Annotated in this window: 57 protein-coding genes (1 of these 57 only partly in view); 47 read left to right on the top strand and 10 right to left on the bottom strand. The window is 71.8% G+C overall.

Going from position 1 to position 56,478, the window contains the following annotated elements; translation table 11 throughout:
• Positions 1 to 606: the 3' end of an aldo/keto reductase gene (locus JWR33_RS10400; RefSeq protein WP_297411725.1), read on the top strand. It extends 621 nt beyond the left edge of the window; the window shows 606 of its 1,227 coding nt (coding positions 622-1,227); its start codon lies off the left edge, out of view; its stop codon occupies positions 604 to 606.
• A 105-nt stretch (positions 607 to 711) separates the two neighbouring features.
• Here the strand turns inward: JWR33_RS10400 and JWR33_RS10395 are convergent, their stop codons facing one another.
• Entirely contained in the window at positions 712 to 1,302 is a 591-nt protein-coding gene (locus JWR33_RS10395; protein ID WP_297411723.1) for a TetR/AcrR family transcriptional regulator, read from the bottom strand.
• 259 nt (positions 1,303 to 1,561) lie between these two features.
• Between JWR33_RS10395 and JWR33_RS10390 the strand changes: the two genes are divergently transcribed.
• A complete protein-coding gene (locus tag JWR33_RS10390) occupies positions 1,562 to 2,920 on the top strand; it encodes a pitrilysin family protein (RefSeq protein WP_297411721.1) in 1,359 nt (452 codons plus the stop codon).
• Between the two features lie 36 nt (positions 2,921 to 2,956).
• Positions 2,957 to 3,559 carry a histidine phosphatase family protein gene (locus JWR33_RS10385; RefSeq protein WP_297411719.1) on the top strand — a complete coding sequence of 201 codons (603 nt, stop codon included), beginning with the start codon at positions 2,957 to 2,959 and terminating at the stop codon, positions 3,557 to 3,559.
• A gap of 702 nt (positions 3,560 to 4,261) precedes the next feature.
• Here JWR33_RS10385 and JWR33_RS10375 read toward each other — a convergent pair.
• Positions 4,262 to 4,729, bottom strand: a complete 468-nt coding sequence (locus JWR33_RS10375) for a GNAT family N-acetyltransferase (RefSeq protein ID WP_297411717.1) — start codon at positions 4,727 to 4,729, stop codon at positions 4,262 to 4,264.
• Positions 4,730 to 4,767: 38 nt separating this feature from the next.
• On the opposite strand from JWR33_RS10375, the gene dapB reads away from it, so the two are divergent.
• Both dapB and JWR33_RS10365 read left to right on the top strand, forming a co-directional pair.
• Positions 4,768 to 5,601, top strand: coding sequence for a 4-hydroxy-tetrahydrodipicolinate reductase (gene dapB / locus JWR33_RS10370; protein WP_297411715.1), 834 nt, complete (start codon positions 4,768 to 4,770; stop codon positions 5,599 to 5,601).
• A gap of 52 nt (positions 5,602 to 5,653) precedes the next feature.
• Positions 5,654 to 6,079: a hypothetical protein gene (locus tag JWR33_RS10365; protein ID WP_297411897.1), complete on the top strand. Its 426-nt coding sequence runs from the start codon at positions 5,654 to 5,656 to the stop codon at positions 6,077 to 6,079.
• Here the strand turns inward: JWR33_RS10365 and JWR33_RS10360 are convergent.
• The gene (locus JWR33_RS10360) at positions 6,045 to 7,145 is read right to left on the bottom strand and encodes a TIGR01777 family oxidoreductase (RefSeq protein ID WP_366074072.1); all 1,101 of its coding nucleotides are present in this window, start codon (positions 7,143 to 7,145) and stop codon (positions 6,045 to 6,047) included. The two genes, JWR33_RS10365 and JWR33_RS10360, sit on opposite strands and share 35 nt — an antisense overlap.
• A gap of 85 nt (positions 7,146 to 7,230) precedes the next feature.
• On the opposite strand from JWR33_RS10360, the gene thyX reads away from it, so the two are divergent.
• The 4 genes from thyX to JWR33_RS10340 all read left to right on the top strand — a co-directional run bounded on the left by thyX (position 7,231) and on the right by JWR33_RS10340 (position 11,689).
• A complete protein-coding gene (gene thyX, locus JWR33_RS10355; protein WP_297411713.1) occupies positions 7,231 to 7,986 on the top strand; it encodes an FAD-dependent thymidylate synthase in 756 nt (251 codons plus the stop codon).
• 215 nt (positions 7,987 to 8,201) lie between these two features.
• Positions 8,202 to 8,963 (top strand): SDR family oxidoreductase, encoded by a 762-nt coding sequence (locus JWR33_RS10350; RefSeq protein WP_297411711.1) that lies wholly within the window; start codon positions 8,202 to 8,204, stop codon positions 8,961 to 8,963.
• Between the two features lie 10 nt (positions 8,964 to 8,973).
• Entirely contained in the window at positions 8,974 to 9,951 is a 978-nt protein-coding gene (dapA, locus tag JWR33_RS10345) for a 4-hydroxy-tetrahydrodipicolinate synthase (RefSeq protein ID WP_297411708.1), read from the top strand.
• A 61-nt stretch (positions 9,952 to 10,012) separates the two neighbouring features.
• Positions 10,013 to 11,689, top strand: coding sequence for a ribonuclease J (locus JWR33_RS10340; RefSeq protein ID WP_297411706.1), 1,677 nt, complete (start codon positions 10,013 to 10,015; stop codon positions 11,687 to 11,689).
• On the opposite strand, the gene JWR33_RS10335 is transcribed toward JWR33_RS10340, so the two are convergent.
• Both JWR33_RS10335 and JWR33_RS10330 read right to left on the bottom strand, forming a co-directional pair.
• Positions 11,676 to 12,812, bottom strand: a complete 1,137-nt coding sequence (locus tag JWR33_RS10335; protein WP_297411703.1) for a nucleotide disphospho-sugar-binding domain-containing protein — start codon at positions 12,810 to 12,812, stop codon at positions 11,676 to 11,678. The two genes, JWR33_RS10340 and JWR33_RS10335, sit on opposite strands and share 14 nt — an antisense overlap.
• Positions 12,813 to 12,825: 13 nt before the next feature.
• Positions 12,826 to 13,419 (bottom strand): TetR/AcrR family transcriptional regulator, encoded by a 594-nt coding sequence (locus JWR33_RS10330; RefSeq protein ID WP_297411701.1) that lies wholly within the window; start codon positions 13,417 to 13,419, stop codon positions 12,826 to 12,828.
• 181 nt (positions 13,420 to 13,600) lie between these two features.
• Between JWR33_RS10330 and JWR33_RS10325 the strand changes: the two genes are divergently transcribed.
• From JWR33_RS10325 to JWR33_RS10255, 15 genes are all read left to right on the top strand, one after another.
• Positions 13,601 to 14,638 (top strand): hypothetical protein, encoded by a 1,038-nt coding sequence (locus tag JWR33_RS10325; protein ID WP_297411699.1) that lies wholly within the window; start codon positions 13,601 to 13,603, stop codon positions 14,636 to 14,638.
• A complete protein-coding gene (locus JWR33_RS10320) occupies positions 14,635 to 15,333 on the top strand; it encodes an ABC transporter ATP-binding protein (RefSeq protein ID WP_297411697.1) in 699 nt (232 codons plus the stop codon). The genes JWR33_RS10325 and JWR33_RS10320 overlap by 4 nt, the downstream gene beginning before the upstream one ends.
• Positions 15,333 to 16,562, top strand: coding sequence for an ABC transporter permease (locus tag JWR33_RS10315; protein WP_297411695.1), 1,230 nt, complete (start codon positions 15,333 to 15,335; stop codon positions 16,560 to 16,562). The genes JWR33_RS10320 and JWR33_RS10315 overlap by 1 nt, the downstream gene beginning before the upstream one ends.
• 60 nt (positions 16,563 to 16,622) lie before the next feature.
• Positions 16,623 to 17,114 (top strand): GNAT family N-acetyltransferase, encoded by a 492-nt coding sequence (locus JWR33_RS10310; protein ID WP_297411693.1) that lies wholly within the window; start codon positions 16,623 to 16,625, stop codon positions 17,112 to 17,114.
• Between the two features lie 70 nt (positions 17,115 to 17,184).
• Positions 17,185 to 19,893 carry a DNA translocase FtsK gene (locus JWR33_RS10305; protein ID WP_297411691.1) on the top strand — a complete coding sequence of 903 codons (2,709 nt, stop codon included), beginning with the start codon at positions 17,185 to 17,187 and terminating at the stop codon, positions 19,891 to 19,893.
• 242 nt (positions 19,894 to 20,135) lie between these two features.
• Entirely contained in the window at positions 20,136 to 20,765 is a 630-nt protein-coding gene (gene pgsA / locus JWR33_RS10300; RefSeq protein ID WP_297411893.1) for a CDP-diacylglycerol--glycerol-3-phosphate 3-phosphatidyltransferase, read from the top strand.
• A complete protein-coding gene (locus tag JWR33_RS10295; protein WP_297411689.1) occupies positions 20,762 to 21,277 on the top strand; it encodes a CinA family protein in 516 nt (171 codons plus the stop codon). Before pgsA ends, JWR33_RS10295 begins: the two co-directional genes overlap by 4 nt.
• 129 nt (positions 21,278 to 21,406) lie before the next feature.
• The gene (locus JWR33_RS10290; protein WP_297411687.1) at positions 21,407 to 21,742 is read left to right on the top strand and encodes a helix-turn-helix transcriptional regulator; all 336 of its coding nucleotides are present in this window, start codon (positions 21,407 to 21,409) and stop codon (positions 21,740 to 21,742) included.
• A 98-nt stretch (positions 21,743 to 21,840) separates the two neighbouring features.
• Positions 21,841 to 22,059, top strand: a complete 219-nt coding sequence (locus JWR33_RS10285; RefSeq protein ID WP_297411685.1) for a DUF3046 domain-containing protein — start codon at positions 21,841 to 21,843, stop codon at positions 22,057 to 22,059.
• A 241-nt stretch (positions 22,060 to 22,300) separates the two neighbouring features.
• The gene (recA, locus tag JWR33_RS10280; protein WP_297411683.1) at positions 22,301 to 23,404 is read left to right on the top strand and encodes a recombinase RecA; all 1,104 of its coding nucleotides are present in this window, start codon (positions 22,301 to 22,303) and stop codon (positions 23,402 to 23,404) included.
• Between the two features lie 4 nt (positions 23,405 to 23,408).
• Complete coding sequence (locus JWR33_RS10275) at positions 23,409 to 24,038, top strand: regulatory protein RecX (protein ID WP_297411681.1); 630 nt, start codon at positions 23,409 to 23,411, stop codon at positions 24,036 to 24,038.
• A 108-nt stretch (positions 24,039 to 24,146) separates the two neighbouring features.
• The gene (gene miaB / locus JWR33_RS10270) at positions 24,147 to 25,670 is read left to right on the top strand and encodes a tRNA (N6-isopentenyl adenosine(37)-C2)-methylthiotransferase MiaB (RefSeq protein WP_297411891.1); all 1,524 of its coding nucleotides are present in this window, start codon (positions 24,147 to 24,149) and stop codon (positions 25,668 to 25,670) included.
• Positions 25,667 to 26,635: a tRNA (adenosine(37)-N6)-dimethylallyltransferase MiaA gene (miaA, locus tag JWR33_RS10265; RefSeq protein WP_297411679.1), complete on the top strand. Its 969-nt coding sequence runs from the start codon at positions 25,667 to 25,669 to the stop codon at positions 26,633 to 26,635. The genes miaB and miaA overlap by 4 nt, the downstream gene beginning before the upstream one ends.
• A 123-nt stretch (positions 26,636 to 26,758) precedes the next feature.
• A complete protein-coding gene (gene dapF / locus JWR33_RS10260) occupies positions 26,759 to 27,634 on the top strand; it encodes a diaminopimelate epimerase (RefSeq protein ID WP_297411677.1) in 876 nt (291 codons plus the stop codon).
• Between the two features lie 12 nt (positions 27,635 to 27,646).
• Positions 27,647 to 28,171 (top strand): hypothetical protein, encoded by a 525-nt coding sequence (locus JWR33_RS10255; protein ID WP_297411675.1) that lies wholly within the window; start codon positions 27,647 to 27,649, stop codon positions 28,169 to 28,171.
• A 67-nt stretch (positions 28,172 to 28,238) separates the two neighbouring features.
• Here the strand turns inward: JWR33_RS10255 and JWR33_RS10250 are convergent, their stop codons facing one another.
• A complete protein-coding gene (locus tag JWR33_RS10250; RefSeq protein ID WP_297411673.1) occupies positions 28,239 to 28,865 on the bottom strand; it encodes a methyltransferase in 627 nt (208 codons plus the stop codon).
• Positions 28,866 to 28,958: 93 nt separating this feature from the next.
• Here JWR33_RS10250 and hflX point away from each other — a divergent pair, with 93 nt between their 5' ends.
• Positions 28,959 to 30,512: a GTPase HflX gene (gene hflX / locus JWR33_RS10245; RefSeq protein WP_297411671.1), complete on the top strand. Its 1,554-nt coding sequence runs from the start codon at positions 28,959 to 28,961 to the stop codon at positions 30,510 to 30,512.
• Between the two features lie 83 nt (positions 30,513 to 30,595).
• Here hflX and lexA read toward each other — a convergent pair whose 3' ends face one another.
• The gene (lexA, locus tag JWR33_RS10240; protein ID WP_297411669.1) at positions 30,596 to 31,264 is read right to left on the bottom strand and encodes a transcriptional repressor LexA; all 669 of its coding nucleotides are present in this window, start codon (positions 31,262 to 31,264) and stop codon (positions 30,596 to 30,598) included.
• Positions 31,265 to 31,520: 256 nt separating this feature from the next.
• Here lexA and JWR33_RS10235 point away from each other — a divergent pair, with 256 nt between their 5' ends.
• From JWR33_RS10235 to JWR33_RS10205, 7 genes are all read left to right on the top strand, one after another.
• Complete coding sequence (locus JWR33_RS10235) at positions 31,521 to 31,859, top strand: LysM peptidoglycan-binding domain-containing protein (RefSeq protein WP_297411667.1); 339 nt, start codon at positions 31,521 to 31,523, stop codon at positions 31,857 to 31,859.
• A 44-nt stretch (positions 31,860 to 31,903) separates the two neighbouring features.
• On the top strand, positions 31,904 to 32,992 hold the full coding sequence (locus tag JWR33_RS10230; protein ID WP_297411666.1) for a histidinol-phosphate transaminase: 1,089 nt from the start codon (positions 31,904 to 31,906) through the stop codon (positions 32,990 to 32,992).
• Between the two features lie 52 nt (positions 32,993 to 33,044).
• A complete protein-coding gene (gene hisB, locus JWR33_RS10225) occupies positions 33,045 to 33,653 on the top strand; it encodes an imidazoleglycerol-phosphate dehydratase HisB (protein ID WP_297411664.1) in 609 nt (202 codons plus the stop codon).
• Positions 33,650 to 34,288, top strand: a complete 639-nt coding sequence (gene hisH, locus JWR33_RS10220; protein WP_297411662.1) for an imidazole glycerol phosphate synthase subunit HisH — start codon at positions 33,650 to 33,652, stop codon at positions 34,286 to 34,288. Before hisB ends, hisH begins: the two co-directional genes overlap by 4 nt.
• Positions 34,289 to 34,337: 49 nt before the next feature.
• Complete coding sequence (gene priA, locus JWR33_RS10215) at positions 34,338 to 35,084, top strand: bifunctional 1-(5-phosphoribosyl)-5-((5-phosphoribosylamino)methylideneamino)imidazole-4-carboxamide isomerase/phosphoribosylanthranilate isomerase PriA (RefSeq protein WP_297411660.1); 747 nt, start codon at positions 34,338 to 34,340, stop codon at positions 35,082 to 35,084.
• A 320-nt stretch (positions 35,085 to 35,404) separates the two neighbouring features.
• Positions 35,405 to 36,211 carry an SseB family protein gene (locus tag JWR33_RS10210; RefSeq protein WP_366074102.1) on the top strand — a complete coding sequence of 269 codons (807 nt, stop codon included), beginning with the start codon at positions 35,405 to 35,407 and terminating at the stop codon, positions 36,209 to 36,211.
• Positions 36,212 to 36,242: 31 nt separating this feature from the next.
• On the top strand, positions 36,243 to 37,655 hold the full coding sequence (locus JWR33_RS10205; RefSeq protein WP_297411658.1) for an aminotransferase class V-fold PLP-dependent enzyme: 1,413 nt from the start codon (positions 36,243 to 36,245) through the stop codon (positions 37,653 to 37,655).
• A gap of 19 nt (positions 37,656 to 37,674) precedes the next feature.
• Here JWR33_RS10205 and JWR33_RS10200 read toward each other — a convergent pair whose 3' ends face one another.
• Positions 37,675 to 38,040, bottom strand: a complete 366-nt coding sequence (locus tag JWR33_RS10200) for a DUF1844 domain-containing protein (protein WP_297411656.1) — start codon at positions 38,038 to 38,040, stop codon at positions 37,675 to 37,677.
• Positions 38,041 to 38,272: 232 nt separating this feature from the next.
• On the opposite strand from JWR33_RS10200, the gene infC reads away from it, so the two are divergent.
• The 14 genes from infC to JWR33_RS10130 all read left to right on the top strand — a co-directional run bounded on the left by infC (position 38,273) and on the right by JWR33_RS10130 (position 53,307).
• Positions 38,273 to 38,917 (top strand): translation initiation factor IF-3, encoded by a 645-nt coding sequence (infC, locus tag JWR33_RS10195; protein WP_297411654.1) that lies wholly within the window; start codon positions 38,273 to 38,275, stop codon positions 38,915 to 38,917.
• Complete coding sequence (gene rpmI, locus JWR33_RS10190) at positions 38,910 to 39,104, top strand: 50S ribosomal protein L35 (protein WP_297411652.1); 195 nt, start codon at positions 38,910 to 38,912, stop codon at positions 39,102 to 39,104. Before infC ends, rpmI begins: the two co-directional genes overlap by 8 nt.
• A 30-nt stretch (positions 39,105 to 39,134) precedes the next feature.
• On the top strand, positions 39,135 to 39,518 hold the full coding sequence (rplT, locus tag JWR33_RS10185) for a 50S ribosomal protein L20 (RefSeq protein ID WP_297411651.1): 384 nt from the start codon (positions 39,135 to 39,137) through the stop codon (positions 39,516 to 39,518).
• 164 nt (positions 39,519 to 39,682) lie between these two features.
• Positions 39,683 to 40,531, top strand: coding sequence for an RNA methyltransferase (locus JWR33_RS10180; protein WP_297411648.1), 849 nt, complete (start codon positions 39,683 to 39,685; stop codon positions 40,529 to 40,531).
• Between the two features lie 15 nt (positions 40,532 to 40,546).
• Positions 40,547 to 41,614, top strand: coding sequence for a phenylalanine--tRNA ligase subunit alpha (gene pheS, locus JWR33_RS10175; protein WP_297411646.1), 1,068 nt, complete (start codon positions 40,547 to 40,549; stop codon positions 41,612 to 41,614).
• Positions 41,614 to 44,148 (top strand): phenylalanine--tRNA ligase subunit beta, encoded by a 2,535-nt coding sequence (pheT, locus tag JWR33_RS10170; protein WP_297411644.1) that lies wholly within the window; start codon positions 41,614 to 41,616, stop codon positions 44,146 to 44,148. Before pheS ends, pheT begins: the two co-directional genes overlap by 1 nt.
• A gap of 134 nt (positions 44,149 to 44,282) precedes the next feature.
• On the top strand, positions 44,283 to 45,338 hold the full coding sequence (gene argC / locus JWR33_RS10165; RefSeq protein WP_297411642.1) for an N-acetyl-gamma-glutamyl-phosphate reductase: 1,056 nt from the start codon (positions 44,283 to 44,285) through the stop codon (positions 45,336 to 45,338).
• Positions 45,335 to 46,486 (top strand): bifunctional glutamate N-acetyltransferase/amino-acid acetyltransferase ArgJ, encoded by a 1,152-nt coding sequence (gene argJ / locus JWR33_RS10160; protein WP_297411641.1) that lies wholly within the window; start codon positions 45,335 to 45,337, stop codon positions 46,484 to 46,486. Before argC ends, argJ begins: the two co-directional genes overlap by 4 nt.
• A gap of 1 nt (position 46,487) precedes the next feature.
• Entirely contained in the window at positions 46,488 to 47,405 is a 918-nt protein-coding gene (gene argB, locus JWR33_RS10155; RefSeq protein WP_297411640.1) for an acetylglutamate kinase, read from the top strand.
• Positions 47,402 to 48,598 (top strand): acetylornithine transaminase, encoded by a 1,197-nt coding sequence (locus tag JWR33_RS10150; protein ID WP_297411638.1) that lies wholly within the window; start codon positions 47,402 to 47,404, stop codon positions 48,596 to 48,598. Before argB ends, JWR33_RS10150 begins: the two co-directional genes overlap by 4 nt.
• 16 nt (positions 48,599 to 48,614) lie before the next feature.
• Positions 48,615 to 49,538, top strand: coding sequence for an ornithine carbamoyltransferase (argF, locus tag JWR33_RS10145; RefSeq protein WP_297411636.1), 924 nt, complete (start codon positions 48,615 to 48,617; stop codon positions 49,536 to 49,538).
• A gap of 76 nt (positions 49,539 to 49,614) precedes the next feature.
• Positions 49,615 to 51,051, top strand: a complete 1,437-nt coding sequence (gene argH, locus JWR33_RS10140; protein ID WP_297411634.1) for an argininosuccinate lyase — start codon at positions 49,615 to 49,617, stop codon at positions 51,049 to 51,051.
• Between the two features lie 115 nt (positions 51,052 to 51,166).
• Positions 51,167 to 51,790: a DNA-3-methyladenine glycosylase gene (locus tag JWR33_RS10135; RefSeq protein WP_297411632.1), complete on the top strand. Its 624-nt coding sequence runs from the start codon at positions 51,167 to 51,169 to the stop codon at positions 51,788 to 51,790.
• 158 nt (positions 51,791 to 51,948) lie between these two features.
• Entirely contained in the window at positions 51,949 to 53,307 is a 1,359-nt protein-coding gene (locus JWR33_RS10130) for an aminotransferase class V-fold PLP-dependent enzyme (protein WP_297411887.1), read from the top strand.
• A 155-nt stretch (positions 53,308 to 53,462) separates the two neighbouring features.
• On the opposite strand, the gene JWR33_RS10125 is transcribed toward JWR33_RS10130, so the two are convergent.
• Together JWR33_RS10125 and JWR33_RS10120 are read right to left on the bottom strand one after the other, a co-directional pair.
• A complete protein-coding gene (locus tag JWR33_RS10125) occupies positions 53,463 to 54,011 on the bottom strand; it encodes a hypothetical protein (protein WP_297411629.1) in 549 nt (182 codons plus the stop codon).
• 14 nt (positions 54,012 to 54,025) lie between these two features.
• Complete coding sequence (locus JWR33_RS10120) at positions 54,026 to 54,643, bottom strand: DNA-binding protein (protein WP_297411628.1); 618 nt, start codon at positions 54,641 to 54,643, stop codon at positions 54,026 to 54,028.
• 101 nt (positions 54,644 to 54,744) lie between these two features.
• Between JWR33_RS10120 and tyrS the strand changes: the two genes are divergently transcribed.
• The gene (gene tyrS / locus JWR33_RS10115) at positions 54,745 to 56,043 is read left to right on the top strand and encodes a tyrosine--tRNA ligase (protein ID WP_297411627.1); all 1,299 of its coding nucleotides are present in this window, start codon (positions 54,745 to 54,747) and stop codon (positions 56,041 to 56,043) included.
• Positions 56,044 to 56,478: the final 435 nt, after the last annotated feature.

Raw genomic sequence — 56,478 nt, 5'->3', positions numbered from 1 at the left:
GTCGACCTGCTCTACTTCCACTTCGACGACCCCGACGTCCCGCTCGAGGAGAGCCTGACCGCCGCGGACTCCCTCGTGCGCAGCGGCAAGGTGCGCTACCTCGCCGCCTCCAACTACGCTCCCGACCGGCTGATGGAGGCGCGGATCACGGCCGGACAGCTGATGCTGCCGCGCTTCGTGGCCGTGCAGGCCCACTACAACCTCGTGCACCGAGCCGAGTACGAGAAGGATCTGCTCCCCATCGTGCGGGCGCAGGGTCTCGCCGTGGTGCCCTACTTCGCCCTCGCGAACGGATTCCTCACCGGCAAGTACCGGGGCCGCAGCAAGGAGGCCAGGGGCTCCGACGCGCACTCGCGGGCGGTCCGGGTGGAGCAGTACCTCAACAAGCGCGGCTTCCGGGTGCTCGACGCCCTCGAGGACGTGGCCGAGCAGCAGGGCGTCTCCATGTCGACCGCCGCCGTGTCCTGGCTGCTCACCAAGCCGCTCGTCACGGCGCCCGTCGTGAGCGCCAGCCGGCCGGAGCAGGTCGCGGAGATCGTCGGGGCGGCCAGCGTGCACCTCAGCCGCTCGCAGGTCACGGCGCTCGACAGGGCGTCCCAGTACTGACTCCCCGCAGCAGGCAGAACCGCGCAGAACAGGCGGTTCCCGCCCGTTTCCGCCTGCCGAGCGCAAGCGTGCCTGCTGAGAACCAGTGCGGAAGTGCGCCGGCGGTCAGCGGGCCTCGGCGAAGATGCGGCGCGCGGCTCGCAGCAGGGCGGAGTTCGCGGCGACGGTGTCACCGGCGTAGCCGCCCGCCATCGCGCCGTCCCGCAGCAGGTAGAGCTCGTCGGCTGCCGCACCGGGAGTGGGGTGGCCCGACTCCGCCAGCAGGTCCTCGAGGAACGAGGTGAACCAGTCGCGGTGCGCGCCGATGGCGCGACGCACCGGATGGGCGGGATCGGAGAATTCGGCCGCCGCGTTGATGAAGGGACAGCCGCGGAAGTCCGGCCGGTTCGTGTCGGCGACGATGGTCTCGACGAGGGCCTGCAGCGTCGCCGCCGCGCTCGGGCTCGACTCGGCCAGCTCGGTCATCGACTCGCGGACCTGACGATCCCGGCCGGCGACGTACTCGAGGATCAGGGCGTCCTTCGAGCCGTACTGCTTGTAGAAGGTCGCCTTGGTGACGGCCGCCTCGGCGATGATGCGGTCGATGCCGACCGTGTTCACCCCCTCCGCGTAGAAGAGCCGGTCGGCCACCTCGAGGAGGCGGATCTTCGCGGCAGAGGGACGCCGGGCGGCTGGGATGGGGGCGTCAGCCGCCACGGCGTCCTCCTTCGGTCGCACGAGTGCGACCGTCTCAGTCGGCGGGCGAAGCCGCGTCCGACATGGATCGCTCGGTTTGGGGAGAACCGAGCGAACCGTTGAGCCAGGGAGGGTAGCCCTGGTGTTTCGATCCGGGGGGATCGTTGTCACGACAGTATCAGAAGGTGAGGACAGACAAGTCTGTTTGTCCCCCTCATAACCGACCCCAGTCCGAGTGCCGCTCAGAGGGGGCGCACCCTCGTGACGTAGGGTGAACGCGATGTCAGGCGTCGATCTTCCCCTCGACGAGCCGGACCTCCTCTTCGCAGAGGCGGGCACGCTCGTTCGTCGCACGGTACATGCGTCCGGCATCCGCATCCTCTCGGAGGAGGTCGCCGGCGCCAAGAGCGCGACCGTCGGCTTCTGGGTCCCCGTCGGCTCCCGGGACGAGACGACCGTCGCCCGGGGCTCCACGCACTTCCTCGAGCACCTGCTCTTCAAGGGCACTCCGCGCCGCAGCGCCCTCGACATCGCCGTCGCGTTCGACTCGGTGGGCGGCGAGCACAACGCCGCGACCGCCAAGGAGTACACCTGCTACTACGCCAAGGTGCGCGACGTGCACCTCGGCATGGCGGTCGAGGTGATCGCCGACATGGTCGCCGCATCGCTGCTCGACCCCGACGAGTTCGAGCTCGAGCGCGGGGTCATCCTCGAGGAGCTCGCGATGGCAGAGGACGACCCGGGGGACGTGGCGAGCGAGCGCTTCTTCGAGGCGGTCCTCGGTGACCACCCGCTGGGCCGTCCCATCGGCGGCACCCCCGACACCATCGCCGGCGCGAGCCGGGATGCCGTCGCAGAGCACTACCGTTCCGAGTACCTGCCCTCCCAGCTCGTCGTGAGCGCGGCGGGCGGGGTCGATCACGACGAGCTCGTGCGCGGGGTGCTGCACGGCCTGCGCGCCTCGGGCTGGGCGCTCGAGGACGTCGCCCCGCCGGCCTCCCGCCGAGCCGAGGTGCGGCCGCTGGAGCGCGGCACGGCGCTCACCCTCGTCGAGCGACCCACCGAGCAGACGCACCTCCTCCTCGGCGTCCCCGGCCTGGTCGCCGCTGACGAGCGCCGCCCCGCGCTCTCGGTCCTCAACTCGATCCTCGGCGGCGGCATGTCCTCGCGGCTCTTCCAGGAGGTCCGCGAGAAGCGCGGGCTCGCCTACTCGGTCTACTCCTACGCCGCGTCGTTCTCGGATGCCGGGGTCGTGGCCCTCTCCGCCGCGTCCGCCGCTGCCAACGTCGGGACTGTGGCCGAGCTGATGCTCGCCGAGTTCGCCCGCCTGGCCGACGAGGACGTGACCGCGCTCGAGCTGCAGAGGGCGGTCGGCCAGCTGGCCGGCTCCTCGGCGCTCGCTCTGGAGGACTCCGACGTGCGAATGTCCCGGCTCGGCCGGGCCGAGATCGGCACGGGGGAGTACCTCAGCCTGGACGAGCAGGTTCGCCGCTTCGAGGCGGTCACGATCGGCGACGTGCGCGCCCTGGCGGGGGACCTCCTGGGCCGCCCGCTCTCGATCACCGCCGTTGGCGCGGCCGATGAGGCGCGCCTCCAGGCCCTCCTGCCGGACCTCGCCGGCCAGCCGGCCGGCCGCTGACGTTCTTCCCCTTCCGCACCCCACGTTAGGACAGCGTTGTCTCACTACCTCTACCTGGTCCGCCACGGCGAGCAGCAGGACGCGCAGCACGGACTTCCGGACGGGCCGCTGTCCGCCCGTGGGCGGCGTCAGGCCGAGCTGATCGCGCAGCGTCTCAGCGGTGTCCCGTTCACCGGGGCGTGGCACTCCCCGCTGCGCCGGGCGGAGGAGACCGCGCAGGTGTTCGGTCAGGTCGCACCCGCCGTGCAGTCGCGCCCCTCCGCGCTGCTGTTCGACTGCATCCCGTCGGGCCCGACGCCGGATTCGCCGCGCTCCTTCGACTCCTGGTTCCACTCGGTGACGGAGGCGGAGATCGAGGCGGGCCGCGCCCAGATGGAGGACGCGGTCTCGGAGTTCCTGGCTCCCGCGCGCGGTGAGCGGAACGACCTGCTCATCACGCACAACTTCGTGATCGGCTGGTTCGTGCGGCATGTCTTCGACGCCCCCACCTGGCGCTGGCTGGGCCTCAACCAGGCCAACTGCGGGCTGACCATCATCCGCGTGCGCTCCGCCAAGCCTCCCGTGCTCGTGGTGCACAACGACCTGGCGCACCTGCCCGTCGAGCTCCGCACCGGCATGCCGGAGCCTCAGCCCTTCTAGGCGGCCCTCCCCGCTCCGGTGCGTCCGCGTCAGCGCCAGAACACGGCGAGCCGACCGGCGAGCGTCATGCCATGGTCGTGGCCGGCGCGGCCGGCGGGCGGACGCAGCGACAGACATCGCGTGACGCCGAAGAAGTGCTCGGCGCTGCTGTCCGGGAAGATCGTCGCGACGCTGCTCTGCGGGCGCGCAGCTGGTCCACCGGGTGGCCAGCTGCATGCCCCAGGCCACCGGCGTGCGTGACCTCGCGCCGAACGGCGACAGCACCAGCACCCGCGCGAACCCGGCTGCCAGGTCGGCATTCTCGACGTTGGACCGGTAGCCCCCGCCGATGTATCGGCCGTCGCCGATGCGGTAGGCGAGGCCGCTGGACGGCAGCGGCGGAGATGGCGGCATGCATCTCGGCCGGGGCCGCGCTCGTCACCTGGGCCGCGGTCGTCGATCCGGCAGACGTCCCGATGATGAGATCGGCGTCGGTCAGATCGAGCCCGGCCTCGGCCAGGCCGGCGAGGACTCCGATCAGCCAGGCATTGCCGGTTCGACCCGCCCCCCGGACCGGTGCTCGGTCGGTGGCCGTCGTGGACGGAGAGCGCGGGATTGCGGAAGGTGTGGTGTCCAGGGGAGTCGCCTCTCGCGAACTGCCCAGTCCGGTGCTCCCGGTGACGACTACGTGCGTCGCGCGATCGTGGACTGTCGGGGAGCCCCCTACGCGAGCGCCTTGCGATACCAGTTGGTCGCGTTCGGGTTGTCGTTGTAGGGCGGGATGTCGGTGAAGCCGGACGAGCGGTAGAGCCCGCCCGCCGCGGTGAGGGTTGCGTTCGTGTCCAGCACGAGGGTGGCCGCTCCGAGCCGCACGGCCTCGCGCTCCAGCTCCGCGAGCAGGGCCCGGCCCCAGCCCCGTCCCCGCGTCTCGGGCCGCAGCCACAGGTGCTTCACCTCGAACACGGGACCCTCCTCCGCGTCCTCGAGCCGGCGCACCCCGCCGCAGCCGACCGCCTCCCCGGCGTCGTCCTGGACGAGGAGGAAGATCCCTGCGGGCGGCACGAAGCGGCTCGCGTCGGGCGGCACCACCAGGTACCTGCCGCCGGAGAAGCCGAGCTCCCGTGACGAGAAGTACTCGTCCAGCATCCGTTGCGCGGCGGAAGAGTCGGCTGCCGCAGGGACGAAGCGCATGCGGAGAGCCTAGATCGGCCCCTTGCTAGGGTTGGCGCGTGGACAACCAGCCCTCCTCGAGCGCCACGCGCGTCGCGATCGCAGGCGCGACGGGCCGGCTGGGCCGGCTGGTCTCCCGCCTCGTCGAGGAGTCCCCGGACTTCGCACTCACCGCCGGGATCGGCTCACAGGGCGACCTCGACGAGCTGGGCGGGGCGGACATCATCGTCGACGTCACCCTGCCTCACGTGTCCCCGCGGATCGTCGACTACGCCGTCGCGCACGGCGTCAATGTGGTGGTCGGCACGTCCGGCTGGTCGGGCGATCGGATCGAGACGCTCCGCCGCACCGTCGCCCGCGCGCCCGCCGTCGGCGTGCTGATCATCCCCAATTTCTCCATCGGCTCGGTGCTCGCGACCTCGTTCGCGGCGATGGCCGCTCGCTTCTACGACTCGATCGAGATCGTCGAGGCGCATGCGGCGACCAAGATCGACTCGCCGTCGGGCACCGCGGTGCGCACGGCCGAGCTGATGGGCGCCGCACGATCGGAGCTGGGCCCGGTGGGCGCCCCGCACGCGGACCAGCGCGCCCGCGGGCAGCAGGTCGCCAGCATCCCGGTGCACTCCCTGCGCCTCCAGGGGATCGTCGCGAAGCAGGACGTGCACTTCGGCGGCGTGGGGGAAGTGCTCACGCTGAGCCACGAGACGCTCTCGCCCGCGGCGTATGAGGCGGGCATCCTGCTCGCTCTGCGCGCCGCGCGGACCGCACGCGGGGTGACGGTGGGGCTCGAACGGCTGCTCGACCTCCGGTTCCGCATTCCAGGCGATCCGCCCGCGGGACGCACCTCGGACGGCGGCACGTCCGGCCAGGCCGCATCCGCCACGTCCGCGTGACCGCGGAGCGGACGGAGACCCGACCGTGACCGGCAGGTTCGCCGTGGCGGGCATGGCGCTGCTGCTCCTGCTCTATCTGGTGCTCGTCGCCCAGCGCGCGGTGCTCTTCGTGCTCTCGGGAGAACCGGTCGCGATCGCGCTCGGTATCGCGCTGGGGGTCCTGCCGGTCCTCGGAGCCTGGGCCCTGCTGCGCGAGCTGCTGTTCGGGCTGCGGTCGCAGCAGCTGGCCGACCGGCTGGCCGCGGAGGGTGCTCTGCCGGTCGACGACCTCCCCAAGCGGGCGAGCGGCAGGCCGGAGCGCGACGCCGCCGACGCCGAGTTCCCCCGCTACCGCACGGCGGTGGAGCAGACGCCCGAGGACTGGCGCGCATGGTTCCGGCTGGGCCTCGCCTACGACGCGAGCGGCGACCGCAGGCGTGCCCGCCAGGCGATCCGCCAGGCCATCACGCTCGAGCGGCGGCCGGTACTTCCGGGCTGAGGGCGGCGAGGGCCTCGGCACTGGTGGGGTGCCGGAAGCGGAACCCGTCGGCGAGCAGCCGCTCCGGCCGCACGAGCTGGTCGGCGAGCAGCAGGTCGCGGCCGGCGTCCTGCAGGGCCAGCTCGAGCACCTTGCGCGGCACCGCGAAGGCGAAGGGGCGGTGCAGGCTGCGGGCGAGTTCGCCACCGATCTCTCCGGCGGTCGCGGGCTCCGGAGCGACGAGGTTGACCGGCCCCGCCAGGTCCGAGGTGAGCAGGTGCACGATCGCGGCCGCCTCGTCGTGCAGGCCGATCCAGGCCCACTGCTGGCGGCCGGTGCCGAGCGGCCCGCTGATGCCGAGTCGCGTGAGGAGGCGCAGCGGCTTGAGGGCGCCGTCGTGGCCGAGCACGACGCCCGAGCGGAGGAGCACCGTGCGGGTCGCCTCGGGGGCGAGCCGGGCCGCTGCCTCCCACTGCTCGACCACGTCGGACAGGAACCCGGTTCCGCGGGGGGACTCCTCGGTGAGGACCTCGCCCGGCCGGCTGCCGTAGTAGCCGACCGCGGAGCCGCTGAGGAAGACCTGCGGCGGGCGCGCGGCCATCGACATCGCCTCCACCAGCGCCTGGGTGGCCTTGACCCGCGAGCGGAGGATCTGGGTGCGCCAGCCGGCGGTCCAGGGCAGCCGGCTGAGTGAGGCCCCCGACAGGTTGATCACCGCGTCGACATCGTCGAGCAGGCGGAAGTCGAGGATCTTGGCGTCCGGCGCCCAGGTGAACTCGGCCGGCGTCTGCGGAGGGCGTCGCACCAGGGTGAGGACGGTGTGCCCGGCCGCGGCCAGCTGGTGGGTGAGCTCGCGGCCGATCATCCCGCTCGCGCCGGCCACGAGGACCCGCAGCTTGCTGTCCTTCGTGATCGGGGGACGAGGCGCCGGCTTCGGGGCGGGCGGAGCGGCTGCGGCGCTCGGCCTTCCGGCGGCTCCGGAGGCGGCTGCCGGGGCAGCACCGGCCGGGTCGGCGGGCCTCGCGGGCGGCACCGGAACGCGCTTCGGCTTCGCCGGTGGCACGGGTACGCGCTTCGGAGCGGCCATGGCACCACCCTACGGCTCCCCCTTCGGACAGCAGGCTCTCCGACGCTCCGCCCCCTCGGTTCCGTCCGCGGCTAGGGTCGGAGCCGTGACAGACACTCAAGCCCCGGAGGCGTCCGCGCCCATCGAGTTCCGCAGCGACGTGGTCGTCGAGCTGGTTCGGTCCAGTGCCCACGACTCCGACGTGCTCTTCGCCGCCCGCGTGTCCACCCAGGGCGAGCAGACCCTCGAGGAGGCGCAGCACGACCCCGCGGTCACCGAGAAGCGCGACCGCGGCCTCATCAACTACCTGATGCGCGACCGGCACGGCTCGCCCTTCGAGCACAACTCGATGACCTTCTACGTGCAGGCGCCGATCTTCGTCTTCCGCGAGTTCATGCGCCACCGCATCGCCTCATACAACGAGGAGTCGGGCCGCTACCGCGAGATGCGCCCCGTGTTCTACGTGCCGGGCGCGGACCGCAACCTCGTCCAGGTCGGCAAGCCGGGCGCATACGACTTCGTCCCGGGCGAGCCCGAGATGACCGCCCTCGTGGATGAGGAGGCGCGCGCCGTGTGCACCCAGGCCTATCAGGCATACCAGCGGATGCTCGCCGCGGGCATCGCGCGGGAGGTCGCGCGGATCGTGCTCCCGCTCAACCTCTACTCCTCCATGTACGTGACGATGAACGCGCGTGCGCTGATGAACTTCCTCTCCCTGCGCACCAAGCGCCAGGACAGCCACTTCCCGTCCTTCCCGCAGCGCGAGATCGAGATGGTGGCGGAGAAGATGGAGTCCCTCTGGGAGGAGCTGATGCCGCTCACCGCCGGGGCGTTCGGCGCGAACGGCCGCGTCGCCCCCTGACGGCCGCCTGCCCCCTCCCCGTCCACTCCCCGTCCCCCTCCCCGTCTCCCGCCCCCCTTCCCGTCTCCCCCCTCCCGCCCCCCTCGCTCAGCAGGCGTTTCTGCCTTGAGCAGGCAAAAACGGCCCTCTACGGGATCTGAAGGCGAATCTGCCTGCTGAGCGATAGGGGGCAGTCACGGAAGGTCAGGAGCGCGGGGAGGGCGTAGGGTCGCCGGATGGGTCGAGGATGGGCGCTCGTCACCGGCGCGACCGCCGGGATCGGCGCCGAGTTCGCGCGCCAGCTCGCGCTGCGCGGCTACGACCTGGTTCTCGTCGCCAGGAACGAGGAGCGGCTGCGGTCCTTCGGCGAGGAACTCTCCGGGAGGACCGGGGCCCGCACCGAGGTCCTCGCCGCCGACCTCTCCGTGCGCGCGGACCTGGAACGGGTCGAGGCGCGGCTGCGGGATCCCGAGGAGCCCGTCACCTACCTCGTCAACAACGCGGGCTACGGGCTGCGCGCGCCGTTCGACGAGAGCTCGCTCGCGGACGAGCAGGCCCTTCTCGACGTGCTGGTCACGGCCCCGATGCGCCTCAGCCATGCCGCTCTCGCCGCCATGCTGCCGCGGGGATCCGGCACCATCCTCAACGTGGCCAGCGTCGCCGCCTACTCCCCGCGCGGCACCTACGGCGCCGCCAAGGCCTGGGTGCTCTCCTTCAGCCGCTCGGCCAACATCGCCTACCGCCGCCGTGGAGTCACCGTGACCGCCGTCGCCCCCGGCTTCGTGCACACCGAGTTCCACGACCGGATGCGCGTCCGCAAGGACACCATCCCGAAAGTGCTCTGGCTCGACCCGCCCTCGGTCGTGCGCGCCGCGCTCCGCGGCGCCGACCGCAGGCGGGCCGTGACCATCCCGAGCCTCCGCTACAAGGCGATCGTGGCGCTGTCGCGCCTGCTTCCGGCGAGGATCGTCGCGAAGGGCGCGCTCCGAGCCAGATAGCCTTGACCCCGTGCACGCGCAAGACAACCCGTTCGGCCAGGTCCTGGTGGCCCTGGTCACTCCGTTCACCGCCGACGGCGAAGTGGACTGGCCGGGCGTCGAGAAGCACATGGACGACGTGATCAACGCGGGCGCCGACGGCATCGTCGTCACCGGCACCACGGGGGAGACCAGCACGCTCACCGACCCCGAGAAGGTGCGCCTCGTCGAGACGGGCAAGGATGTCGCCGCAGGCCGGGCCAGGATCGTCACCGGCGGCGGATCCAACGAGACGGCGCACGCCATCGAGCTGTACCGCAAGAGCGAGCGGGCGGGCGCGGACGGCGTCATGATCGTCACGCCGTACTACAACAAGCCCACCCAGGCGGGCATCCTCACCCACTTCCGGATGATCGCGGACGCCACCGACCTGCCCGTCATCCTCTACGACATTCCCGGCCGCACCGGGGTCGCGATCAAGTACGAGACGATTCTCCGGGCGTCCAAGCACCCGAACATCCGCGCCGTCAAGGATGCCAAGGGCGACCTCAGCGAGGTCAGCCGGGTGCTCAACCAGACCGATCTGATGTACTTCGCGGGCGACGACGCCAACGCGCTGCCGACGCTCGCGATCGGCGGCACCGGCTTGATCGGCGTCACGGCGAACATCGCCCCCACCCCGTACCGCACCATGATCGACGCGGTGAACAGCGGCGACCTCGCGTCGGCGACCGCGGCGCACAAGGCCCTCGAGCCGCTCGTCCGCGCGGTCATGACTCACGTGCCCGGCACCGTCGCGGCGAAGTACATCCTGCACGGCCTGGGCCGCATCTCCTCTCCCCGCGTGCGGCTCCCGCTCGTGGGACCCGAGGAGTGGGAGGCCGCGCAGATCGAGGACGAGATCGACCTCGTCAAGGACATCCCCGGAGCGAGCTTCCGCAACTTCCGGCCCGACCGCAACGCGGCCGCCGGTGGAGCGCTGCCGAAGGTCGCCGGCACCACACGCTGAGATTTCCCCCCGCCGCCACGAGGCGGCCCAGCGGCGTCCCGAGGACGCCGGAAGGAGTGCCATGCAGGACCAGATCCGCCAGCCGCCCACCCTTGCGACGGGAACCCTCCGGGTGATCCCGCTCGGCGGCCTCGAGGAGGTCGGCCGCAACATGACCGTCTACGAGTACGACGGCAAGCTGCTGATCGTCGACGTCGGCGTGCTGTTCCCCGACGCGGACCAGCCGGGAGTCGACCTGATCCTGCCGGACTTCTCGCCGATCAAGGACCGGCTCGACGACGTGCTCGGCATCGTGCTGACCCACGGCCACGAGGACCACATCGGCGCCGTGCCCTACCTGCTGCGCCTGCGCGCCGACATCCCGCTGATCGGGAGCGGCCTGACCCTCGCGCTCGTCGAGGCGAAGCTCAAGGAGCACCGGATCGCGCCGTACACCCTCACGGTGCGGGAGGGGCAGCACGAGGTCCTCGGCCCCTTCGCCCTCGAGTTCGTCGCCGTCAACCACTCCATCCCCGACGCGCTCGCGGTCGCGATCAGCACGAAGGCCGGGACGGTGCTGCACACCGGCGACTTCAAGATGGATCAGCTCCCGCTCGACGGCCGGCTCACCGACCTGCGCGCGTTCGCCCGGCTGGGCGAGGCGGGCGTCGATCTCTTCCTCGTCGACTCAACGAACGCCGACGTCCCGGGCTTCACCCCGCTCGAGCGCTCGATCGGCCCCGTCCTGGAGCAGGTCATCGGCAAGGCGCCCCGCCGGGTGATCATCGCGAGCTTCTCCAGCCACGTGCACCGCGTTCAGCAGGTGCTCGACGCGGCGGCCGCGCACGGCCGCCGGGTGGCGCTGATCGGCCGAAGCATGGTGCGCAACATGGGCATCGCCGAGCAGCTCGGCTACCTCCGGGTCCCCGACGGCCTGCTGATCGACGCCAAGAAGGCGGCCGACCTGCCGGACGACCGCATCGTCTACATGTCGACCGGCTCCCAGGGCGAGCCCATGGCGGTCCTCGCCCGCATGGCGAACCTGGAGCACCAGATCGAGATCGGCGAGGGCGACACGGTCATCCTCGCCTCCAGCCTGATCCCCGGCAACGAGAACGCCGTCTACCGCGTGATCAACGGCCTCACCAAGCTGGGTGCCACGGTGGTGCACAAGGGCAACGCCAAGGTGCACGTCTCCGGCCACGCCGCCGCGGGTGAGCTGCTCTACTGCTACAACATCCTCAAGCCGAAGAACGTCCTGCCCGTGCACGGCGAGGTCCGGCACCTGATGGCCAACGCGCAGCTCGCGATCGACTCCGGCGTGCCGGCGGAGAACACGATCGTCGGCGCGAACGGCACGGTCGTCGACCTGCGCGACGGAGTCGCCCGCGTGGTCGGCCAGCTCGACCTCGGCTATGTGTACGTGGACGGCTCGTCCGTCGGCGAGATCAGCGACGCGGACCTCAAGGACCGGCGCGTGCTGGCCGAGGAGGGGTTCATCTCCATCTTCGCCGTGGTGGACACCCAGACCGGGCGAGTCGTGGCCGGGCCGGAGATCCATGCCAGGGGATTCGCCCCGGACGAGGCGATCTTCGACGACGTGATCCCCAAGGTGCGCCGCGCCCTGCAGGAGGCGGCCGAGAACGGCACGCGCGACACCCACGCCTTCTCACAGGTCGTGCGCCGCACCGTGGGGCGCTGGGTCAACACGCAGCACCGGCGCCGGCCGATGATCGTGCCGATCATCATCGAGGGCTGACCGGCTCCTCCCCGCCTGCACGGCGGCCTGCGGCGAACTGCTCGACGAGGTCGGCCGCGACCACGGCGCCGTCGGCACGCCGGATGTCCTCGCCCATCCGGCGGGCGGCGGCCGTCAGGGCGGGGTCGCCGAGCATGGCCGTGATGGCCGCGCCGATCGTCTCCGGGGACGCCTTCCTCGACAGTGAGCGGCCGACCCCGTTCCGGGAGGCCGCGGCGCCGACCATCGGCTGGTCGAGCATCGGGTGCATGGGCAGCACGAGCACCGGGACCCCGTGGGAGAGCGCCCGCATCAGCGTGCTGTGTCCACCGTGACCGACGACCAGGGAGGCACGCGCGAGCTCCGGCCCGTGGTCCAGCCAGGAATGCACCTCCGCATTGCGGGGCACCCGCAGCCTGCCGGGCGGCACGGCAGGGCCGGTCGTCACCACCGCATCCACGGGCAGAGCTGCGACGGCATCGAGGATCGCCTGCAGCGTCTGCTCCTGCCCCGGGAACCAGGTCGTGCTGAGGCTGACCAGGATGCGTGGCCGCCCCGCCCCGGTCGCCGCCTGGGTCGGGATTCCCTGCCACACCGCGCCAACGTGCCGCACTGCGGGCGGCACCGATCCTGCCGGGTCGAGGTCCCGTCGCGCCGTGACGATGCTGAGAGCCGGCGCCGTGAGGGCCGCGCGAGCGTGCACGCCCCGAAGCCGCAGCACGCCTCCCACGGGACCGGCGGTCATCCGCTCGAAGAACTCCCAGAAGGTGTGCACGAGAGACACGACGGGCAGGCCGGCGCGCGTGACCTCCTGCAGGGGGCCGGTGAGCAGGCAGTCCACGACGAGCACATCGGCGCGATCCCGGCGGGCCGCCGCGATCACGTCGGCGGTGATCCGCGGGTCGGCGAAGACCCCGGTGAGCTCGCGGAGGCCGCGGAGGGTGCTCCGCTCGAGGGTCGGGTCGTAGTCAGCGCCGCTCGGGTAGGCCCCGAAGGCGAGTCCCGAGCGCTCCACCGCCGAGCGCTGCCCGGGATGCCCGAGGAAGCGCACCGAATGGCCGCGCCGCTGCAGCTCGGCGCCGATCCCGACCTCCGGGGGGAGATTCCCGCCGGCGTTGACGGTGGCGAACAGGATCGTGATCATCGTGGGATTCCGCTCAGGTCAGGATGGCGGTGGTGAGCCGGAGCATCCGGCGATGCACGTCGCCGACGGACAGCCCTCGGTCGCGGCGGAGCAGCTTCCAGGCGTAGACGTCGGTCGCCACGACCAGGAGGTCGATCGTCTCGTCAGCGTCGAAGCCGGTGTCGGCGTCGGCCCTCGTCCGGAGCGCCGGACCGAAGAGATCGGCGACCCAGTCGCGGTGGTAGACCCGACCGGGCGCCATCACCCGGCGGATCCTCTCGTCCCGCTGCTCGTGTGCGAGCATTCCGAGCACGAAGTCCCCACGCCTCTCGTAGTGCTGAAGCAGCACGCCGAGGGCGTCCTCCAGATTCCCGGCGGGGAAGCTGCGCTCCTCCGCCACCTCCGCGGCGCCCACCGCCATCGCTCGCTCCAGCAGCGCGTCCCGGCTCCCGAAATGCCGGAGGACGGTCTGCACGCTGACCCCGGCTCGCCCGGCGACCTCGTCGAGCGTCACCTCCAGGGAGACGCGCTCCGTGACGAGCTCGATCAGCGCACGGACGATCCGCCCGGCCGTCTCTGCGGCGGAATCCGCACGGGCGGTCATCGTGTACGGCCGGGTGCTGGTCATGTCAACCGGAGGGTACGCCCGGCCGGATATTCGCGTCAATGCCAGTTAACGCGAAAGTGGTCGGGCGGGAGATTCATGGCGGGCAGGCGGCTCACCCGTGAGGATGATTCGCCTTCCGCGCTCGGACCCCTACTGTGAGACCGCACAGCGCCAGAGCGCGCGGCAGAGCAGGCGGGGACCGATGGGCGTCGTGCGGAGATGGGTCTTCCCGATCCTCCGGATCCTGGTGTTCGCGCTGATCGCCGCCGCCCTCATCAAGCTGGCGTTCTTTCCCGATGTCGCCGAGGCGCAGGGGCCGGCCTTCCCCACCGGTCAGCTCTCCGATCCACAGGTCACGGTCGAGCTCGGCACCATCGTCAACGACGTGACGCTCGACGGCACGGTGTCCGCGGATCCTGCTGTCGTCCTGAAGGCCACAGCGGTCGGCGCCGTCGACGAGATCTTCATCGCCGAGGGCAAGCATGTCGACAAGGGCGACAAGATCTTCGACATCAAGGTCGAGACGCCGCAGGACCCCATCGAGACGACCGACGACAAGGGCGTCGTCACGATCACCCAGCCGGACCCGATCATCACCTACGAGAAGGTGTTCGCGCCGATCACCGGCACGCTGACCGCGCTCACGGTGATCCCGAAGCAGGCCGTCGCGGTGGGCGATGAATCGGGCAAGGTCGCCCCGCCGAGCTTCTCCGTCTCGGGCACGCTGAGCCCCGAGCAGCAGTACCGCCTGCTGGACGAGCCGGAGGACGCCACCGTCGCCATCACCGGCGGCCCCGCGCCGTTCGCCTGCGAGAAGCTGCGCATCACGGCGCCCCTCGCGGGGGAGCAGCCGGACCCCACGACGGGCGACGGCGCCACCGGCGCGACCGTCCGCTGCCTCGTGCCCGAGGACGTCCGGGTCTTCCCCGGCCTCACCGCGTCGATCACCATCCCCGCCGGGCAGGCGGAGAACGTGCTCGTCGTGCCCACCACCGCGGTGGAGGGCGGCGCCGAGACCGGCGTCGTCCATGCCGTCCTCCCGGAGGGCGGCACGGAGCCCCGGGATGTGACGCTCGGCCTCACCGACGGGTCGATGGTGGAGGTCACCGGCGGACTGGAGCAGGGTGAGGCGATCCTCCAGTTCAGCCCGGACGCCCAGGCCCCGGTGCCGGGCGGCGAGGAGTGCTTCGACGACGGCAGCGGCAACGTGGTCTGCGGTGGGGGCGGAATCGTCAAGTGAGCATCATCCGCCTCGAGCAGGTGTCGCGCACGGTCTCCCTGCCCGACGGAGCGCCGCTCACGATCCTCGACGGCGTCGACCTCGAGGTCTTCGAGGGGGACCGGGTCTCGATCGTCGGGCGCTCGGGCTCCGGCAAGTCCACCCTGCTCAACATGCTCGGGCTGATCGATTCCCCGACCACGGGCGAGGTGCTCTTCGAGGGGCTTCCGGCCCGCAGCTTCTCGAGCGCGGGCCGTGACCGGCTCCGCGGCCGGCGCATCGGCTTCGTCTTCCAGCAGTTCAACCTGCTCGCCCGGCGCACGGCGCTCGAGAACGTGGCCACACCGCTGCTCTACGACTCCGGCGTCGCCTTCTGGCGGCGGCGCGCGATCGCCACGCGGATGCTCGAGAACGTCGGCCTCGGCGATCGGCTCGGGTCCACGCCCGAGCGGCTCTCCGGCGGCGAGCAGCAGCGGGTCGCGATCGCCCGCGCGCTGGTCAGGCGTCCGCGGCTGATCCTCGCCGACGAGCCGACCGGGGCCCTCGACCTCGAGACCGGCGGCACCGTGATGGAGCTGCTCGAGCGGGTCGCGAACGAGACCGACGCCGCCCTGGTCACGATCACTCACGACCCCAACATCGCGGCCCGAGCCAGCCGTCACTACCGGCTCGACGCCGGGCGGATCTCCGACCGGGTGCCGGCGGGGCGCTACTGATGGGCTTCTTCGGCGGGCTGGCCACCGGCGTCGTCGGCGCCTTCAGCGAGGCGTGGGCCGAGGTGCGCGTCCACCGGGGCCGGGTGCTGCTGTCGCTGATCGGGGTCGGCGTCGCCGTCTGCGCGCTCACTGCGGTCGTCGCTGCTGGCTCGGTCGCCGAGCAGGCCCTGCGCGAGACGAGCGAGCGCTCCGGCGGCCGCGCGGCGACGATGGGGATCAACGCATTCACCGACGACGGCTCGATCCTCCCGGCCGAGGACATCCGCACCGCATTCCGCACTGCGGTCGATCGCTACGACATCGGCTACGCCAGCGAGCACGGCTACGGCGAGCAGCAGGTGCGCCTGCCGGGCGGCAGGCAGTCGGTCCCCACCGAGACCGTCGACATCCCGTTCGGCCAGATGCATCGGGTCCCGCTGCTCGAGGGGGAGTGGTTCACCACCTCCGACGAGCGGCGCCTCGCCCCCGCGCTCGTCGTGAACGAGCGGCTCTGGGAGAGCATCGGCTCCCCGGACCTGCGCAGCCATCCCACCCTCACGCTCTCCGCCACGAACGAGGTGACCGCGGTCGTGGTCGGGGTGACGCCGTCGCCCAGCTTCGACCTCGCGCCCTCCATGTTCATGCTCGCGTCGCAGGCCCGCGCCCTGCAGAGCCCCGAGCAGCAGGCGCTGTACGGGACTCCGCAGTTCGAGGTGTGGGTGCCCGCCGACATCGCGGAGCCCCTCGGGGCCCGGCTGTCGGCCGACATCCGGGGCCAGCTCGGCGATGGCGTGCAGGTGGACGCCTTCCGGAACGACTACGGCGAGCAGAATGCCGAGTCGCTCCGGCAGGTGCAGCTGATCATCGGCGGCATCGCGCTCCTCGTGCTGCTGCTCGGCGCGCTCGGGCTGGTCAACATCGCCCTCGTCACCGTGCGCACGCGCATCCGCGAGATCGGCGTGCGGCGCACCTTCGGGGCGACCGCCGGCCGGGTCTTCCTCGCCGTGATGCTGGAGAGCGTCGTCGCGACGGTCGCCGCGGGCGTGGTCGGCGTGATGCTGGCGGTGCTGCTCATCCGCAACCCCATCACCACCGAGTTCCTCGCTCAGGGGATCACCGACGTGCCGCCGTTCCCGATGTCGGCGGCCGTCGTCGGCCTCATCGCCGCGACGGCGGTCGGCGCCCTCGCCGGGCTCATCCCGGCCCTGGTCGCGGTCCGGGTGAAGGTCATCGACGCCATCCGGTACTGATCTGCTCCCGCCCGGCTCCCGCCCCCCCCCTGGCGGACGGAACAGTGGCAGAGTTGCGGCGTGCGCACCGTGGTGATCCGCGCGGCCGGGCCCGGCGACGGGCGCGCGCTCACCGATGCGCTCGTCGAGGCGGCGAACTGGGACTCCGAGCGGAGCCGCCCGCGCGTGACCGTGCTGGCCGATCCGATGCGGCGCCGCTACATCGCCGCATGGCGCCGACCCGGCGACGCCGGCTTCCTGGCCGAGGACGACACCGGCGATGTGCTGGGGGCCGCCTGGTACCGCCTCTTCTCGGGCGACCGGCCCGGCCTCGGCTTCGTGGCGACGGGAGTGCCCGAGCTGATCCTCGGGGTCAAGCCGATCTGGCGGGCGCAGGGCATCGGCCGGATCCTGCTGCGCGAGCTCCTCGTACAGGCGGCGGCCGACGGGCACGCCAGGATCAGCCTCAGCGTGGAGCGCGGCAACTTCGCTCACCGTCTCTACACGAGCGAGCACTTCGCCGTCGTCGAGTCCCGCGGCAGCGCCGACATCATGGTCCGCACGCTGCACTGACCTCGCCCGACCGGGGCTTCCGAGCGCGTGTCAGCGGGACGCGGGGGGACCTCGGAGGTACCGTAGCCGCATGGCTGGAGGCAGCAGGACGACGAGTCGCGCCCGCGCGACGACCGCGGCGCGCAGCACCGGCACCAAACCGCGCGCCCGCACGGCGACGCAGCGCACGAGGAAGTACCCGGTCTCCGAGGAGCCCCAGGGCCTTCTCGCCAAGGGCTGGCTGGGGCTCGCGCACGGCGCGGGGGCGGCCGCGCGCGCGCTCGGTCCGGAGAATGTGGCGAAAGGCGAGCGCCGGGACGGCATCCCGTTCCTGCTGCTGACCCTCGCGGTGGCCGGCGCGGTCGTCGAGTGGTTCTTCGTCGGCGATCCCATCGCCATGACGCTCGACGCGTGGACCTTCGGCGGACTCGTCGGCCGCGTGGCGTTCGCGCTGCCGGTCATCTTCCTCGTCTTCTCGATCTGGCTGTTCCGCCATCCGAGCTCCGTCCACGACAACGGCCGGATCGGCATCGGCCTCGCCCTGCTCATCGTGTCGGTGTCCGGCCTGTGCTTCCTCTACACCGGCATGCCGGTGCCCAGCCAGGGCGTCGACCGCATCGCCCTCGGCGGCGGGGTCTTCGGCTGGCTGATCGCGGCACCGCTCGCCTGGCTGCTCACCCCGCTCGGGGCCACGCTCGTGGTCGCCGTGCTGGCGATGCTCTCCCTGTTCATCATCACCCGCACCCCGCCCAACCGGGTCCCTGAGCGGATGAGCCAGCTCTACGCCTACCTCTTCGGCGCGGAGACGACGGAGGAGGCGGCCCCCGCCAAGTCCCCTCGATCCGGCAAGGGCGCGACCACCGAGGTCGTCGACCTCGACCTCGAGCCGCCGCTCATCGACACCGACAGCCTGCCGTGGTGGCGCAAGAGCAAGGGCAAGCGCGACCCCGAGCGCGCATTCGACACCCCGATCGTGGAGCCGTCCTTCACCGACGTCATCCAGCCGGAGGTTCCGGCCGCCGAGTCGGGAGCGGACAGCGGGGACTTCGGCATCGAGCTGCTCGAGGACATGCTCCGGGCGGACGCCGCCCCCGCATCGGCCGCCGCGGCCTCCCCCGTCGTCCCGGATCTGACCAAGTCGTCGCCCACCGACGACGAGCTCGACGCCGAACCCGACTTCGCCACGCCCATCCCGTCAGGCCCGTACCGGCTTCCCCCCGCCTCGCTGCTGACGCCCGGCCCGCCGGCCAAGAGCCGGTCCGCCGCGAACGACGAGATCGTCGCGTCGATCACCGGGGTCCTCAACCAGTTCTCCGTGGACGCCAAGGTCACCGGCTTCTCCCGGGGTCCGACGGTCACCCGCTACGAGGTGGAGCTCGGCGTCGGCGTCAAGGTCGAGAAGGTCATCGCCCTGGAGAAGAACATCTCCTACGCGGTCGCCTCCAATGAGGTGCGCATCCTCTCGCCGATCCCGGGCAAGAGCGCCATCGGCGTCGAGATCCCGAACACGGACCGCGAGATCGTGGCTCTCGCGGATGTGCTGCGCTCCGCGGCGGCCGCCAAGAGCAAGCACCCCATGACGATCGCGGTGGGCAAGGACGTCGAGGGCGGCTTCGTCGTCGCGAACCTCGCGAAGATGCCCCACCTGCTGGTCGCGGGCTCCACCGGCTCAGGAAAGTCCAGCTTCGTCAACTCCATGATCACCTCGCTGCTGATGCGGGCGACGCCGTCCGAGGTGCGCATGGTGCTCGTCGACCCGAAGCGCGTGGAGCTCACTGCATACGCCGGGGTCCCGCACCTCATCACGCCCATCATCACGAACCCGAAGAAGGCGGCCGAAGCGCTGCAGTGGGTCGTGAAGGAGATGGACATGCGCTACGACGACCTCGCGTCGTTCGGGTTCAAGCACATCGACGACTTCAACGCCGCCGTCGTCGCGAACGAGATCATCCTGCCCGCCGGCAGCGAGCGGGTCCTGCGGCCCTATCCGTACCTGCTCGTGGTGGTGGACGAGCTCGCCGACCTGATGATGGTCGCCCCCCGCGACGTCGAGGACTCGATCGTCCGCATCACCCAGCTGGCCCGCGCGTCCGGCATCCACCTGGTGCTCGCCACCCAGCGGCCGAGCGTCAACGTCGTCACCGGCCTGATCAAGGCGAACGTCCCGTCCCGGCTGGCGTTCGCCGTGACGAGCGTCACCGACTCCCGGGTCATCCTCGACCAGCCGGGCGCCGACAAGCTGATCGGCCAGGGCGACGGCCTCTTCCTGCCGATGGGCACCTCGAAGGCCATGCGCACGCAGGGCGCCTGGGTGACCGAGGCCGAGATCGCCAAGGTCGTCGAGCACTGCACCGCGCAGGCGCGACCGGAGTACCGCCCCGACGTCGCGGCCGTGGTGGAGCGGAAGGAGATCGACGCCGACATCGGCGACGACCTCGACCTGCTCCTGCAGGCCACCGAGCTCGTGGTCACCACCCAGTTCGGCTCGACCTCGATGCTGCAGCGGAAGCTCCGCGTGGGCTTCGCCAAGGCCGGGCGCCTGATGGACCTGCTCGAGTCACGCGAGGTCGTCGGCCCCTCCGAGGGGTCGAAGGCACGTGACGTGCTCGTCACCGTGGAGCAGCTGCCCGGAGTCCTCGCGCGGATGCGCGGCGAGGACGGCGCGGCCTCCACCGCCCGGCCCGCCGGGGCCGGCCCCGTCGCGCATTCCCGAGACGCGGTGGACGCCCAGTTCGACGGCTACGAGGTCGTCGAGGACAGTCCCGACGAGGACGCCTGGGGCCTGACCGGCCGCGACTGATCCAGCGCATCCTCCTCGCGGCCGCTGACGACGCCGACGGACGAGGCCGCCCCGACGCGGCGGCGGTTACGATGACGAGGAACGAGGGTGCTCCCGGGGAGGAGCGCCCTGCACCGACCGGCAGGGAGCGACGAGTGTCTCGGAACGGCAGCGGAGCCGCAGGCGGCACGGGCACCGCCCGCGAGACCGCCCGACGGGCCAAGCTGCGGGCGCGCGCCAGCTACGAGCGCGGCTCGGCCAAGGTGGTCGAGCGGGCGCGCGGTCGCGTAGTGCAGGCGGGCGACACCAAGGTCAGCGACGGCAATGTCGCCAACCTCATCACGATCGTGCGCATCCTCTTCGCCCCGGTCTTCCTCTGGCTGCTGCTCGCCGACGCCGGCGACGGGGGAGCCCTGCGCTGGATCGCGACGGTCCTCTTCGTCGTGGCGATCGCCACGGACGGACTCGACGGGCACCTGGCGCGGCGCCGCAATCTCGTGACCAACGTGGGCATCCTGCTCGACCCCATCGCCGACAAGGTCCTCATCGGCGGCGCCCTGGTGGGCCTCTCGATCCTCGGCGAGCTGCCGTGGTGGGTCACGATCCTCGTCCTGGTCCGCGAGGTGGGCATCACCGTGTTCCGCTTCAGCGTGCTGCGCGACCGCGTGATCCCCGCATCGCGGGGAGGCAAGCTCAAGACCGTGCTGCAGTCCGTCGCGATCTCCGTGCTCCTCGCGCCGCTGCCCGCGCTGGCCGACGATCTGGGCCTCGACGCCGCGGTGCCGTGGATCGTGGGCGCGGGCGCGCTGCTGATGACCGTCGCCGTGGCGCTCACCATCGTGACGGGCGCCGACTACCTTCTCCAGGCGTTCACGAGGAACCGGCGCCGGTGACCGCACAGCGACTCCTCGCCCTGCTCGGGGAGCGCGCCCTCACCCTGGCCGCGGCGGAGTCGCTCACCGGCGGACTGGTGGCCGACCGGCTGGTGAGCGTGCCCGGCGCCTCTGCCGTGTTCCGCGGCGGGATCGTCTCCTACGCCACCGAGCTCAAGCACGTGCTGCTGGGGGTCGACGCCGCCCTGCTCGAGCGCAGCGGCGCCGTCCACGCCGACGTCGCCGGGCAGATGGCCGAGGGCGTGCGACGCTCGTGCGGCGCCGACGTCGGCATCAGCACGACCGGGGTCGCCGGGCCCGATCCGCAGGACGGGCACGCCCCTGGCGAGGTCTACCTCGCCGTGGCCACCGCCGAGGGGACCCGGGTGCGTCGCGTGGATCTCGCCGGCTCACGCGCCGAGATCCGGGCCGCCGCCGTCGACGCCGTGCTCGAGCTGGCGGAGGAGGTGGTCCGCTCCGATTCCGGGGCTGCTGGCCGTCCGGACGCCGGTCGAGGCCTTGAGTCGGAATAGCTCAGGTTTCTGCGGCGTTACAGATGATGTGTTCACAAGCAATACACACCGCGTCTCCGTAGGGTTGGTCCTCCCCCCGGGGTATCGTTTCTCAACCGTCCAGCACCGAAACACTGTAGGGAGGTCCACATGGTTCTAGTTCGTCAGGAGCTCGGCGACGTTCTGCGGGACTTCCGTCTCCAGAAGGGGCGCACCCTCCGCCAGGTGGCCAGCAAGGCGAGTGTCGCCCTCGGCTACCTCAGCGAGGTGGAGCGCGGCCAGAAGGAGGCCTCCTCGGAGATCCTCGCTTCGGTGGCCGACGCGCTCGACACTCCCATCTCGGTGATCATGCGTGAGGTCGGCGATCGCCTCGCCGTCCTCGAGGGCATCGACGTGATCCCCGACACCGTGCCCGCCGACTTCCGCGACCAGTTCGGCGACGACTCGTTCGCCAAGGACTTCGGGGCGGACCTCGTCTCCCGCTGATTCTTGGCCACCTGACCTCCTCTTCCGGCCGAACGCCTCGCTTTCCCAGCGGGGCGTTCGTCGTTTCCGGGCGCCGGAAGGATTGGTAGCGTGACCGGGTGCGTCTGAGCGAGTTCCGGTTCGCCGTGGGCGAGGAGTTCGGCGACGCCTACGGCCGCGCACTCGCCCGGGAGTTCGTGCTCGACGAGCTGGGTGGGCTGACCGCCGATCAGGCCCTCGCCGCCGGCCGGACGCCGGGAGACGTGTGGGCGGCGCTCTGCCGGGCCACCGACGTGCCCCGCGAGCGGTGGCACGGCAGGGGCCGACCCGCCCGCTGAGGTGATGCGGCAGGGACACGCCGCGCGCCTCTCGAAGATATCTTCGAACGGTCGTAGTCTCCTGCACAGGTGCTTCACGCAGGGAGTTCTCCCCGAGTCACGGCGCCCTCCGGCCCTGTCGGAGGTGCCGCCTAGGGTCGGATCCACCGGCGAGATTCACCGCATGCCTTGTCGGTCCGCACCGGAAACGGGAGCGGGCGACAGCCTATAGGCGCCCCACCACGACACCACAGGAGATCCCGTGCCTTCACCGTCCGACCGCGAGAAAGCCCTCGAGACCGCTCTCGCCCAGATCGACCGCCAGTTCGGCAAGGGCTCCGTCATGCGCCTCGGCAGTGACGAGCGCGCCCCCATCGAGGTCATCCCCACCGGCTCGATCGCGCTCGACGTCGCGCTCGGCATCGGCGGACTGCCGCGCGGGCGCATCGTGGAGATCTATGGTCCTGAGTCGTCGGGAAAGACGACGCTCACCCTGCACGCCATCGCCAATGCGCAGCGCCTCGGCGGCATCGCCGCCTTCATCGACGCGGAGCACGCCCTCGATCCGGAGTACGCGAAGAAGCTCGGAGTCGACATCGACGCCCTCCTCGTGTCGCAGCCCGACACGGGTGAGCAGGCCCTCGAGATCGCCGACATGCTGGTGCGATCCGGAGCGATCGACCTCGTCGTCATCGACTCGGTTGCGGCTCTCGTCCCCCGTGTCGAGCTCGAGGGCGACATGGGCGACTCCCACGTCGGCCTGCAGGCGCGACTCATGTCCCAGGCGCTGCGCAAGCTCACCGGCGGGCTCAGCCAGACCAAGACCACCGCCATCTTCATCAACCAGCTGCGCGAGAAGATCGGCGTGTTCTTCGGCAGCCCGGAGACCACCGCCGGTGGCAAGGCGCTCAAGTTCTACGCCTCCGTGCGCCTCGACATCCGGCGCATCGAGACGCTCAAGGAGGGCACCGAGGCGGTCGGCAACCGCACCCGCGTCAAGGTCGTCAAGAACAAGATGGCTCCGCCCTTCAAGCAGGCCGAGTTCGACATCCTCTACGGAGTGGGCATCAGCCGCGAGGGCAGCCTCATCGACTTCGGTGTCGAGCACCTCATCGTCAAGAAGTCCGGCGCCTGGTACACCTACGAGGGCGACCAGCTGGGCCAGGGCAAGGAGAACGCCCGCAACTTCCTGCTGAAGAACCCCGACATCGCGGCAGAGATCGAGAAGAAGATCCTCGCGAAGCTGGGTGTCGGAGCGGAAGGTGCCGCCGCAGCGGCGGCGGCCGCCGCCGCCGAGGCCGCCGACGGCAGTGCAGCAGTCTCCATCGAGCCGAAGCTGGCCGCGCGCAAGGCTGTCGGGGCCTGATCCCGTGACCGACGAGTGGGTCGCCCCGGTCATCTCGCTGTTCGGCTCCGGCCGCGGCAGGGCGGACGGGGCGGCCGACTCGGCGCTTCCGAGCATCGGTGGCTCCGAGCATCCCGCCGATGAGGCGCCGCCGGCGAAGGAGCCGGGACCGGGCGAGAAGGCCCGCGAGCGGGCGGAGCGCAGGGCGCGCAACGTGAGCGTCGCCGCACTCACCCGTCGCGGCATGTCCGTGGCGGAGATGCGCGACCGGCTCGCCGACCGCGGCATCGAGCCTGATGAGATCGAGGCGGAGGTCACCCGGCTCGAGGACGGACGCTACCTCGACGACGCGGCTCTGGCGGAATCCGTCGTGCGCAGCGAGACCGAGCGCAAGGGACGGGGCCGGTCTGCAGTGGCCGCGGAGCTCCGGCGGCGCAGAGTCGACGCCGTCGCGATCGAGGAGGCGCTCGCCTCCCTCGACGACGAAGGGGAGCGCGAACGCGCCGTCCAGGTCGCCGAGAACCGGGCCCGCCAGCTCACCAGCTACGACGCCGAGACCGCCCGGCGCCGACTCGCCGGGTTCCTGCAGCGTCGCGGCTTCTCGGGCAGCGTCCTTCAGCACGCGGTGGACACGGCCCTCGGCTCCCGGCGCTGAGCCAGCCCTCTGCCCGGCTGCCCACTCCGCACCCCTGATGCCTCGCCTGCCGTCCGGCGCTCTGCGTCGTGCGAAGCCCTGGCCGAATTACACTGGCCGATCATGAGCATGACGGTCGAGCGGGCAGAAGAGACGGGCGTCCTGCGCCCGCGCACCTACGAGGTCCGCACCTTCGGCTGCCAGATGAACGTGCACGACTCCGAGCGGCTGAGCGGCTCGCTGGAGGCGGCAGGCTACGTCGCCGCCGACGGCGAGGAGGCGGACGTCGTGGTGATCAACACCTGCGCCGTGCGCGAGAACGCCGACAACAAGCTCTATGGCAACCTCGGTCACCTCGCCTCCGTCAAGCGCCGGCACGCGGGAATGCAGATCGCTGTCGGCGGCTGCCTTGCGCAGAAGGACAAGAACGTCATCCTGGAGAAGGCGCCATGGGTCGACGTGGTCTTCGGCACCCACAACATGGGCTCGCTGCCCACCCTGCTCGAGCGCGCCCGGCACAACGGCGAGGCGCAGCTCGAGATCCTCGAGTCGCTCGAGGTCTTCCCCTCGACGCTTCCCGCCAAGCGGGACTCGATCTACAGCGGCTGGGTCTCCATCTCCGTCGGCTGCAACAACACCTGCACCTTCTGCATCGTGCCCTCCCTCCGCGGCAAGGAGAAGGACCGGCGGCCCGGAGACGTCCTCGCCGAGATCCAGGCCCTCGTCGACGACGGCGCCATCGAGGTGACACTGCTCGGGCAGAACGTCAACTCCTACGGCGTCGAGTTCGGGGACCGGCACGCGTTCGGCAAGCTCCTCCGTGCAGCGGGAACGATCGATGGCCTGCAGCGCATCCGGTTCACCAGCCCGCATCCCGCCGCCTTCACCGATGACGTGATCGATGCGATGGCGGAGACGCCCGCGGTGATGCCGCAGCTGCACATGCCCCTGCAATCCGGATCCGACCGCATCCTGCGGGCCATGCGCCGGTCCTACCGGTCGGAGAAGTTCCTCGGAATCCTCGACCGCGTGCGCACCCGCATGCCCGACGCGGCCATCAGCACCGACATCATCGTCGGCTTCCCCGGCGAGACCGAGGAGGACTTCCAGGAGACCCTGCGGGTCGTCGAGGCGGCGCGCTTCGGCTCCGCATTCACCTTCCAGTACTCGATCCGGCCCGGCACCCCGGCCGCCACCCTGCCCGACCAGGTCCCCAAGGCGGTCGTGCAGGAGCGCTACGAGCGGCTCGCGGCTCTGCAGGAGCGCATCTCCTGGGAGGAGAACGAGCGGCAGGTCGGCCGTTCGGTGGAGATCCTGGTCGCCACAGGGGAGGGACGCAAGGACAGCGCGTCCGCCCGCCTCAGCGGTCGCGGTCGCGACGGCCGGCTCGTGCACTTCGAGGTGACGCCCGGATCCGACGTGCCGCGTCCCGGGGACCTCGTCACCGCGACGGTCACCCGCGCGGCTCCCTTCCATCTGCTCGCCGACGACCCGACCGGGGCGCCGCTGCGCATCACCCGCACTCGGGCCGGAGACGCCTGGGACCGGGCGGAGGCCGACAGCTGCGCCGTCCCATCGTCCGCAGCCGCAGCCGCGGCGGCGACCACGGGACCGGTGTCGCTCGGCCTGCCGGGTCTGCGCATCGGTCGGTGACCGGCCTTCCTCCCGGAGGGGGCCGGCAGACGGCACCGCCGCTCGTCGCCATAGCGGGGCCGACCGGCACGGGCAAGTCGGGGCTCTCCCTCGAGCTGGCCGAGCGGCTCACCGCGCACGGCGGCCCCCCGGTCGAGATCGTCAACGCCGACGCCATGCAGCTCTATCGAGGCATGGACATCGGCACGGCCAAGCTCGCGGTCGAGGAGCGGCGGGGGATCCCGCATCACCTGCTCGACGTGCTGGAGGTCAGCGAGGCCTCGACGGTGGCGGACTACCAGGCGGACGCCCGCGCGGTGATCGCCGACATCCAGTCGCGCGGCGCCGTGCCGATCCTCGTCGGCGGCTCCGGCCTCTACCTCTCGGCGGTCCTGCACGACTTCCGCTTCCCCGGCACCGACCCGGCGCTCCGCGCGGCCCTCGAGGAGGAGCTCGCCGCGCTCGGCTCCGAGACGCTGTGGCAGCGCCTGCGCGACCGTGACGCCGAGGCCGCGGCGGCCATCGATTCCGGCAACGGGCGACGCGTCGTGCGGGCCCTCGAGGTGATCCAGCTCACCGGGCGGCCCTATTCGGCGAGCCTGCCCGACGAGTCCCGGCAGTGGCGGCCCGCCACGGTGCTGCTCCTCGATGTGCCGGCCTCCGGGCGGGAGGGCCTCAAGGAGGTCCTGGCCGGGCGCGCCAGGGGCATGTTCGCCGGCGGCCTGCTCGACGAGGTGCGGGCGCTGCGCGACCGCGGCCTCGAGCAGGGGGTGACCGCGCGGCGGGCGATCGGCTACGCGCAGGCCCTCGCCGTGCTCCGGGGGCGGCAGTCCCTGGAGGAGGCGGTGGACGAGACCATCCAGCTCACCTGGCGCTATGTGCGGCGCCAGCGCTCCTGGTTCGCGCGATGGGGCGACGCGGTGCGGCTGCCGGCGGGCGATCCCGGCCTCGTGGATGCGGCTGTCTCGGCCGTCGTCCCTCGATAGGGGCCGTCCGTGGGGCGATGCCGCCGGAACGCCGAGTGCGCCTTCACACGCCGAGCGCGCCCTGGACAAGGGGCGCGGTCGGCGTCTCGCGGCGCGCTCGGCGGCGAGCCCTAGGGTTGGAGCATGGCCACTCTCACCTTCACCAAGGGGCACGGGACCGGGAACGACTTCGTCCTGTTCGCCGACGCCGACGGCGAGTCAGACCTGTCGCCGGAACAGGTGGCCGCGATCTGCGACCGGCACTTCGGCGTGGGCGCGGACGGCATCCTCCGGGCGGTCCGCTCCGCCCGCCTCGATGCGGGGGTGGCAGCGCTGGCCGAGGAGCCCGCCGCGGAGTGGTTCATGGACTACCGCAACGCGGACGGCAGCATCGCAGAGATGTGCGGCAACGGAATCCGGGTCTTCGCGCGCTTCCTGCTCGAGGAGGGCCTGGCAGAGATCCCGGAGGGTGGCACCCTCGCGATCGGCACTCGCGGCGGAGTCCGCGACGTGACCCGCAGCGCGGGCGGCTTCTCCGTGGACCTCGGCCGCTGGCGCCTGGAGCCCGGCGACCCCCTGGTGCATGTGCACAGCCTTCCCGTCGCCCGGCCGGGGGTGTCGATCAGCGTTCCCAACCCGCACGTCGTGCTCGCGGTCGCCGATACGGCCGAGCTCGAGGCGGCCGACCTCACCTTCATCCCCGTGATCGACCCTGCGCCCCCCGAGGGAGCGAATGTGGAGCTCGTGCTGCCCCGCGACCCCCTGGTGCAGGACGGCGTCGGCAGGATCCGCATGCGGGTGCACGAGCGCGGCAGTGGCGAGACGCTCTCCTGCGGCACGGGAGCAGCTGCGGCCGCGCTGGCCACCCGGCACTGGGCCGGCGCGGGGGCACCCAACTCCTGGCGGGTCGAGGTGGCGGGCGGCGTCGTCGGCGTGCGCATGTTCCCCACCGAGGAGGGCGAGCACGTGTCCCTCAGCGGACCGGCCGAGCTGGTGTTCAGCGGAACCCTCGAGATCTAGCGGCGACGCCCGATGAGAATCGAGCTGCCGTTCGACGAAGCCGTCCGGCTGGGCACCCTGCGCTCCCCGCTTCCCGCACTGGTGCAGTCGCTCCGCTGCGAGGGCTCAACGGTCTTCGCCGACGTGGATCTGCGCGCGCTGCACACCGACTCGTTCCTGTTCGCGCTCGCCCTGGCGGCAGCAGGATCCGTTGCGGTGGCGGCCGCCTTCACCGGCTTCGAGGACGGCGTCGCGACCTTCGCCCTCACCGCGCACGCGCGCGGCCTGCCCGCCCACCGGCTGGTGCCCTTCCTCCTCTCGCAGGTGAACGAGGGGATCGAGCGCTCCGGCGTCCCGACGGGCGTGGTCGAGGTGACCGCAGGAGTTCCGGACCCGCTGGTGCGGGTCGCGGTGCAGGCGGCCGTGAACACCATCGCGGAAGGCGTGACGGTTCAGGACTTCCGGCTCACCGACGGCGTCCTGGTGCTGGAGGCGACGATCGGCTCGATCCGGCTGCTCGCTCCCGACGCCCCGAATCCGGTCGACAGCGCCTCCTGACGGCCCCGCACTCTCCCTCAGCAGGGAGAAAGGCGTCCACGCGCCGTATGCGCGCGTTTCCGCCTGCTCAAGCTCGTTCTGCCTGCTGGGGGACGGGCCCTACCCGGATCACGCGGAAGCCCTTGTCGGTCGCGACCCGCTCCGAATTCAGCGCGGGAAGCTCCTCGCCGAGCCAGCGCAGCAGCGAATCCGCGCCCAGATTGCGGGACACCACGAGCCACGCGTCGCCGGCGGGGGCCAGCCGGGGCAGCCAGGCGGTGAGCAGGGCGTGCAGCTCAGCCTTGCCCACTCGGATCGGCGGATTGCTCCAGATGGTGCGGAAGCGCACCTCCGCGGGAACATCCGCGGGCAGCACGGCGTTCACATTGGTGAGGCCCAACTCGGCGGCATTGCGGCGCGTGAGTTCGAGAGCCCTCTCGTTGACGTCCACCGCCCACACGGTGGCGCCGGGAGAGGACAGCGCGAGCGACAGCGCGATGGGCCCCCAGCCGCAGCCGACGTCCAGCAGGTCGCCGGCGGGGGCGGGGTCGGGAACCGCGTCGAGGAGCACGCGCGTGCCGGTGTCGAGGTGTTCGGGACTGAACACCCCGCCCGCCGTCGTCACCTCGAGATCGAGTCCCGCGAGTCGCACCGCGATCCGCCGGGGACGCAGCTCACCCTCGGGCTCGGCGGAGAAGTAGTGACTGCTGCTCATCTCGCTCCCGCGGATCCTACGGATTCGGGGGCGCGGTGCACAGGGCGTCCCATGCAGGAAACATAACGGATGGAACCAATACTCTTGACCTCAATGGATACGACCGACACGGGACTGCCGGAGCGCGACGACGCGCAGACGAACACGGACGACGTCGTCGCCCGCGTGCTCGCCGCAGCCGACCGCCGGTCCGCCGACTACGCCCTCTTCCCTGCCACGGCGGCGGGCGCCGCACCCCAGCCCGCGCCGGCGGACAACGCCGACGGCGAGCAGCTCGACCTCGAGGAGCGTCAGGCGCTGCGCCGGGTCAGCGGGCTCTCCACCGAGCTCGAAGACGTCACCGAGGTCGAGTACCGGCAGCTGCGCCTCGAGCGCGTCGTGCTGATCGGCGTGCACCCGCAGGGCGGCCTTCCCGACGCCGAGAACTCGATGCGGGAGCTGTCCGCGCTGGCCGAGACGGCCGGGGCGGTGGTGCTCGACGGCCTGCTGCAGAAGCGGGCGACGCCTGACCCCAGCACCTATCTCGGCAGCGGCAAGGCCATCGAGCTGCGCGACCGCGTTCGCGCGCTCGGCGCCGACACCGTGGTGGCGGACACCGAGCTCGCCCCCAGCCAGCGGCGTGCCCTCGAGGACGTCGTCGGGGTGAAGGTCATCGACCGCACCGCGGTGATCCTCGACATCTTCAGTCAGCACGCCAAGAGCCGCGAGGGCAAGGCCCAGGTCGAGCTCGCACAGCTCGAATACCTCCTCCCGCGCCTGCGCGGCTGGGGTGACTCGATGTCTCGCCAGGCCGGTGGCCAGGTGGGCGGCGCCGGCGCCGGAATGGGCTCGCGCGGCCCCGGTGAGACGAAGATCGAGCTCGACCGCCGCCGCATCCACTCCCGGATGGCCCGCCTGCGCAAGCAGATCAAGGACATGAAGCCGGCCCGCGAGGCCAAGCGCGCCAACCGTCGCCGCAACGCGGTGCCCTCCGTCGCCATCGTGGGCTACACGAACGCCGGCAAGTCGTCGCTGCTCAACCGGATCACCCGCGCGGGCGTCCTGGTGGAGAACGCGCTCTTCGCCACGCTGGATGCCACCGTGCGCCGCTACGAGACGCAGGATGGCCGCCTCTTCACCCTGACCGACACGGTGGGCTTCGTGCGCAACCTGCCGCACCAGCTGGTCGAGGCGTTCCGCTCCACCCTCGAGGAGACGGCGGACGCCGACGTGCTGCTGCACGTGGTCGACGCGTCCCACCCCGATCCGGCGGCTCAGCTCACGACGGTGCGGAACGTGATCGGCGAGGTCGGCGCGCGCGGCATCCCCGAGCTGGTGGTCTTCAACAAGGCCGATCTCGCGGGACCCGACGAGCGGCTCGTGCTGCGCGGCCTCGAGCCCGACTCGATCTTCGTCTCGGCCCGCACCGGCGAGGGGATGGAGGAGCTGCTCGCGCGGCTCTCCGACCTGCTGCCCACCCCGCAGCTCGACGTGGACGCGGTGATCCCCTATGACCGCGGGGACCTGGTCGCGGTCCTGCACGAACGCGGCAAGGTGCTCGAACTCGGCTACGAGGAGACCGGCACCCGCGTGCATGCCCTCGTCGGGCCGGAGGAGAGGGCGCTGCTGGCGCCGTACCTGGTGGCCTCCGGCGGAATCGCGTCCTGACATCTGTCCCAGGTGCCCGTTCCGGCGGAAAGTGACCCTTCTAGCGGGCACTTCCCGCCGGAACGGGCACCTGGGGTGACGGGTCAGAGAGAGCGGAGGACGGCGACGACCTTGCCGAGCAGCTCGGCCTCGTCGCCCAGGATCGGCTCGAACGCACTGTTGCGCGGCAGCAGCCAGGTGTGCCCGTCGCGCTGGCGGAACACCTTGATGGTGGCCTCGCCGTCGAGCATCGCCGCGACGATCTCGCCGTTCTCGGCCGTGCGCTGCGTGCGCACGACGACCCAGTCGCCGTCGCAGATGGCGGCGTCGATCATCGACTCGCCCACCACCTTGAGCATGAAGAGCTCGCCCTTGCCGACGAGCTGACGGGGGAGGGGGAACACCTCCTCGACCTGCTGGTCCGCGGTGATCGGGATGCCGGCCGCGATGCGCCCGACCAGGGGGACCATGGCGGCGTCGCCGACCGGCGTGGAGTTCTCGGCAGCGTCATCGGTGCCCGACAGCGGCACGTCGATCAGGATCTCCAGCGCCCGGGGCCGGTTGGGATCGCGACGCAGGTAGCCGGAGAGCTCGAGCTGGTTCAGCTGGTGGGTGACGCTCGAGAGGGACGACAGACCGACGGCGTCGCCGATCTCGCGCATGCTCGGCGGATAGCCACGGGAGGCGACCGACCGGGCGATCACCTCGAGGATCGCCTGCTGCTTGTCGCTCAGGCTCGTTCGTCGCCTCGTGCCGCTGCGCTCCGCGCTCATCGCCGTTTCCCCCCGGTCGACCGACTCGTGGTTGCGATGTCGGTGGTTGCTGGTTGCCTTGCGGCGAACATCGAAACTGTATCCAGATTCGGGGTCCGCGACAACGGTTCGTTCGAGCGTGTCTTCGAATAGACCCGCAAACAGCCCGCGGAAACCGGATCTTGCGATGTTCGACATTCGAAGATAGATTCGATACACACCTTCGAGTGCGGCGCTCCCGGCCGAGCGCCGCACCCGGGGTCTCGAGGAGGACATCGTGAGCAGCATCAGCATCATTCCGGCACAGCGCCCAGCCCTGCGCCTCACCCGCCGCGGTCGCGCGGTGTTCGGCGGTCTCGCCGCGGCGCCCATCGTGATCGGCATCGTGCTCGCGTCCGTCTCCACCCCTGCCATGGCGGGTTCCGAGGTGGTCAGCGCCTCGTACCGGACGGTCACGGTGAGTGCCGGCGAGTCGCTGTGGAGCATCGCCGAGCGCATCGCGCCCGACCAGGACCCGCGCGACGTCATCGTCGACATCTCGCGGCTCAACAGCCTCGCCGACCAGTCCGTCGTTCCCGGTCAGTCGCTCGCCATCCCCGCCCGGTACGTCGACTGAGGCATCGCTCGAAGCGGCTCCGTGCTCGGCCCTAAACTCGTGCGGTGACTTCGCTCGCCGACCTGCCGATCCGGGACGACCTCCGCGGGCGCGAGCCCTACGGCGCTCCGCAGCGCAGCGTGCGCATCGCCCTGAACGTCAACGAGAACACCCATGGGGTGCCCGACGACGTGGCGCAGGACATCGTGGCCGCGATCGCCGAGGCGGTCAGGACGATCCACCGCTATCCCGACCGGGAGTTCACGGTGCTCCGCGAGCGCCTCGCCGGCTACCTCGGGCACGGCGTCAGCGCGGACCAGGTGTGGGCCGGCAACGGCTCGAACGAGGTCATCCAGCAGGTCCTGCAGGCCTTCGGGGGGCCCGGACGCAGCGTGCTCGGCTTCCCGCCCACGTACTCCATGCACTCGATCCTGGCCGCGGGCACCGGCACCCGATGGATCGACGGCCGGCGTGACGCCGAGTTCGAGCTGTCAGCGGAGACGGTCGTCGCGGAGATCGAGCGAACGCGCCCCGACCTCGTGTTCCTCTGCGGACCGAACAACCCGACCGGCACCCCGCTCGGCCTCGATGTCATCGAGGCCGCGTACGCGGCGACGGACGGCATGGTCTTCGTCGACGCCGCATACGCCGAGTTCATGCCGACGGATGAGGACAACGCCCTCACCCTGCTGCCCGGACGCGAGCGGCTGCTGGTGTCCCGCACGATGAGCAAGGCCTTCGCCTTCGCCGGGGCCCGGGTGGGCTACCTCGCCGCCGATCCCGCGGTCGCGGACGCCCTGCGCCTCGTCCGGCTGCCCTACCACCTGTCGGCGCTGACCCAGGCGGCCGCCATCGCGGCTCTCGGCCACGCCGATGAGCTGCTCGCGGGGGTCGATGAGATCAAGGAGCAGCGCGACCGCATCGTCGCCGAGCTCCCCGGGCTGGGCTACTCGCCGTGGCGCAGCTCCGCGAACTTCGTGCTGTTCGGAGGTGTGGCCGACCCCGCCCGCACGTGGGCAGAGCTGCTCGACAGGGAGGTGCTGGTGCGCAACCTGGGCATCCCGGGCACCCTCCGCGTCAGCGCCGGGACCGAGGTGGAGACCACCGAGTTCCTCGCCGCCCTGGCGAGCCTCGGAGACGGCGCGGGGGCCTGACTCTTTCGGGGGCGACCGACGGCGCCCTCCGTCCTCGTAAACTGGGCGAATCATGGCACCCGGGCAGCGCACCGCGCACCTCCAGCGCGAGACGAGCGAATCCTCCGTCGACCTGCGCCTCGACCTCGACGGCAGCGGTCGCTCCGACATCTCGACGACCGTCCCGTTCTTCGACCACATGCTCACCGCCTTCGCGAAGCACTCGCTGACCGACCTCACCGTGACCGCGAGCGGGGACGTTCAGATCGACGTGCACCACACCGTCGAGGACACCGGGATCGTGCTGGGCACCGCCATCCGCCGGGCGCTCGGCGACAAGTCCGGCATCGCCCGATTCGGCGACGCGCTCGTGCCGCTCGACGAGGCGCTCGCCCGCGCCGTCGTGGACATCTCGGGCCGGCCGTACCTGGTGCACGGCGGCGAGCCGGAGGGCTTCGAGTACCACCTGATCGGCGGTCACTTCACCGGGTCAATGGTGCGGCACTTCTTCGAGGCGGTCACCTTCGCGGCGGGCCTGACCGTGCACATCCAGGTCCTGGCCGGACGCGATCCGCACCACATCGCCGAGGCAGAGTTCAAGGCGTTCGCGCGCGCCTTCCGCACCGCGAAGGAGTTCGATCCCCGGGTGTCCGGCGTTCCGTCCACGAAGGGCGCGCTGTGAGCCGCCCTTCGGTGGTCGTGCTCGACTACGGCAGCGGCAACGTGCACTCCGCCGTCAAGGCGCTGCAGCTGGCCGGCGCCGACGTGGAGCTGACGGGCGACCGGCAGAAGGCGATGGAAGCGGATGGCCTGGTCGTGCCCGGCGTCGGAGCTTTCGCTGCCGTCATGGCGTCGCTGGATGCCGCCCGGGGAGGGGAGCTCATCGACCGGCGCCTGGCCGGCGGCCGTCCCGTCCTCGGGATCTGCGTCGGCATGCAGGTGCTGTTCGAGCGCGGACGCGAGCGAGGCGCCGACACCACAGGACTCGGCGAATGGCCTGGTGAGGTCGAGGAGCTCAAGGCGCCGGTGCTTCCTCACATCGGCTGGAACACCGTGGACGCCCCTCGTAACTCGGTGCTGTTCGAGGGCATCCGCGGCGAGCGGTTCTACTTCGTGCACTCCTATGGAGCACAGGACTGGACCCTGGACGTGCAGAAGCCCTTTCCGGCTCCCGCCGTCACCTGGGCCACCCACGGCTCGCCCTTCATCGCGGCCGTCGAGAACGGCCCGCTCTCCGCCACCCAGTTCCATCCCGAGAAGTCGGGGCCCGCGGGCATCCGGCTGCTTACCAACTGGATCGACAGCCTCCCCTCCTGACCTCCCGCCCGGGCGGAACGAGCCCGTGCGCCCCGACCCGAAGGACGCGATGAGCGAGTTCGCCACGACGCCTGCCCTGACCCTGCTGCCCGCTGTCGACGTGGCCGGGGGAGCGGCCGTGCGCCTCACCCAGGGCGAGGCCGGCACCGAGACGAGCTACGGCGACCCCGTGGACGCCGCGCGCGAATGGGCCGACCAGGGGGCCGAGTGGATCCACCTCGTCGACCTCGACGCCGCATTCGGCCGCGGCAACAACGCCTCCCTCATCCGCCGTGTCATCCGCGCCTGCCGGGACGTGAAGGTGGAGCTGTCCGGCGGGATCCGAGACGAGGAGACGCTCGAGGCGGCCCTCGGCACCGGCGCGAGCCGCATCAACCTCGGCACTGCGGCGCTCGAGGATCCCGAGTGGGCCGCGGGCGTCATCGCCCGGCACGGCGATGCGGTCGCCGTCGGTCTCGACGTGCGCGGCACCACCCTCGCCGCCCGCGGCTGGACCCGCGACGGAGGCGACCTCTGGACGGTGCTCGAGCGCCTCGAGGACGCCGGCTGCGCCCGCTACATCGTGACCGATGTAACCAAGGATGGAACGCTCCGTGGGCCCAACCTCGAGCTGCTCACCGAGCTCATGACGAAGACGGAGCGGCCGGTCGTGGCTTCCGGCGGTGTCTCGAGCCTCGACGACATCGTCGCGCTCCGCGAGCTCGTGCCTCAGGGACTCGAGGGCGCCATCATCGGCAAGGCGCTCTACGCGGGGGCGTTCACCCTGGCCGAGGCGCTCGACGTCGCGAGCCGCTGAGCGGCGTGTCCGACCGGCACACCGATTCGGCGGGACAGCCCTCCGGGAATCTGCCGGGCCGGCGCACCGATTCGGCGGGACAGCCCTCCGGGGACCTGCGGGGCCGGCGCACCGATTCGGCGGGACAGCCCTTCGGGGATCTGCCGGGCCGGCACCCAGATTCGGCGGGACAGCCTTCCGGGGATCTGCGGGGCCGCCACACCGATTCGGCGGGACAGCCTTCCGGGGATCTGCCGGGCCGCCACACCGATTCGGCGGGACAGCCCTCCGGGGATCTGCCGGGCCGGCGCACCGATTCGGCGGGACAGCCCTCCGGGAATCTGCGGGGCCGGCACCCAGATTCGGCGGGACAGCCTTCCGGGGATCTGCCGGGCCGGCGCACCGATTCGGCCGGACAGCCCTGGGCGGGCCGCCACTTCGACGAGACAGCGTACGCCGACGACGACGGAGCCGCGCCGCCGCTGCTCCTCGAGGCGCTCCGGCGCTTCCGGAACGGAGACGGCGGCCGCGCTGAGGTCGTCGACGCCGTGCGGGGCACGAGACTCCTCGTCCCCCTGCTCGCGAGCCTCGCGGAGGCGGGCACCGGCAGAGGAGGCAGGCTCACGGACAAGAGCGCAGAACTGGCGCTCGTGACCGTCGGCACCCCCGATGGCAGGACCGCTCTTCCGGCCTTCACCTCCGTCACGGCGATGCAGGCGTGGAATCCGCGCGCCCGACCGGTCCCCGCGGCGAGCGAGCGCGTCGCCCTCGCCGCCCGCGCCGAGGGCAACGACGTCGTGATCCTCGATCCGACCTCACCCACCGAGTTCGCGCTCCGCCGCCCGGCCCTCGACGCTCTCGCCCAGGAGCACCCGTGGCAGGCGCCCGAGGACGACCCGGAGCTGGCGGCCGAGTTCGCCCGCTGCTCGGCGGTCTCCGAGGTGCTCGAGGTGCGCCTCGCGTCCGGCGACCCGGAGGCCCGTCTCCTCTTCCCCGAGGTGCAGGTGGACCTCACCCTGATCGGCGGGCTCGACCGCGGGCGCCTCGACTCGCTGCTGGCCGAGCTCACGGCGCGCTGGGCGGCCAGCGCCCTGATCGCCGCCCGGGTCGACTCGCTCGCGGTCCGGCTCCGCGCCGCGGAGGCTTGACGGGCTCGACGGCGAGGACGAGCATGGCCGCGTGACGGAGCCCCAGGGCAGCGATGATGCAGTCCTCGACCGGGCCGTGGCGCACGCACGCCGCTGGCTCGCCTCCCTCGAGGATCGGCGCGTGCCGGCGGACGGGACCCCTGCCGACGTGGTGACCCGGCTCCTCGCGCCCGGGGCGGCAGGCTCCTCCCTGCCCGAGCGCGGGGCGGATCCCTCTGAAGTCCTCGACCGGCTCGCCGCCGCAGTGGAGCCAGGACTCATGGCCAGCCAGTCCGGGCGGTTCTTCGGCTGGGTGATGGGCAGCACCCTCCCCGCCGCGATCGCCGCCGACTGGCTCGTCGCGGCATGGGACCAGAACGCCGGCATGCGGGACGCGACGCCCGGGGTGGTGGCGGTCGAGGAGATGGCGGGCGCCTGGATTCTCGAGCTGCTCGGACTTCCCCCGCGCTCCGCGGTCGGCTTCACGACCGGGGCGACCATGGCCAACTTCACCTGCCTGGCGGCGGCGCGGGACCGGGTGCTGCGCGATGGGGGCTGGGATCCGGCGGACGGGCTGGCCGGTGGCCCGCGCATCCGCGTGCTGGTGGGGGAGGAGCGCCACGGCTCCGTGGACCTCGCGCTGCGCTACCTGGGTCTCGGCGCACCGCGGACGGTCCGCTCCGACGCCCAGGGCCGACTGGATGTCGATGCCCTCGCGGCCGCTCTCGCCGAGGGGGCGGGGCCGACCATCGTCTGCCTGCAGGCGGGCAACATCCACTCCGGAGCATTCGATCCGTTCCGGGCGGCGGCCGAGGCGGCGCACGCGGCGGGTGCGTGGGTGCACGTCGACGGCGCCTTCGGGCTCTGGGCGGCCGCATCGTCGGCGCTCGGGCTGACCGCCGGACTGGCGGACGCGGACTCCTGGGCGACCGACGCCCACAAGACCCTCAACACGCCGTACGACTGCGGCATCGCGATCATCCGCGACGCCCCGGCCGCGGTGACCGCCATGGGGGTGCACGCGGCGTATCTGCTCACCTCGTCCGCCGTCGACCCGCATGAGCTGGTGCCCGAGATGTCGCGGCGAGCACGGGGTGTGCCGGTGTGGGCCGCGCTCTCGGTGCTCGGAGCGGACGGCGTGCGCTCCCTCGTGAACGGCCTCGTCTCCGCCGCGCGGGGGATCGCCGAGGGGGTGGGCCGCATCCCGGGCGCGACCGTACGAAACGAGGTGGTCTACACCCAGGTGAGCGCGGCGTTCGAGACCGACGAGCGCACCCGCGAGGTGTTCCGCCGGATCCTCGAGGAGGGGCGCGTGATGCCCTCGCTCAGCGCCTGGCGCGGTCGCACCGTGATCCGGTTCTCGGTGAGCTCATGGCGAACCGGCCGGCGCGAGGTCGAGGAGACGATCGATGCGGTCGCCCGTGCCGCCGAACCCGCCGCGACCGCCGAACCCGCCGCGAGCTGACCGGGGCGGTCCGCCGTGCTCAGTTGACGGGGCCGGTGTACTTCTCACCCGGGCCCGCGCCGGGGGCGTCGGGATAGGGGGAGGCCTCGCGGAAGGCGAGCTGCACCGAGCGCAGGCCATCCCGCAGTGCCCGGGCGTGGTGGTCGCCGAGGTGCTGTGCGCTCGCGGTCACGAGTCCCGCGAGGGCGTCGATCAGCTTGCGCGCCTCATCCAGGTCGGCGGCGGCGTCCGGCTCCTCGCCGAGGCCGCACTTGACCGCGGCGGCACTCAGCAGGTGCACCGCGACCGTGTTGATCACCTCGACCGCGGGCACCTCGCCGATGTCCCGTTCGTACCCGCCTGGGGTGTCATCGGCAGGGGCGGAGGCGGGAACGTCGCTGGACAATGGGGCACCCTTCGATCGGCGAGCGGTCTCTGCTATTCTTGTTCGGGCCCCGGGAGCGATCCCGGACAGAAAAGTGGAGAGACCTCCCACCCGCGGCGACCGCCTCACCAGGTTACCGGGTCAGCAGCACCCCTTCGAGATCGGAGAGCTGGTGCTGGAGCGCGTGCAGCGCTCGGGATCTCACTCTGCTCTTCCGGCCGCTCCGTGCCAGACGCACGGACGCCAGGAATGAGTGAAGGAGCAGCGCATCAGCGATCCCCGTACCAACGACCGCATCCGTGTCCCGGAGGTCCGACTCGTCGGACCCGCGGGCGAGCAGGTCGGCATCGTCTCCATCGATGCCGCGCTCCGTCTTGCCCGGGAGGCGGACCTCGACCTCGTCGAGGTGGCGCCCAACTCGCGGCCCCCGGTCGCGAAGATCATGGACTACGGGAAGTTCAAGTACGAGACGGCGCAGAAGGCCAAGGAGGCCCGTCGCAACCAGGCGAACACCATCCTCAAGGAGGTCCGGTTCCGCCTGAAGATCGACAACCACGACTACGAGACCAAGCGCAAGCGCGCCGAGGGGTTCTTGAAGGCGGGGGACAAGGTCAAGGCGATGATCCTCTTCCGCGGTCGTGAGCAGTCGAGGCCCGACCAGGGCGTCCGCCTGCTGCAGCGCTTCGCCGAGGACGTCAGCGAGTTCGGCTCCGTCGAGTCCACCCCGATGATCGACGGCCGCAACATGGTGATGATCATCGGCCCCCACAAGAACAAGGCGGACGCGAAGGCCGAGGCCAACGCCACCCGCAAGACCCGTACGGCGGACGCTCCCGCCGAGCAGACCACCGGCGCCGGAGCACCCGACGCCGCCACCACCAAGGAGACCAGTGCCTAAGCAGAAGACCCACTCCGGGGCCAAGAAGCGCTTCAAGATCACCGGCAGCGGCAAGCTCATGAAGCAGCAGGCCGGCATGCGCCACAACCTCGAGGGCAAGTCGAGCAAGCGCACCCGTCGACTCAACCAGGACCAGGTGATGTCGGCAGCCGACACCAAGGTCGCCAAGAAGCTCCTCGGCCTCTGACGCCGAACTACCCCCAGAAGGACGAAGGAAATGGCAAGAGTCAAGCGGGCCGTCAACGCCCACAAGAAGCGCCGGGTCATCCTCGAGCGCGCATCGGGCTACCGCGGGCAGCGGTCGCGCCTCTATCGCAAGGCGAAGGAGCAGGTCACCCACTCCCTCGTCTACGCGTACCGTGACCGTCGCGCACGCAAGGGCGACTTCCGTCGCCTGTGGATCCAGCGCATCAACGCCGCGGCGCGTGCCCAGGGCATGACCTACAACCGCTTCATCCAGGGCCTCGGCCTCGCGGGTGTCGACGTGGACCGTCGCATCCTCGCCGACCTGGCCATCAACGAGCAGGCCACGTTCGCGGCCCTCGTGGAGACGGCTCGCGCCGCGCTCCCTGCCGACACCTCGGCGCAGAAGGTCTCCTAGCTCGACCTGCACGTTCCGGCCCGGATGGCACGCTGCGCGCCGCGATCCGGGCCGGAACGCGCGAGGCGAAGGGGCCGTCCTCTCGGAGGGCGGCCCCTTCGTCGTCTCCGCGGCGGCTCCGTGCACGTGCGGCCGGCCGCTCCCGTCGCCGATATCCTGTTGCGATGCTCGAGAACCCCCGCGCGCCGCGCGTTCGCACGGTCGCCCGGCTCGCCCGCAAGACGGAGCGCGTCGAGACCGGCCGCTTCCTCCTGGAGGGCCCCCAGGCCGTCGCCGAGGCGCTCACCTGGCGCCCCGAGCTCGTCGAGGAGCTGTACGCGACTCCCACCGCCATCGAGCGCTACCCGGAGGTCGCGAAGGCGGCCGAGCGTGCCCAGGTCGACGTCGAGTACGTGAGCGAGGAGGTCCTCGCTGCGATGGCGGACACGGTGACGCCGCAGGGCTTCGTGGCCGTCTGCCTGCAGTTCCCCGCCTCGGCCCGGGCGATCTTCGCCGACCGGCCGCGCCTGGTCGTCATCCTCGAGGAGGTCCGCGATCCCGGCAACGCCGGCACCATCATCCGCGCCGCGGACGCGGCGGGCGCCGACGCCGTGATCCTCACCGGCCGTTCCGTCGACCTCTACAACCCCAAGGTGGTGCGGGCGACGACCGGCTCGCTCTTCCATCTGCCGATCGCGGTCGACGCCGACCTGGCCGCGATCACGGTGCGCGCGCGCGAGGCGGGCCTCCAGGTGCTCGCCGCGGACGTGTCCGGCGAGGACCTCCTCGAGGCGCGCCGCGACGGATCCCTTGTCGGTCCCACGGCGTGGGTCTTCGGCAACGAGGCCAGGGGGCTCGAGGCGGAGAGCCTGCGCCTCGCCGATCGCGCCCTCGCGGTCCCCGTCTACGGCCACGCCGAGTCGATGAACCTCGCCACGGCCGCGTCCGTCTGTCTGTACGAGAGCGCGTTCGCGCAGCGGGAGTCCGACGCGGCGGCGAGGCGGCACGGATCAGTCGTGCCATCAGCCGGGTAACTAGGATGGAGCACCGTGTCTGACGCCAGCGCAGCCGGGAATCCGGCCGCCGAGAACCCCATTTCCGAGACCGCCGTCGAAGAGGCCGTCGCCGCCGCGCTCGCCGCGGTCGCCGCTGCAGGAGACACGGCCGCGCTGAAGGCCGCGCGCACCGCGCACGCCGGCGAGGGCTCGCCGCTCGCCCGCGTCAACGCGCAGCTGCGCAACGTCCCGGCGGATCGGAAGGCGGCCACCGGCAAGCTGGTCGGCCAGGCCCGGGGGCGGGTCAACGCCGCCTTCGCGGCGCGCGAGGCCGAGCTGGCCGAGGCGGAGACCGCCGCGCGCCTCGCCGCCGAGCGCGTCGACGTGACCGCTGCGTCCACGCGCTGGCAGCCCGGAGCGCGCCACCCGCTGAGCCTCCTCCAGGAGGAGGTCGCGGACATCTTCGTGGGGATGGGCTGGGAGATCGCGGAAGGACCGGAGCTCGAGCACGAGTGGTTCAACTTCGACGCCCTCAACTTCGACGAGGACCACCCTGCCCGCGCCATGCAGGACACCTTCTTCATCGACCCGCCGGAGCGGCATCTCGTGCTGCGCACCCACACGTCGCCCGTGCAGGTGCGCTCCCTGCTCGAGCGGCCCCTTCCCGTCTACGTGCTCTGCCCGGGCCGGGTGTACCGCACCGATGAGTTCGACGCGACGCACCTGCCCGTCTTCTCGCAGTTCGAGGGCCTCGCCATCGACCGCGGACTCACGATGGCGCACCTCCGCGGCACCCTCGAGCACTTCGCGCGGATCATGTTCGGGCAGGAGGCGAAGATCCGCCTGCGCCCCAACTACTTCCCCTTCACGGAGCCCTCGGCGGAGATGGATGTGTGGCAGCCGAGCGCCAAGGGCGGCGCCCGGTGGGTCGAGTGGGGCGGGTGCGGCATGGTCAACCCGAACGTGCTGCGTGCGGCCGGCGTCGACCCGGGGGAGTACCAGGGCTTCGCGTTCGGCATGGGCATCGAGCGCACGCTGCAGTTCCGCAACGAGCTCAACGACATGCGGGACATGGCCGAGGGAGACATCCGGTTCAGCGGACAGTTCGGGATGGTGATCTGATGCGGGTTCCGATCAGCTGGCTGGCGGAGTACGTCGACCTGCCCGAGGGCACCACGGTCGCGGACCTGCATGCCGCGCTCGTCCGGGTGGGCTTCGAGGAGGAGGCCGAGCACGGCTTCGGCGTGAGCGGCCCGGTCGTCGTCGGCGAGGTGCTCGAGCTCACCCCCGAGCCGCAGTCGAACGGCAAGACCATCCGCTGGTGCCAGGTGCGAGTCGCGCCCCAGGGGCGCTCCGCCGCGGACGGCGGGGCGGACGTGCGGGGCGTCGTCTGCGGCGCCGCGAACTTCGAGGTGGGCGACAAGGTGGTCGTCACGCTGCCGGGCGCAGTGCTGCCCGGGCCCTTCCCGATCGCCGCCCGGAAGACCTACGGCCACGTCTCCGACGGCATGATCGCGTCCGCCCGGGAGCTCGGCCTCGGCGACGAGCACGACGGCATCCTCCGGCTCGTCACGCTCGGCCTCGACCCCGAGGTCGGCACCGACGCCCTCCGGCTGCTCGGCCTGGACGACCGGGCCGTCGAGGTCAACGTCACCCCCGACCGCGGCTACGCCTTCTCGGTGCGCGGCATCGCCCGCGAGTACTCGCACTCCACCGGTGCCGTCTTCCGCGACCCTGCGGCCCTCGCCCGCCCCCTGCCGCCGGGGGACGGCTTCCCGGTGGCCATCCAGGACGATGCGCCGCTCCGCGGCCGCGTCGGCGCGTCCGTGTTCCTCACCCGTGCCGTGCGCGGCATCGACCCCACCCGGCCCACGCCGCCGTGGCTCGCCTCACGCCTGCGCCTTGCCGGCATCCGCTCCATCTCCCTCCCCGTCGACATCACCAACTACGTGATGCTCGAGCTCGGCGAGCCGGTGCACGCCTACGACCTCGATCGGCTCACCGGCGGCATCGTGGTCCGCCGCGCCACGCCAGGGGAGAGGCTGACGACGCTCGACGGGCAGACGCGGACCCTCTCGCCCGAGGACCTCCTGATCACCGACGGCTCGGGTCCCATCGGCCTGGCGGGCGTGATGGGCGGCGCGCACACCGAGATCAGCGAGGGCACGAGGAACGTGCTCATCGAGACCGCCATCTTCGACCCGGTGTCCATCGCGCGAACCGCTCGCCGGCACAAGCTGCCGAGCGAGGCGTCCAAGCGCTACGAGCGCGGGGTCGACCCGGCCGTCGCCGACGCGGCCTCGGCCCGGGTCGTTCAGCTGCTCGTCGACCTCGCGGGCGGGACGCCGGATCCGCTCGGGTCGGCCCACGCTGCGGCCGAGCCGCCGGCCCCGATCGACCTGCCCGATGGCTACATCGCCCGGCTCGTCGGCGTCGACTATGCCGACGAGGAGATCCGTCGCACCCTGGTCGAGATCGGCGCGGACATCGCCGATCAGGACGGCGGGCTGCGGGTCACGCCGCCCACCTGGCGGCCCGACCTCGTCGACAGCGCCTCGCTGGCCGAGGAGGTCGCCCGTCTCGCGGGCTACGACCGGATCCCCTCGGTGCTTCCGGTCGCCCCGCCCGGGCGCGGTCTCACCCGCGCTCAGAAGCTGCGCCGCTCGGTCGCCCAGCTGCTCGCCGCGAACGGCGGCGTGGAGGTGCTCGCATTCCCGTTCGTGCGCCGGCAGCAGAACGATCGCTTCGGTTCGGCCGACGGCAGCGCCGTCCCCGCCGTCAAGCTGGCGAACCCTATCGACGCGGAGGCGCCGTACCTGCGCACCTCGCTGCTGCCCGGCCTGATCGAGATCGCCTCCCGCAACCGCTCGCGCGGCTTCGTCGACCTGGACCTCTTCGAGGTCGGCTCCGTCTTCCGACCCGAGCCGGGTGTGCAGTACGGCACGGACAGCATCGCCCCGCTCGCCGTCCTCCCCACCGAGGAGACCTTCGCCGCGATGGCGGCCGGCATCCCGCCCCAGCCCCGCCACGTCGCCACCCTGCGGCTCGGCTCGGCGATCCCCAAGCAGCCGGGCCAGGAGGCCGTCGCCGCCGACTGGCGCGACGCCCTGACCAGCGTGCAGCGGGTGGCCGCGGCCCTCCGAGTGACGGTGCGCCCGGTGCAGGGCACTCACCAGGCGCTGCACCCGGGGCGCACGGCTCGCATCGTCGCCGATACTCCGAGCGGCGAGGAGACCGTCGGCTGGGCTGGGGAGCTGCTCCCGTCGCTCGCCGAGGAGGCGGACCTGCCCCACGTGGTGGCCGTCGCCGAGCTGGATCTCACGCGCCTTCTCGCGCTCGCCGATCCCGACGCGCACGCCGTGGCGATCCGCACCCTTCCGGCGGCGACCCAGGACCTGTCCCTCGTGGTCGGGTCGGAGGTGCCCGCCGGCGACGTGCAGCGCGCCGTGGCCGAGGGCGCGGGCGGGCTGCTCGAAGACATCCGGCTTCTCGACGACTACCGCGGCGCCGGCGTTCCTGACGGATCGAAGTCGCTGACGTTCGCCCTCCGCTTCCGGGCCGAGGACCGCACCCTGACCGCCGCAGAGGCCAGCGAGGCGAAGCTCGCGGGAGTCGCGGTGGCGGGCGAGCGGTACGGGGCCAGCCTGCGCGAGTAGGGCGCCGGCTCGGCTTGGAGACGCGCCTTCGGCGCTCTCACCTCCCGGTCCTTCCGCGAATCCGATCCTTCCGCCCGGCCCTTCCCGACGTCGCCCGACTTCGGCCCCGCCTCTCCGTCGCTAAGGTTGAATCCATGCCTCTGTCCGTTGCCGTAGCCGGTGCCTCCGGCTACGCAGGCGGTGAGCTCCTGCGGATCCTGTCCGCCCACCCCGAACTCGATGTGCAGATCGTCACCGGGCACTCGTCGGCCGGTCGCCGCCTCGGCGAGGTTTCGCCGCACCTGCGGTCGCTGCGCGACCTGGTGCTCGGCGAGACGACCCCGGACGTGCTGTCCGGCGCCGACGTGGTGTTCCTCGCCCTTCCGCACGGCGCCTCCGCCGCGATCACCGCCGCGCTTCCCGACGACGTCCTCGTCGTCGACTGCGGCGCGGACCACCGGCTCGAGTCCGCCGAGGACTGGTCCGCCTTCTACGGCACCGAGGCGGCCGAGCCGTGGGCGTACGGGGTGCCGGAACTGCCGGTGCGCACCGGCACGGGGACCGTCAAGCAGCGCGAGCGGCTCGTCGGGGTACGGCGCATCGCCGCTCCGGGCTGCAATGCGAGCACCGTCGCGCTCTCCCTCGCGCCCGGCATCGCGGCCGGGGTGATCCTGCCCACCGACCTGGTCAGCGTCCTCGCGGTCGGTCCCTCCGGAGCGGGCAAGGCCCTCAAGCCGCACCTGCTGGCCGCCGAGATCCTCGGCAGCGCCAGCACCTATGCCGTCGGCGGCACCCACCGGCACATCCCCGAGATCCGGCAGGCGCTCCGCTGGGCGGGCGCCGCGGATCCGACGATCTCCTTCACCCCGGTGCTGGTCCCGATGTCCCGCGGGGTCCTCGCCACCTCCACCGCGGTGCTCGCGCCCGGAGTGTCCGCGGCCGACGTCCGAGCCGCCTGGGAGTCGGCGTACGCCGGGGAGCCCTTCGTCGAGCTGCTGCCCGAGGGCGAGTTCCCGCGCACCGCCGACGTGCTCGGCGCGAACACCGCCCTCCTCGGCCTGGCCGTGGACGCTGCCGCAGGTCGCGTCGTCGTGATCGCCGCCGTCGACAACCTCGTGAAGGGCACCGCGGGCGCGGCAGTGCAGTCCCTCAACATCGCTCTCGGCCTGCCCGAGACGCTCGGGCTCTCCAAGGACGGGATCGCACCATGACGGTTACCTTCGCGGCAGGCTTCGAGGCCGCAGGCGTCGCCGCAGGCCTCCGCGCCACCGACGCCCCCGATCTCGCCCTGGTCGTCAATCGGGGCCCGCTGCAGAGCGCGGCGGCCGTGTTCACGAGCAACCGGGCGAAGGCCAATCCCGTTCTCTGGTCCCAGCAGGCGATCGCCGACGGCGTCGTGTCCGCCGTGGTCCTCAACGCGGGCGGAGCCAACTGCTTCACGGGAGCGGAGGGCTTCCAGACCACCCACGCCACCGCAGAGGGCGCCGCCCAGGCGGTCGGGATCTCCGCCGGCGACGTGCTCGTCTGCTCGACCGGACTCATCGGCGAGCAGCTCGACCGCGACAAGCTCCTCGCCGGGGTCGCGGCGGCGGCCGCGGCGCTGAGCGTGGACGGCGGAGCGGACGCGGCTCGCGCGATCCTCACCACCGACACCGTCGTGAAGACGGCGACGCGCTCCGGATCCGGCTGGTCCCTCGGCGGGATGGCGAAGGGCTCGGGCATGCTGGCTCCCGGCCTCGCCACGATGCTCGTCGTCATCACCTCGGACGCCGTCCTCGGCTCGGACGACCTCGACCGGATGCTCCGCGCCGCGACGAGGGTCACCTTCGACCGCCTCGACTCCGACGGCTGCATGTCGACGAACGACCAGGTGACCCTGCTCGCCTCGGGCGCCTCAGGGGTGCGCCCCGATCCGGCCGAGTTCGAGGCGGCGCTCACCGACCTCTGCGCGGACCTCGCCGTTCAGCTGCAGCGCGACGCCGAAGGCGCGAGCCACGACATCGTCATCCAGGTGATCGGCGCGCAGACCGAGGACGACGCCGTCGAGGTGGGCCGCTCGGTGGCCCGCAACAACCTGTTCAAGGCGGCCATCTTCGGCAACGATCCCAACTGGGGCCGGGTGCTCGCCGCGATCGGAACGACGACCGCTCCCTTCGACCCCTACGCCGTCGACGTCTCGATGAACGGGGTGCGGGTCTGCTCCAACGGCGCCCCCGACCGGCCGCGCGGCGACGTGGACCTCACGCCCCGGGCGGTCGAGCTGCTCATCGACCTGAAGGCGGGCGACGCCGCAGCGACCGTGTGGACGAACGACCTCACCCACGACTACCTCCACGAGAACAGCGCGTACTCGAGCTGACATGACGACCCTCGACACCGCATCCCTCCCGGTGCAGACCACCACCCAGGCCGAGGCCGCCGTGAAGGCCGCCACGCTGATCGAGTCGCTGCCCTGGCTCAAGCGCTTCGCCGGCCAGATCATCGTCGTCAAGTTCGGCGGCAACGCGATGGACGACCCCGCGCTGCTCCGAGCGTTCGCCGAGGACATGGTCTACCTCCGCTACGCCGGCATCCGCCCGGTGGTCGTGCACGGCGGCGGGCCGCAGATCACCGCCATGCTCGAGCGGCTCGCCATCCCCAGCGAGTTCCGCGGCGGCTACCGGGTGACGACGCCCGAGGTCATGGAGGTCGTGCGGATGGTGCTGAGCGGCCAGGTCAGCCGCGACATCGTCGCCCTCATCAACGAGCACGGACCGCTCGCGGCCGCCATCTCCGGCGAGGACGCCGGCCTCTTCACGGGACGCCGTCGCGGGGCGGTCATCGACGGCGAGGAGGTGGACCTGGGCCTCGTCGGCGACGTGGTCTCGGTCGACGCCGAGCCCGTGCTCGAGCACCTCGCCGCCGGGCGGATCCCCGTCGTGTCCTCGATCGCACCCGACGGTGACGAGCCGGGCCAGTCGCTCAACGTGAACGCCGACTCGGCGGCCGCGGCCCTCGCCGTCGCACTCGGCGCGGCGAAGCTCGTCGTGCTCACCAACGTGGCCGGGCTCTACAGCGACTGGCCGAACCGGGATTCTCTCGTCTCGCAGATCCGCACCGAGGACCTCGCGCACCTCCTGCCGAGCCTCGACTCGGGGATGATCCCCAAGATGACGGCGTGCCTCGAGGCGGTTCGCAGCGGCGTCGAGAAGGCGGCCGTGATCGACGGTCGGGTGGCGCACTCGGTGCTCCTCGAAATCTTCACCGGCAGCGGAATCGGAACGGAGGTCGTCCTGTGACCGACACCCGGGAGGCGGCCGCGGCGTACGCGCAGCGGCACGGCGCAGCACTCATGCGCACCCTCAGCGCGCCGCTCGCGGTGCTCGAGCGCGGCGAGGGCTGCTGGGTGTGGGACGTGGACGGCAAGCGCTACCTCGACTTCCTCGCCGGCATCGCCGTCGACTCGCTGGGCCATGCGCACCCGGTGCTCGTCGAGGCGGTCTCCCGTCAGGCGGCCACCCTCGTGCACATCTCCAACTACTTCGCGTCACCCCCGCAGATCGCGCTGGCCGAGCGGCTGCGGCGGCTCACCGGGGCGGGGGAGCAGGGCAGGGCCTACTTCGGCAACTCGGGGGCGGAGGCGATCGAGGCCGCATTCAAGCTGGCCCGACGCAACTCCGTGCACGGCCGGCACCGCATCCTCAGCCTCTGGAACTCCTTCCACGGCCGCACGATGGGCGCACTCGCCCTCACCGGCAAGCCGACCATGCAGGAGGCCTTCCTGCCGATGGTCCCGGGGGTGGAGCACATCGACTCAACGCTCGAGGCGCTCGAGGAGTCGATCGACGACACCGTCGCGGCCCTGGTGGTCGAGCCGATCAAGGGCGAGGCCGGCGTGCTCCCGCTGCCGGAGGGGTACCTCCGCCGCGCCCGTGAGCTCACCGAGCGGCACGGTGCGCTGCTCATCGTCGACGAGATCCAGACCGGCGTCGGGCGGACCGGCGAGTGGTTCGCCTACCAGCACGAGGGGATCCTCCCCGACGCCGTGACGCTCGCGAAGGGCATCGCGAGCGGCATCCCGATCGGCGCGCTGGTGACCTTCGGCGCCGCGAGCGAGCTGCTCCAGCGCGGCGACCACGGCAGCACGTTCGGCGGGCAGCCGTTCTCGACCGCCGTCGCCGGAGCCGTGCTCGAGGAGATCGAGCGGGCGGACCTCGTGGAGAACGCCCGAGTGCGCGGCGAGCAGCTCCGCGACACCATCCTCGCCCTCGGCTCGCCGCTGATCGAGGAGGTCCGCGGGCGCGGACTGATGATCGGGGTCGGCATCGCCGACGGGCGAGCCGCCGAGGTGGCCTCCCGCGCCCTGCAGCACGGCCTCATCCTGAACGCCCCCAATGCGGACAGCCTGCGGATCGTGCCTCCGCTCATCGTGGGCGACGCCGAGATCGAGGCGTTCGCCGACCTCTTCGCCCGGACGCTCGCCGACCTCTGACCCGAAACGGATCCCGATGACCCGCCACTTCCTGCGCGACGACCAGCTCAGCCCCGCCGAGCAGGCGGAGATCCTCGACCTCGCGGTCGAGCTCAAGCGCGACCGCTTCGCCCAGAGGCCGCTCGCCGGACCGCAGACCGTCGCCGTGGTCTTCGACAAGTCCTCGACGCGCACGCGCGTGTCCTTCGCGGTCGGCATCGCGGACCTCGGCGGCAGCCCGCTCATCATCTCCCGGGAGAGCAGCCAGCTGGGCGGCAAGGAGACCGCGAGCGACACCGCGCGGGTGCTGGAGCGGCAGGTCGCCGCCATCGTCTGGCGCACCTACGCCCAGGCGGGGCTGGAGGAGATGGCGGCAGGCACGACCGTGCCGGTGGTGAACGCGCTGTCCGACTCCTTCCATCCCTGCCAGCTGCTCGCGGACCTGCTCACCATCCGGGAGCACCGTGGCGCCCTCGCGGGACTCACGGTCGCCTTCCTCGGCGACGGCGCAAGCAACATGGCGCAGTCCTACCTCCTGGCGGGCGCGACGGCCGGGATGAACGTCCGGATCGGTGCTCCGCTCGAGTACGAGCCGGACCCGGCCGTGGTGGAGGACGCCGCGCAGATCGCGAGGGAGACCGGTGGCTCGGTGGCCGTGCTCGCCGACCCGGTCGCGGCCGTCGGCGGGGCCGACATCGTGGTCACCGACACCTGGGTCTCCATGGGGCGCGAGGAGGAGAAGGCGGAGCGGGTCCGCGCGCTCGGCGCCTACAAGGTGACGCCGGAGCTGATGACCGGAGCCGCCGACGGCGCGCTGTTCCTGCACTGCCTTCCCGCCGACCGCGGATACGAGGTGGACGCCGCCGTGATCGACGGCCCGCAGAGCGTCATCTGGGATGAGGCGGAGAATCGGCTGCACGCCCAGAAGGCGCTGCTCGTCTGGCTGCTGAGTCAGCAGTAGCGCGAGCGCGAGGATCCGCAGGAAGGCTGCACCGCGGCCCGGCAATAGGGTTTGTGCAGAGACGACAGGGGAGACCGTGACCGACGAGAGCAGCGCCGACGGGGGAGCCGCCCGCGAGGGCGCGCTGTGGGGTGCCCGCTTCCGCACCGGTCCCTCGCCCGAGCTCGAGGCGCTGAGCCGCTCCACCCACTTCGACTGGCAGCTCGCCGCCTACGACATCGCCGGCTCCCGGGCGCACGCACGGGCGCTCGCCGCCGCGGGCTATCTGGACGAGCGTGAGCTGGCGACGATGCTGAACGGGCTCGACCGCCTCGACGCCGACGTCGCCGACGGCAGCTTCGTCCCGGTCCCCTCGGACGAGGACGTGCACTCCGCGCTCGAGCGGGGTCTGCTCGAGCGCGCCGGTGCCGACGTCGGCGGCAAGCTCCGCGCCGGCCGCAGCCGCAACGACCAGATCGCGACGCTCGTGCGGATGCTGCTTCGCGACCACGCCGGCACCATCGGACACGCTCTGGTGGACCTCATCGACGCCCTCGCCGCGCAGGCCGACCGGCACTTCGACGCCGTGATGCCGGGCAGGACCCACCTGCAGCACGCCCAGCCCGTGCTCCTCGCCCACCATCTGCTCGCCCACGCGTGGCCGCTCGTGCGGAACCTGGAGCGGCTCGCGGACTGGCGGAAGCGGGCCGACGCGTCGCCGTACGGAGCCGGCGCACTCGCCGGCAGCACCCTCGGCCTCGACGCCGGCGCGGTGGCCGCCGAACTCGGCTTCTCCCGCACGGTCGAGAACTCCATCGACGGCACGGCGTCCCGCGACGTCGTCGCCGAGTTCGCCTACATCGCCGCCCAGATCGGCGTCGACGTGTCCCGGCTCGCGGAGGAGATCATCCTCTGGAACACGCGGGAGTTCGGCTTCGTGGCGCTGAGCGACCGGTACTCCACGGGGTCCTCGATCATGCCGCAGAAGAAGAACCCCGACATCGCGGAGCTGGCGCGCGGCAAGGCCGGGCGCCTGATCGGCAACCTCACCGGATTGCTGGCCACCCTCAAGGGCCTGCCGCTCGCCTACAACCGGGACCTGCAGGAGGACAAGGAGCCCGTCTTCGACTCCATCGCCACGCTCGAGGTGCTGCTCCCCGCCTTCACCGGCATGGTGGCCTCCCTCACCTTCTCCACGGAGCGGATGGCGGAGCTCGCGCCGGCCGGGTTCTCCCTGGCCACCGACGTCGCGGAATGGCTCGTCAAGGCCGGAGTGCCGTTCCGGGACGCGCACGAGATCACCGGCGCGATGGTGCGCGCGGCGGAGACCCGCGGCGTCGAGCTCGACGAGCTCACCGACCAGGAGCTGAGCGAGGTCTCCCCGTCGCTCACGCCGGAGGTGCGCAGCGTGCTGACGGTTGCGGGGTCGGTCGCCAGTCGGAACGGCGCAGGCGGCACCGCCCCGGTTCGCGTGCGCGAGCAGCTCGCGGCCCTCACCGCCCGCGTCCGGTCGCTCACCGGGAGCACGCCGTGACGGGCCAGCGGCGGTCCCGCCTCCCGTGGCTCGTGCCGACCGCGGTCACCCTCGCCGTGCTGGTCCTCGTGGCCGCGATCGTCTACAGCATCGCCACCGGCATCTTCTTCTGAGCGTGCGCCCGCTGTTCGACCGGCCCGCGCAGGAGGTCGCGCCGCTGCTCCTCGGTGCCGTCCTCACCCGGGTCTCCGAGGAGGGCACCGTCGCGCTGCGGATCACCGAGGTGGAGGCCTACTCCGGCGAGGGGAGCGACCCGGGCTCGCACGCCCATCGCGGCCGCACCCCGCGCAACTCGGTGATGTTCGGCCCGTCCGGGCACCTCTACACCTACTTCACCTACGGCATGCACGTGTGCGCCAACGTCGTCTGCCTGCCCGAGGGCCGGGCGGCCGGGATCCTCCTGCGAGCGGGCGAGATCGTCCAGGGGGAGGACCTCGCCCGGATCCGGCGCGGGGACGCCGTGCCGAAGCGCGACCTCGCCCGGGGGCCCGCACGCCTGGCGGTCGCCCTCGGCATCCCGCTGAGCGACGGGGGAGCGGACCTCCTCGCGCCGCCCTACTCGCTCGAGCTCGACCCGCACCCGCCGCTCGCCGCGATGAGCGCCCGCACCGGCGTGAGCGGTCCCGGCGGTTCGGACGCCTACCCCTGGCGCTTCTTCCTCGACGGCGACCCCACGGTCTCGCCCTACCGCGCGTCCGCTCCACGCAAGCGCGCCGGAGGAGCGGAGCCCCCGCGGTGACGAGCCAGAGCGTGCAGACGCGTGCCCGCTCTGCCCCGCGTGCTGCTGCCCCATCCGGCTCGCGGGATGCGGCGAACTAAGGTGGCGGAGTGAGTACGACGCCCCAGCCCCTGCCGAGCGGCCCGGACCGGCTGGAGGGCGCCGCGCCGGCCTCGCGCATGCACGATCAGTCCGAGGAGACGAGCGCCATCGTCGAGCTGGTCCTGGACTACTCGCGGCGGCGGATCCTGGCCGACAACATCCCGCTCGACAAGGCGATGACCGCTCCTGAGCTGGTGCGCCTCGCCGGGAACGCGATCTCCGAGGAGGGTCTGGGCGCCCGGCGGGCCCTCGGCCTGTTCGAGCATGTGCTGGCACCCGCGTGCATCTCGGTCGACCATCCCGGCTTCGTCTCCTTCATCCCCGCCGCGCCCACCAAGGCGTCCATCGCCTTCGACCTGGTGGTCTCGGCCTCCGCCATCTACGGCGGCTCCTGGATGGAGGGCTCCGGAGCGATCCATGCGGAGAACGAGGTGCTCGCCTTCCTCGCGGCCGAGTTCGGCCTGCCTCCCGAAGCGGGCGGGGTCTTCGTGCAGGGCGGCACGGTGGGCAACCTGTCCGCGCTCGTCGCGGCGCGCCACCACGCCCGGGCCACCCGGAAGGCGCGGGGACTCGCCCAGCCGGACGAGTGGGTGATCCTGAGCGGAGAGTCCACTCACTCCTCGGTCGCGTCAGCCGCCGCCGTGATGGACGTCAGGGTGGTCCGCGTGCCGGCCGACAGCGAGGGCCGACTCTCCGGACCCGGGGTCGAGCTCGCGCTGCAGGAGCACAAGGACAGCGTGTTCGCCGTGGTCGCCACAGCGGGATCCACCAACCTGGGGATCGTCGACGACATCGCCTCGATCGCGGCGCTCAAGGACGAGCACGAGTTCTGGCTGCACGTCGACGGCGCCTACGGGCTCGCCGCCATCCTGGTGCCCGAGATGCGGGCCACCTTCGAGGGGGTGGGCCGGGCGGACTCGGTGATCGTCGACCCGCACAAGTGGCTGTTCGCGCCGTTCGACGCCTGTGCGCTCATCTATCGCGATCCTGCGGCGGCACGTGCCGCGCATCGCCAGTCCGCGAGCTACCTGGACCCGCTCAACGAGGCGGAGGACTGGAACCCGTCCGACCTGTCCTTCCAGCTCACCCGGCGTCCGCGCGGACTCCCGCTGTGGTTCTCGCTCGCCACCTACGGCGTGGCCGAGTACCGGCGCTCCATCGCCGCGAGCCTCGACCTGGCTCGGGCCATCGCGGACGAGATCGAGACCCGCCCCTCCCTGCGGCTGATCCGCCGACCCGACCTCTCGGTCGTCGCCTTCGAGCGGATCGGCTGGGCGGCGGACGACTACGCGCGCTGGTCGGCCGCCCTGCTCGATGACCAGCGCGCGTTCGTGATGCCGAGCGCCCACGAGGGCGCGCCCATCCTGCGCTTCGCGGTGCTGAACCCTCGCACCTCCGTGGAGCTCCTCGTCGCCATCCTCGACACGATCGACTGACCGGCCGGGCGGCCGGCAGGTCGGCGAGATCCAGCCGCTCAACGAGCACTCGCGCTGGGTCTATCTGCGCGACAGCGAGGGCAACCCTCATCGGGCTCTTCGACGAGCCTGCCGAGAGCTGACCGCCTCTCGGCGCCACGTCGGCGACCGGGCGGCTACGACCGGGCGAGCAGCACCACCCCCGCGCAGCACGCCGCCCAGAGGAAGCTCGCGAAGGTCCCGATGATGAACCGCTCCCGGGTCTCCGCGTCGTCGAGCTCGGTGAAGCGGCCGACGCCCTTGATCGCCACCACGATCGCGAGGCCCTCCGGGAAGCCGGCGAGGATGACGGCGGCGATCGCGAGCCGCTCGAGGAGCCCGATCGCCATGCCTCCCCGGAGCACCTCACGGTCGTTCTGCAGGATGCCGCCGTGCTCACCCTCGATCGATCCACGCACCGCGAGCCGGAGCGCGAGCGTGGCGGCGGGCCCGCCGCCGACGACCGCGGCGACGAGCATCAGCATCGTGAGGAGCAGGACGACGCCGAAGCCGGGATCACCCGTCGGCACCGCGGCGAGCAGCAGCGCCGCGGCGACCGCCGCGGCCGCCGGATACACGAGCGCCGCGGGAGAGCCACGCCAGGCCAGCAGGCTCAGCACCGGGGCGGCGGCGCAGAAGAGGACGAGCAGCACCGTGTGAAGCACGGACACGAGCGGAAGGATCACGGAGCTGCTTCCCGTCAGTTCTGCTCCGGGGAGGACATCCCCCGGTCGAGATCCTCCAAGAGTAGGACGAGAGCCGGACGTGCCCGCTCCTCGATCCGCCAGCCGGCCGCGCGGAGGCGAAGACTGACGGCCTGCGGGGTGATGCCGAGCGCTTCCGCGGCGGCCAGCTGGTTCGACCCCGATCGCAGCAGGTCGACGACGGCCCAGCCCTCGGGGGACCGGCGCCCCTGCAGCGCCAGCAGGAGATCGAGGAGCGCACCCACATGGCCCCCGTTCCATCGGCCGTCGACGGCGGACACCAGCGAGAACCGGGTCGGCGCCCGCTTCGCCGCGTCCACCGCGTCGCGCGCAGCGAGGAATGCGGCCCCGGAGGACTCGCGCGCGCTGCGGGCGAGGGGCTCGCGGACGCTCCCCACGCCGAGACCGACACTCCAGTGCTCGTCGCGGCGGAGCCGCAGCACGATGTCCAGAGCGGTGGGCGCGGATGCGGTCACGAGCTGCAGCTCGTCGCCGGCATTCCGGTCGGGCGGCAGGGCGAGATCCGGTTCGAGGTCGGCGAGCAGCTCGAAGGCTGCAGGCACGCGGTCGGTGCCTCTGCTGCTGGCGATCTGATCCGCGGTGACGACGAACATCCGTCAAGCATACGCACTTGACTTGCGATCATCAAGCGTCATTGCTTAATCAATAGGATGCGTGCGAGCGCCCTCCTCGCGGCGATTGCTAGCGTAGGCGCGTGCCAGCAGACGCCCTCGCGCGCCAGAACAACGACCCCGGCTTCGCCAACGTATGGGACGAGCTCACGTGGCGTGGCCTCGTCGCCGTGTCAACGGACGCCGCCGCCCTCAAGGAGCTGCTCGGCGGTCCGCCGATCACCTACTACTGCGGCTTCGACCCGACCGCTCCGAGTCTCCACCTGGGCAACCTCGTCCAGCTGCTCACCATGCGGCGGCTGCAGCTCGCCGGGCATCGGCCCCTGGGGCTGGTCGGCGGGTCCACGGGTCTCGTGGGCGACCCGCGGCCGAGCGCGGAGCGCACGCTCAACACCAAGGAGACGGTGGCGGAGTGGGTGGGCTACCTGCGCGGCCAGATCGAGCGCTTCCTCAGCTTCGAGGGCGAGAGTGCTGCGCGCATGGTGAACAACCTGGACTGGACCGCGCCGATGTCCGCCATCGACTTCCTGCGGGACATCGGCAAGCACTACCGCGTCGGCACCATGCTCAAGAAGGAGGCGGTGAGCGCGCGGCTCAACTCCGATGCCGGCATCAGCTACACGGAGTTCAGCTACCAGATCCTGCAGGGACTCGACTACCTGGAGCTCTACCGGTCGTACGGCTGCGTGCTGCAGACCGGGGGAAGCGATCAGTGGGGAAACCTCACGAGCGGCACCGACCTCATCCACCGCGTCGAGGGCGTGGGCGTGCACGCCATCGGGACGCCGCTCATCACCAACTCGGACGGGACCAAGTTCGGCAAGAGCGAGGGGAACGCCATCTGGCTCGACCCGTCGATGACCAGCCCGTACGCGATGTACCAGTTCTGGCTGAACACGCTGGATGCGGACGTGATCGAGCGGCTGAAGATCTTCACCTTCCTGCCCAGGACCGAGATCGAGCGGCTCGAGCAGGCCGTCGCCGAGGAGCCCTTCCGGCGTGAGGCGCAGCGCCGGCTGGCCGATGAGGTCACCTCGCTCGTGCACGGGAGGGACGCGGCCGACGCCGTCATTGCGGCGTCGAGCGCGCTCTTCGGTCAGGGCGACCTGAGCGTCCTCGACCCGGCGGTGCTCTCGAGCGCGCTGCGGGAGATTCCGCATGCGGCGGCGGGGGAGTGGTCCACGGTGGCCCAGCTGATGGTGGAGACGGGCCTCAGCTCCAGCCTGGGCGATGCGCGGCGTGCGATCGCGCAGGGCGGCGTGCACCTCAACAACAGGAAGGTGTCCGACGAGGCGCAGACCCTCGAGGGCAGCGCGCTGCCCGGCCGGGTGGCCGTGCTGCGCCGCGGAAAGCGCACGCTGGCGGGCATCTTCCTCGAGTGATGGCCTGGGACGCCCGACCCGCGGTCCGCCTTGATACCAGGTCGGGGCGTGACACGCCCGGAGGGCCCCCAACTTGCGGAGCCCGAAACATCGCCGTAACGTAACTACTCGTCACCCCAAAGGTGCGGCGGAACGGAAGAGTTCCCCGGCCTCAAGCGGGACTTCATCCCTCTCAACAGCCTCCTCCGGGAGTCGCAGATGAGGTATGATGGAAAGCCGCCACAGAGACGGCCTGCATCGGATCCCCCCGCTTTCGCGGATCGAGGACCTGGTTTGACGGGCCGGACAGTGGCGGGTAAGTTGGACAAGTTGCTCACAGACCGAAGCCGCGAGGCGGAGGATGTGGTGCGTCCGATCCTTGAGAACTCAACAGCGTGCACTAAGTCAATGCCAAATTATCCTCGTCGTGCTGCTTCGGCAGCGCGTTGAGAATTC

The sequence above is a fragment of the Naasia sp. genome, assembly GCF_025465545.1.
Taxonomy (GTDB): Bacteria; Actinomycetota; Actinomycetes; order Actinomycetales; family Microbacteriaceae; genus Naasia.
This window is presented reverse-complemented; position numbering and strand designations above follow the sequence as displayed.

Bases quoted from the DNA above. Each gene is read 5' to 3' on its own strand.
- JWR33_RS10390 (WP_297411721.1), top strand. From the start codon at position 1,562: ATGTCAGGCGTCGATCTTCCCCTCGACGAGCCGGACCTCCTCTTCGCA.
- JWR33_RS10375 (WP_297411717.1), bottom strand. From the start codon at position 4,729: ATGCGCTTCGTCCCTGCGGCAGCCGACTCTTCCGCCGCGCAACGGATG.
- JWR33_RS10365 (WP_297411897.1), top strand. From the start codon at position 5,654: ATGGCGCTGCTGCTCCTGCTCTATCTGGTGCTCGTCGCCCAGCGCGCG.
- JWR33_RS10360 (WP_366074072.1), bottom strand. From the start codon at position 7,145: ATGGCCGCTCCGAAGCGCGTACCCGTGCCACCGGCGAAGCCGAAGCGC.
- JWR33_RS10350 (WP_297411711.1), top strand. From the start codon at position 8,202: ATGGGTCGAGGATGGGCGCTCGTCACCGGCGCGACCGCCGGGATCGGC.
- JWR33_RS10340 (WP_297411706.1), top strand. From the start codon at position 10,013: ATGCAGGACCAGATCCGCCAGCCGCCCACCCTTGCGACGGGAACCCTC.
- JWR33_RS10335 (WP_297411703.1), bottom strand. From the start codon at position 12,812: ATGATCACGATCCTGTTCGCCACCGTCAACGCCGGCGGGAATCTCCCC.
- JWR33_RS10330 (WP_297411701.1), bottom strand. From the start codon at position 13,419: ATGACCAGCACCCGGCCGTACACGATGACCGCCCGTGCGGATTCCGCC.
- JWR33_RS10325 (WP_297411699.1), top strand. From the start codon at position 13,601: ATGGGCGTCGTGCGGAGATGGGTCTTCCCGATCCTCCGGATCCTGGTG.
- JWR33_RS10315 (WP_297411695.1), top strand. From the start codon at position 15,333: ATGGGCTTCTTCGGCGGGCTGGCCACCGGCGTCGTCGGCGCCTTCAGC.
- JWR33_RS10305 (WP_297411691.1), top strand. From the start codon at position 17,185: ATGGCTGGAGGCAGCAGGACGACGAGTCGCGCCCGCGCGACGACCGCG.
- JWR33_RS10290 (WP_297411687.1), top strand. From the start codon at position 21,407: ATGGTTCTAGTTCGTCAGGAGCTCGGCGACGTTCTGCGGGACTTCCGT.
- miaB (WP_297411891.1), top strand. From the start codon at position 24,147: ATGACGGTCGAGCGGGCAGAAGAGACGGGCGTCCTGCGCCCGCGCACC.
- dapF (WP_297411677.1), top strand. From the start codon at position 26,759: ATGGCCACTCTCACCTTCACCAAGGGGCACGGGACCGGGAACGACTTC.
- JWR33_RS10255 (WP_297411675.1), top strand. From the start codon at position 27,647: ATGAGAATCGAGCTGCCGTTCGACGAAGCCGTCCGGCTGGGCACCCTG.
- JWR33_RS10250 (WP_297411673.1), bottom strand. From the start codon at position 28,865: ATGAGCAGCAGTCACTACTTCTCCGCCGAGCCCGAGGGTGAGCTGCGT.
- hflX (WP_297411671.1), top strand. From the start codon at position 28,959: ATGGATACGACCGACACGGGACTGCCGGAGCGCGACGACGCGCAGACG.
- lexA (WP_297411669.1), bottom strand. From the start codon at position 31,264: ATGAGCGCGGAGCGCAGCGGCACGAGGCGACGAACGAGCCTGAGCGAC.
- hisB (WP_297411664.1), top strand. From the start codon at position 33,045: ATGGCACCCGGGCAGCGCACCGCGCACCTCCAGCGCGAGACGAGCGAA.
- priA (WP_297411660.1), top strand. From the start codon at position 34,338: ATGAGCGAGTTCGCCACGACGCCTGCCCTGACCCTGCTGCCCGCTGTC.
- rplT (WP_297411651.1), top strand. From the start codon at position 39,135: ATGGCAAGAGTCAAGCGGGCCGTCAACGCCCACAAGAAGCGCCGGGTC.
- JWR33_RS10180 (WP_297411648.1), top strand. From the start codon at position 39,683: ATGCTCGAGAACCCCCGCGCGCCGCGCGTTCGCACGGTCGCCCGGCTC.
- pheT (WP_297411644.1), top strand. From the start codon at position 41,614: ATGCGGGTTCCGATCAGCTGGCTGGCGGAGTACGTCGACCTGCCCGAG.
- argC (WP_297411642.1), top strand. From the start codon at position 44,283: ATGCCTCTGTCCGTTGCCGTAGCCGGTGCCTCCGGCTACGCAGGCGGT.
- argJ (WP_297411641.1), top strand. From the start codon at position 45,335: ATGACGGTTACCTTCGCGGCAGGCTTCGAGGCCGCAGGCGTCGCCGCA.
- argB (WP_297411640.1), top strand. From the start codon at position 46,488: ATGACGACCCTCGACACCGCATCCCTCCCGGTGCAGACCACCACCCAG.
- argF (WP_297411636.1), top strand. From the start codon at position 48,615: ATGACCCGCCACTTCCTGCGCGACGACCAGCTCAGCCCCGCCGAGCAG.
- JWR33_RS10130 (WP_297411887.1), top strand. From the start codon at position 51,949: ATGCACGATCAGTCCGAGGAGACGAGCGCCATCGTCGAGCTGGTCCTG.
- JWR33_RS10120 (WP_297411628.1), bottom strand. From the start codon at position 54,643: ATGTTCGTCGTCACCGCGGATCAGATCGCCAGCAGCAGAGGCACCGAC.